The organism is Nitrospira sp. (genome assembly GCA_030653545.1).
In the GTDB taxonomy this organism is placed as follows: domain Bacteria; phylum Nitrospirota; class Nitrospiria; order Nitrospirales; family Nitrospiraceae; genus Nitrospira_D.
The window spans coordinates 1-56,423 of sequence record JAURZE010000006.1 but is presented as its reverse complement, the minus strand read 5'-3'; the positions used below and the strand labels follow the sequence as shown (position 1 = coordinate 56,423).

The 56,423-nt window shown below is 60.0% G+C and carries 58 protein-coding genes (1 of these 58 running past the window's edge); 28 read left to right on the top strand and 30 right to left on the bottom strand.

What is annotated here, in order from left to right; translation table 11 throughout:
* Positions 1-311, top strand: partial view of a hypothetical protein gene (locus tag Q7U39_02110; GenBank protein MDO9116726.1) — the 3' portion only. Its footprint begins 1,411 nt before the window's first position; only the last 311 of its 1,722 coding nucleotides appear in the window; its start codon lies off the left edge, out of view; it ends in the stop codon at positions 309-311.
* A gap of 280 nt (positions 312-591) precedes the next feature.
* Positions 592-1,227: a response regulator gene (locus Q7U39_02105; protein ID MDO9116725.1), complete on the top strand. Its 636-nt coding sequence runs from the start codon at positions 592-594 to the stop codon at positions 1,225-1,227.
* A gap of 196 nt (positions 1,228-1,423) precedes the next feature.
* Here the strand turns inward: Q7U39_02105 and Q7U39_02100 are convergent, their stop codons facing one another.
* Entirely contained in the window at positions 1,424-2,794 is a 1,371-nt protein-coding gene (locus Q7U39_02100; protein MDO9116724.1) for a M20/M25/M40 family metallo-hydrolase, read from the bottom strand.
* 105 nt (positions 2,795-2,899) lie between these two features.
* On the opposite strand from Q7U39_02100, the gene Q7U39_02095 reads away from it, so the two are divergent.
* The 5 genes from Q7U39_02095 to Q7U39_02075 all read left to right on the top strand — a co-directional run bounded on the left by Q7U39_02095 (position 2,900) and on the right by Q7U39_02075 (position 7,566).
* Entirely contained in the window at positions 2,900-3,367 is a 468-nt protein-coding gene (locus Q7U39_02095; GenBank protein MDO9116723.1) for a hypothetical protein, read from the top strand.
* 132 nt (positions 3,368-3,499) lie between these two features.
* Positions 3,500-4,063, top strand: a complete 564-nt coding sequence (locus Q7U39_02090) for a LemA family protein (protein MDO9116722.1) — start codon at positions 3,500-3,502, stop codon at positions 4,061-4,063.
* Between the two features lie 32 nt (positions 4,064-4,095).
* Positions 4,096-5,865: a DUF2207 domain-containing protein gene (locus Q7U39_02085; protein ID MDO9116721.1), complete on the top strand. Its 1,770-nt coding sequence runs from the start codon at positions 4,096-4,098 to the stop codon at positions 5,863-5,865.
* A 19-nt stretch (positions 5,866-5,884) separates the two neighbouring features.
* Positions 5,885-6,814, top strand: coding sequence for an NAD(P)-dependent oxidoreductase (locus tag Q7U39_02080; GenBank protein MDO9116720.1), 930 nt, complete (start codon positions 5,885-5,887; stop codon positions 6,812-6,814).
* Complete coding sequence (locus Q7U39_02075) at positions 6,811-7,566, top strand: hypothetical protein (protein MDO9116719.1); 756 nt, start codon at positions 6,811-6,813, stop codon at positions 7,564-7,566. Before Q7U39_02080 ends, Q7U39_02075 begins: the two co-directional genes overlap by 4 nt.
* Here the strand turns inward: Q7U39_02075 and Q7U39_02070 are convergent.
* Both Q7U39_02070 and Q7U39_02065 read right to left on the bottom strand, forming a co-directional pair.
* Positions 7,558-8,727 (bottom strand): outer membrane beta-barrel protein, encoded by a 1,170-nt coding sequence (locus Q7U39_02070; GenBank protein MDO9116718.1) that lies wholly within the window; start codon positions 8,725-8,727, stop codon positions 7,558-7,560. The genes Q7U39_02075 and Q7U39_02070 overlap by 9 nt on opposite strands.
* 13 nt (positions 8,728-8,740) lie before the next feature.
* Complete coding sequence (locus Q7U39_02065; GenBank protein MDO9116717.1) at positions 8,741-9,226, bottom strand: DUF1566 domain-containing protein; 486 nt, start codon at positions 9,224-9,226, stop codon at positions 8,741-8,743.
* Between the two features lie 155 nt (positions 9,227-9,381).
* On the opposite strand from Q7U39_02065, the gene Q7U39_02060 reads away from it, so the two are divergent.
* Positions 9,382-9,981 carry an acetate uptake transporter gene (locus tag Q7U39_02060; protein ID MDO9116716.1) on the top strand — a complete coding sequence of 200 codons (600 nt, stop codon included), beginning with the start codon at positions 9,382-9,384 and terminating at the stop codon, positions 9,979-9,981.
* A gap of 49 nt (positions 9,982-10,030) precedes the next feature.
* Here the strand turns inward: Q7U39_02060 and Q7U39_02055 are convergent, their stop codons facing one another.
* From Q7U39_02055 to Q7U39_02025, 7 genes are all read right to left on the bottom strand, one after another.
* A complete protein-coding gene (locus Q7U39_02055) occupies positions 10,031-10,579 on the bottom strand; it encodes a hypothetical protein (GenBank protein ID MDO9116715.1) in 549 nt (182 codons plus the stop codon).
* Positions 10,580-10,867: 288 nt separating this feature from the next.
* Positions 10,868-11,794: a site-2 protease family protein gene (locus Q7U39_02050; GenBank protein MDO9116714.1), complete on the bottom strand. Its 927-nt coding sequence runs from the start codon at positions 11,792-11,794 to the stop codon at positions 10,868-10,870.
* A gap of 8 nt (positions 11,795-11,802) precedes the next feature.
* Positions 11,803-12,645: an MBL fold metallo-hydrolase gene (locus Q7U39_02045; GenBank protein MDO9116713.1), complete on the bottom strand. Its 843-nt coding sequence runs from the start codon at positions 12,643-12,645 to the stop codon at positions 11,803-11,805.
* Between the two features lie 174 nt (positions 12,646-12,819).
* Positions 12,820-14,289, bottom strand: a complete 1,470-nt coding sequence (locus Q7U39_02040; GenBank protein ID MDO9116712.1) for a pitrilysin family protein — start codon at positions 14,287-14,289, stop codon at positions 12,820-12,822.
* A complete protein-coding gene (locus tag Q7U39_02035) occupies positions 14,286-15,875 on the bottom strand; it encodes a pitrilysin family protein (GenBank protein MDO9116711.1) in 1,590 nt (529 codons plus the stop codon). Before Q7U39_02035 ends, Q7U39_02040 begins: the two co-directional genes overlap by 4 nt.
* Complete coding sequence (locus Q7U39_02030) at positions 15,872-16,519, bottom strand: HAD-IA family hydrolase (protein MDO9116710.1); 648 nt, start codon at positions 16,517-16,519, stop codon at positions 15,872-15,874. Before Q7U39_02030 ends, Q7U39_02035 begins: the two co-directional genes overlap by 4 nt.
* Positions 16,516-17,061 (bottom strand): hypothetical protein, encoded by a 546-nt coding sequence (locus Q7U39_02025; protein MDO9116709.1) that lies wholly within the window; start codon positions 17,059-17,061, stop codon positions 16,516-16,518. The genes Q7U39_02030 and Q7U39_02025 overlap by 4 nt, the downstream gene beginning before the upstream one ends.
* A 296-nt stretch (positions 17,062-17,357) precedes the next feature.
* On the opposite strand from Q7U39_02025, the gene Q7U39_02020 reads away from it, so the two are divergent.
* Genes Q7U39_02020 through Q7U39_02010 form a run of 3 tightly spaced genes read left to right on the top strand, consistent with a single transcriptional unit; the run spans position 17,358 to position 18,691 of the window.
* Positions 17,358-17,768, top strand: a complete 411-nt coding sequence (locus Q7U39_02020) for a ribonuclease domain-containing protein (protein ID MDO9116708.1) — start codon at positions 17,358-17,360, stop codon at positions 17,766-17,768.
* Positions 17,769-17,783: 15 nt separating this feature from the next.
* Entirely contained in the window at positions 17,784-18,338 is a 555-nt protein-coding gene (locus Q7U39_02015; protein MDO9116707.1) for a barstar family protein, read from the top strand.
* 5 nt (positions 18,339-18,343) lie between these two features.
* Positions 18,344-18,691, top strand: a complete 348-nt coding sequence (locus Q7U39_02010; GenBank protein MDO9116706.1) for a YidB family protein — start codon at positions 18,344-18,346, stop codon at positions 18,689-18,691.
* Positions 18,692-18,767: 76 nt separating this feature from the next.
* Here Q7U39_02010 and Q7U39_02005 read toward each other — a convergent pair whose 3' ends face one another.
* Complete coding sequence (locus tag Q7U39_02005; protein MDO9116705.1) at positions 18,768-19,031, bottom strand: hypothetical protein; 264 nt, start codon at positions 19,029-19,031, stop codon at positions 18,768-18,770.
* A 265-nt stretch (positions 19,032-19,296) separates the two neighbouring features.
* Here Q7U39_02005 and hemL point away from each other — a divergent pair, with 265 nt between their 5' ends.
* Positions 19,297-20,580, top strand: a complete 1,284-nt coding sequence (hemL, locus tag Q7U39_02000; protein ID MDO9116704.1) for a glutamate-1-semialdehyde 2,1-aminomutase — start codon at positions 19,297-19,299, stop codon at positions 20,578-20,580.
* A 195-nt stretch (positions 20,581-20,775) separates the two neighbouring features.
* Here the strand turns inward: hemL and Q7U39_01995 are convergent, their stop codons facing one another.
* Complete coding sequence (locus Q7U39_01995) at positions 20,776-21,006, bottom strand: hypothetical protein (GenBank protein ID MDO9116703.1); 231 nt, start codon at positions 21,004-21,006, stop codon at positions 20,776-20,778.
* Positions 21,007-21,337: 331 nt separating this feature from the next.
* On the opposite strand from Q7U39_01995, the gene Q7U39_01990 reads away from it, so the two are divergent.
* The 3 genes from Q7U39_01990 to Q7U39_01980 all read left to right on the top strand — a co-directional run bounded on the left by Q7U39_01990 (position 21,338) and on the right by Q7U39_01980 (position 22,662).
* Complete coding sequence (locus Q7U39_01990; GenBank protein MDO9116702.1) at positions 21,338-21,694, top strand: thermonuclease family protein; 357 nt, start codon at positions 21,338-21,340, stop codon at positions 21,692-21,694.
* Between the two features lie 159 nt (positions 21,695-21,853).
* Positions 21,854-22,225, top strand: a complete 372-nt coding sequence (locus tag Q7U39_01985) for an antibiotic biosynthesis monooxygenase family protein (GenBank protein MDO9116701.1) — start codon at positions 21,854-21,856, stop codon at positions 22,223-22,225.
* Positions 22,226-22,263: 38 nt separating this feature from the next.
* On the top strand, positions 22,264-22,662 hold the full coding sequence (locus tag Q7U39_01980; GenBank protein ID MDO9116700.1) for a hypothetical protein: 399 nt from the start codon (positions 22,264-22,266) through the stop codon (positions 22,660-22,662).
* Between the two features lie 205 nt (positions 22,663-22,867).
* Here Q7U39_01980 and Q7U39_01975 read toward each other — a convergent pair whose 3' ends face one another.
* Positions 22,868-23,278, bottom strand: coding sequence for a YbgC/FadM family acyl-CoA thioesterase (locus Q7U39_01975; protein ID MDO9116699.1), 411 nt, complete (start codon positions 23,276-23,278; stop codon positions 22,868-22,870).
* A 5-nt stretch (positions 23,279-23,283) separates the two neighbouring features.
* The gene (locus Q7U39_01970) at positions 23,284-24,540 is read right to left on the bottom strand and encodes a TIGR02710 family CRISPR-associated CARF protein (GenBank protein ID MDO9116698.1); all 1,257 of its coding nucleotides are present in this window, start codon (positions 24,538-24,540) and stop codon (positions 23,284-23,286) included.
* Positions 24,541-24,689: 149 nt separating this feature from the next.
* Between Q7U39_01970 and Q7U39_01965 the strand changes: the two genes are divergently transcribed.
* Genes Q7U39_01965 through Q7U39_01945 form a run of 5 tightly spaced genes read left to right on the top strand, consistent with a single transcriptional unit; the run spans position 24,690 to position 28,445 of the window.
* Entirely contained in the window at positions 24,690-25,124 is a 435-nt protein-coding gene (locus Q7U39_01965; GenBank protein MDO9116697.1) for an NfeD family protein, read from the top strand.
* A 40-nt stretch (positions 25,125-25,164) separates the two neighbouring features.
* Positions 25,165-26,103, top strand: a complete 939-nt coding sequence (locus Q7U39_01960; GenBank protein MDO9116696.1) for a stomatin-like protein — start codon at positions 25,165-25,167, stop codon at positions 26,101-26,103.
* A gap of 55 nt (positions 26,104-26,158) precedes the next feature.
* Complete coding sequence (locus Q7U39_01955) at positions 26,159-26,737, top strand: D-sedoheptulose 7-phosphate isomerase (protein ID MDO9116695.1); 579 nt, start codon at positions 26,159-26,161, stop codon at positions 26,735-26,737.
* Positions 26,721-27,713: a hypothetical protein gene (locus Q7U39_01950; protein MDO9116694.1), complete on the top strand. Its 993-nt coding sequence runs from the start codon at positions 26,721-26,723 to the stop codon at positions 27,711-27,713. Before Q7U39_01955 ends, Q7U39_01950 begins: the two co-directional genes overlap by 17 nt.
* A gap of 54 nt (positions 27,714-27,767) precedes the next feature.
* Complete coding sequence (locus Q7U39_01945; protein ID MDO9116693.1) at positions 27,768-28,445, top strand: SprT-like domain-containing protein; 678 nt, start codon at positions 27,768-27,770, stop codon at positions 28,443-28,445.
* On the opposite strand, the gene Q7U39_01940 is transcribed toward Q7U39_01945, so the two are convergent.
* A complete protein-coding gene (locus tag Q7U39_01940; protein MDO9116692.1) occupies positions 28,442-31,630 on the bottom strand; it encodes a PAS domain S-box protein in 3,189 nt (1,062 codons plus the stop codon). The two genes, Q7U39_01945 and Q7U39_01940, sit on opposite strands and share 4 nt — an antisense overlap.
* A 5-nt stretch (positions 31,631-31,635) precedes the next feature.
* Positions 31,636-36,000, bottom strand: coding sequence for a PAS domain S-box protein (locus tag Q7U39_01935; GenBank protein MDO9116691.1), 4,365 nt, complete (start codon positions 35,998-36,000; stop codon positions 31,636-31,638).
* A 225-nt stretch (positions 36,001-36,225) separates the two neighbouring features.
* Here Q7U39_01935 and rfaE2 point away from each other — a divergent pair, with 225 nt between their 5' ends.
* From rfaE2 to Q7U39_01915, 4 genes are all read left to right on the top strand, one after another.
* Positions 36,226-36,708 (top strand): D-glycero-beta-D-manno-heptose 1-phosphate adenylyltransferase, encoded by a 483-nt coding sequence (gene rfaE2, locus Q7U39_01930; GenBank protein ID MDO9116690.1) that lies wholly within the window; start codon positions 36,226-36,228, stop codon positions 36,706-36,708.
* A gap of 3 nt (positions 36,709-36,711) precedes the next feature.
* Entirely contained in the window at positions 36,712-40,185 is a 3,474-nt protein-coding gene (mfd, locus tag Q7U39_01925; protein ID MDO9116689.1) for a transcription-repair coupling factor, read from the top strand.
* 43 nt (positions 40,186-40,228) lie between these two features.
* Positions 40,229-41,098 (top strand): peptidylprolyl isomerase, encoded by an 870-nt coding sequence (locus tag Q7U39_01920; protein ID MDO9116688.1) that lies wholly within the window; start codon positions 40,229-40,231, stop codon positions 41,096-41,098.
* A gap of 80 nt (positions 41,099-41,178) precedes the next feature.
* Positions 41,179-42,144, top strand: coding sequence for a peptidyl-prolyl cis-trans isomerase (locus Q7U39_01915; GenBank protein ID MDO9116687.1), 966 nt, complete (start codon positions 41,179-41,181; stop codon positions 42,142-42,144).
* Here Q7U39_01915 and yihA read toward each other — a convergent pair.
* Complete coding sequence (gene yihA / locus Q7U39_01910; protein MDO9116686.1) at positions 42,134-42,736, bottom strand: ribosome biogenesis GTP-binding protein YihA/YsxC; 603 nt, start codon at positions 42,734-42,736, stop codon at positions 42,134-42,136. The two genes, Q7U39_01915 and yihA, sit on opposite strands and share 11 nt — an antisense overlap.
* A gap of 81 nt (positions 42,737-42,817) precedes the next feature.
* Between yihA and mtgA the strand changes: the two genes are divergently transcribed.
* Positions 42,818-43,552 (top strand): monofunctional biosynthetic peptidoglycan transglycosylase, encoded by a 735-nt coding sequence (mtgA, locus tag Q7U39_01905; GenBank protein MDO9116685.1) that lies wholly within the window; start codon positions 42,818-42,820, stop codon positions 43,550-43,552.
* Positions 43,553-43,586: 34 nt separating this feature from the next.
* On the opposite strand, the gene Q7U39_01900 is transcribed toward mtgA, so the two are convergent.
* From Q7U39_01900 to Q7U39_01860, 9 genes are all read right to left on the bottom strand, one after another.
* Positions 43,587-44,018, bottom strand: coding sequence for a VOC family protein (locus Q7U39_01900; GenBank protein MDO9116684.1), 432 nt, complete (start codon positions 44,016-44,018; stop codon positions 43,587-43,589).
* Complete coding sequence (locus Q7U39_01895; GenBank protein ID MDO9116683.1) at positions 44,015-44,950, bottom strand: isoaspartyl peptidase/L-asparaginase family protein; 936 nt, start codon at positions 44,948-44,950, stop codon at positions 44,015-44,017. Before Q7U39_01895 ends, Q7U39_01900 begins: the two co-directional genes overlap by 4 nt.
* Positions 44,947-45,513, bottom strand: a complete 567-nt coding sequence (locus tag Q7U39_01890) for a hypothetical protein (protein MDO9116682.1) — start codon at positions 45,511-45,513, stop codon at positions 44,947-44,949. The genes Q7U39_01895 and Q7U39_01890 overlap by 4 nt, the downstream gene beginning before the upstream one ends.
* A gap of 117 nt (positions 45,514-45,630) precedes the next feature.
* Positions 45,631-46,083: a D-aminoacyl-tRNA deacylase gene (dtd, locus tag Q7U39_01885; protein MDO9116681.1), complete on the bottom strand. Its 453-nt coding sequence runs from the start codon at positions 46,081-46,083 to the stop codon at positions 45,631-45,633.
* Positions 46,084-46,086: 3 nt separating this feature from the next.
* Positions 46,087-46,611: a methylated-DNA--[protein]-cysteine S-methyltransferase gene (locus tag Q7U39_01880; protein MDO9116680.1), complete on the bottom strand. Its 525-nt coding sequence runs from the start codon at positions 46,609-46,611 to the stop codon at positions 46,087-46,089.
* Positions 46,612-46,619: 8 nt separating this feature from the next.
* The gene (murJ, locus tag Q7U39_01875) at positions 46,620-48,236 is read right to left on the bottom strand and encodes a murein biosynthesis integral membrane protein MurJ (protein ID MDO9116679.1); all 1,617 of its coding nucleotides are present in this window, start codon (positions 48,234-48,236) and stop codon (positions 46,620-46,622) included.
* A 49-nt stretch (positions 48,237-48,285) separates the two neighbouring features.
* On the bottom strand, positions 48,286-48,948 hold the full coding sequence (locus tag Q7U39_01870; GenBank protein MDO9116678.1) for a TPM domain-containing protein: 663 nt from the start codon (positions 48,946-48,948) through the stop codon (positions 48,286-48,288).
* Positions 48,935-49,828, bottom strand: a complete 894-nt coding sequence (locus Q7U39_01865; protein MDO9116677.1) for a TPM domain-containing protein — start codon at positions 49,826-49,828, stop codon at positions 48,935-48,937. Before Q7U39_01865 ends, Q7U39_01870 begins: the two co-directional genes overlap by 14 nt.
* A 14-nt stretch (positions 49,829-49,842) precedes the next feature.
* On the bottom strand, positions 49,843-50,448 hold the full coding sequence (locus tag Q7U39_01860; GenBank protein ID MDO9116676.1) for a LemA family protein: 606 nt from the start codon (positions 50,446-50,448) through the stop codon (positions 49,843-49,845).
* Between the two features lie 99 nt (positions 50,449-50,547).
* Between Q7U39_01860 and Q7U39_01855 the strand changes: the two genes are divergently transcribed.
* The gene (locus tag Q7U39_01855) at positions 50,548-50,853 is read left to right on the top strand and encodes a hypothetical protein (protein ID MDO9116675.1); all 306 of its coding nucleotides are present in this window, start codon (positions 50,548-50,550) and stop codon (positions 50,851-50,853) included.
* A gap of 56 nt (positions 50,854-50,909) precedes the next feature.
* On the opposite strand, the gene Q7U39_01850 is transcribed toward Q7U39_01855, so the two are convergent.
* Positions 50,910-51,434, bottom strand: a complete 525-nt coding sequence (locus Q7U39_01850; GenBank protein MDO9116674.1) for a PilZ domain-containing protein — start codon at positions 51,432-51,434, stop codon at positions 50,910-50,912.
* Between the two features lie 311 nt (positions 51,435-51,745).
* On the opposite strand from Q7U39_01850, the gene Q7U39_01845 reads away from it, so the two are divergent.
* Positions 51,746-52,666 (top strand): hypothetical protein, encoded by a 921-nt coding sequence (locus Q7U39_01845; GenBank protein ID MDO9116673.1) that lies wholly within the window; start codon positions 51,746-51,748, stop codon positions 52,664-52,666.
* A 72-nt stretch (positions 52,667-52,738) separates the two neighbouring features.
* Here the strand turns inward: Q7U39_01845 and Q7U39_01840 are convergent, their stop codons facing one another.
* Positions 52,739-54,022 carry an NAD(P)/FAD-dependent oxidoreductase gene (locus Q7U39_01840; protein ID MDO9116672.1) on the bottom strand — a complete coding sequence of 428 codons (1,284 nt, stop codon included), beginning with the start codon at positions 54,020-54,022 and terminating at the stop codon, positions 52,739-52,741.
* Between the two features lie 283 nt (positions 54,023-54,305).
* Here Q7U39_01840 and Q7U39_01835 point away from each other — a divergent pair, with 283 nt between their 5' ends.
* Positions 54,306-54,725, top strand: a complete 420-nt coding sequence (locus tag Q7U39_01835) for a hypothetical protein (GenBank protein ID MDO9116671.1) — start codon at positions 54,306-54,308, stop codon at positions 54,723-54,725.
* A 319-nt stretch (positions 54,726-55,044) separates the two neighbouring features.
* Here the strand turns inward: Q7U39_01835 and Q7U39_01830 are convergent, their stop codons facing one another.
* Together Q7U39_01830 and Q7U39_01825 are read right to left on the bottom strand one after the other, a co-directional pair.
* A complete protein-coding gene (locus tag Q7U39_01830; protein MDO9116670.1) occupies positions 55,045-55,251 on the bottom strand; it encodes an FAD-dependent oxidoreductase in 207 nt (68 codons plus the stop codon).
* Positions 55,252-55,253: 2 nt separating this feature from the next.
* Positions 55,254-56,048 (bottom strand): FAD-dependent oxidoreductase, encoded by a 795-nt coding sequence (locus Q7U39_01825; GenBank protein MDO9116669.1) that lies wholly within the window; start codon positions 56,046-56,048, stop codon positions 55,254-55,256.
* Positions 56,049-56,423 lie beyond the last annotated feature (375 nt).

Genomic DNA, 56,423 nt, shown 5'->3' with positions numbered 1-56,423 from the left:
TCCTGCACGATCCTGAAATCAACCGTGCCTATGCCGATGCAGACGCCTCGCTGGCGGTGGCCGATCTGCCCCTCGACAAATTCCTGGCAGAATATACGATGGCCTACAGCATGATTTTCATGCCCAACTACGGGGACAAGGCCAAGCTGCTGCACCACGTCACGGAAGCCAAACGCTGGTTTGACGAAGTCCCGGGCAAAACTGACGAAGTCTGGCGCTATTTCCTCCATTCCGAATTACTCAAAGCCGTGCTGGACGCCGATCCAATGTTCCAACCGATTCTGGCCACGGCGGAAGAGAAAAAGCCATAACGTAGACCGCATGCCGTGGCGTCCGCCGGCTCAGCCTGTCGGACGCCACAGGTCGCAATCTGCCTGTCTGAGCGAGCTCTTGCACCACAGGGTTCCCCGACTGCGCGTCTCTCAAACTACGAAATATCTAGGGGCATTCCCCAGCGTCCGTTATGATCTGATCTCCTGGAAGATTTTAGCGACCAGGCAACGATGATCCAATTGGATAAGAATTGACCCACATCCTGAAAGACCCCGATGGCCCGCGGAACCGACCGGACATTGAGGCATTCGTAGGTGTATGAGCATCCTTCTTGTTGACGATTCTGAGGAAACGCGCCACCTTCTTCAGATGGTTCTGCACAAGGCCGGTTATGGCCCGGTCATGACGGCCGAGTCGGGGCGTCAGGCGTTGGAACTGCTCGGCATCATGGGGAGACGGGTCACGCCCTGCGATCCGGATGTGATCCTGATGGATCTGATGATGCCGGATATCGACGGACTGGAAGCCTGCCGGAAGATTCGCTCACTCGAACGGCTGGAACACACCCCAATCCTTGTGATTACCGCCAAGACCGAGACGGCTGATCTGCAAGCCGCCTATACCGCCGGTGCCACCGACTTTCTCCGGAAACCCTTCACCCCGGTCGAACTCGTCGCCCGAGTCTCCACCGCCCTCAGCCTGAAGCAAGAGCTCGATGCCCGCATCGCGCGCGAGCAGGAACTCGTCGCGAAGACTGAAGATCTCGAACGGGCACTCGAAGAGCTGAAAAGTCTGCGCGGCCTGATCGCAATATGCTCAAAATGTAAGCGAGTCCGCTCGGATGGAACCTATCGGAAACGGATCGAAGATTATCTGGAACAGTGCTTCGAGAGGAAACTGGAACGGGATATCTGTCCTGACTGCATGGAACAGTCCTATCCGAAAGCCGGCTGAGCGATGTCCGACTGCGGGCAATCCTCGATTGCGCACGTCGAACAAGCACATGAGACCACTCGCTCGGCTTCAAACCTCCACTCTACTCACATACCTAAGGGAGTGGCCGGATGGTCCTTCACTGCGCGCATTGAGGGACCACCGCTTCATCGTGGGGCCTCAGCGAGCAAGAAGGACTATATGGCCACTCCCTCCCCTACCTCTTCCCCATCTTCGCTAATTCTTCGAAGTAGTGCGCGAAGGCGGTCATGCCGCTGGAGGCCTGACCCCAATCGAAGTATTCGTTCGGCGCATGGTAACCGTGCTCGGGAAGACTGAGGCCCATGAAGAGGATCGGCACCTTCCAGGCCTTTTGCATGGTCACCACCGCACCGATCGAACCTCCCTCGCGAATAAAGGCCGGCTCTTTGCCGAATCCCGCCTTCGCCGCCCGCTTCACCGCATCGACATAAGGCCCTTCGAAGAGTCCCTGGAACGGCTGCAACATGCCCTCCGACTCGACCTTGACGTTGGGATTCAGCTTGGCGACAAATTTCTTCAGCAGCGCAAAGGCCTTCTCGGGCGTCTGATTGGGCACCAACCGCATGCTGACTTTCAGTTCTCCGTGACCCGGCACGACGGTCTTGACCCCGGGTCCCTGATAGCCGCCGGTCAGCCCATGTACTTCAAAGGTTGGCGCCGCCCAGATACGGCGCATGATCTCGGCAGGGTCCTGCGTACGCAGCGTCTGAAATCCGTAAGCCTGTTTGAACTTGGAGACTTGGAAGCCTGACTTGAGAAAGCTCTTGATCTCCGCCTTCGTGGGCTCGACCACGTCGTTGTAGAATCCGGGGATCTTCACCTTGCCGGTCTTGGCATCCACGCAGGCATGGACAATTTCCATGAGCTCAGCCAGTGGATTTCGAGCCGCTCCACCCGTCACACCCGAATGGGCATCCTTCGTTCCCGTCTTGAGGGTCAGGCGCGCGCCGATCAATCCGCGCAGCCCGTAGGGCATGGCCGGTTTGCCTTTGGCGATCCAAATCGTATCCGACACCACGACGGAGTCGGGCCGTGGAATCGCGATATGATTTTTGAGACCAGCGGAGAAATGCGGACTGCCGATCTCTTCTTCCAGCTCCCATAAAAAGCGAATGTTGATCGGAACGCCCTGTTCGATCGCATAACGGGCTCCGAGCAATGCCGACAGCGCCGGACCTTTGTCGTCTGTCGCGCCGCGGCCATGATAGATGCCGTTGTCTTTGCGGAACGCGAAGGGCGATTCTTTCCATTCCGGCTCCTGCGCCGGCTGCACGTCGAGATGGTTGTAGATGGTGACGGTCGGGTAGTCGGCTCCCGTTGTCCAGCCTCCGGAAATGATCGGATAGCCGCCCGTTTCGACGACTTGCGCGTCGGCGCCAAGACTCTTCAAATATTGCACGGCCAGCGTCGCGGCACGCGGCATCTCCCCCGCCCGGGCCGGATCCATGCTGATAGACGGCACTTCGACCAATTGCCCCAAAAGATCTTCAAATCGCGGGCGGCTGTCCGCAATATATTTCTTGAGCTGCGGCTTATTCACCGGCATACATCCCTCCACATGTTCTGGGCGCGGATTATAGCGGCCTACGGCGTGAAGCGAAAGCGGGGAGCGGGGCTCTTCATGAGTAAACAATGGTAGAATGCCCGCGCCATGCGATCGTACACGCCATTCCTCCTCCTGCTCAGCACCGCCACAGTTCTCGTCATCATGGGGCTTCCGACAATCCTCCTGGCGGAGGAGCCGATTCCCATCCAGCAGATCCTCGAAGAACCCCGGATCTATCATTTGCGGCAGGTCACCCTCCAGGGCACCGCGCGGGACGTGCAACCGCTCGATCCGTACAAATTACCGAACGAGATTGATGTCTGCTACGGCGCCTATCTCTTCAAGCTGGAGGACGACACCGGTGTGATGTCCATGGCCGTGCTCGGCATTTGCGGAAGGCCGCTCATCCGTGACCCGGAGATTGAAGACGGCCAACGAGTCGAAGTGAGCGCCACCATTCAAGCGCCCAGCCACGGCGGCTACTACTTGAGCTTCCAAGGACTCAAGGTCGTGACCGAGCAAGAAGGCTTCGTGCAAGCCGTGGCCACAAGAATTCTTCCCCTCCTCGAATAGCCTTCCCCCTCTGACCGCTAAACCGGTCAGCAGCGGTGGATTGCTTTACAGCTCACACCCTTACGGATATAGTTTTACGACTGTGTGCTGGGCAAGAGCTGCGCTGCCGTGCGTAAACGAGGAGGATGACTCATGGCTTGGATACTATTGCTGGTGCTGGCCGGATTGGTGCTGCTGGTCATCGGCATCTACAATTCCCTAGTCCGGTTGAAAGTCCAATCGGAGAATGCCTGGGCCGACATCGATGTGCAGTTGAAGCGCCGATACGATCTTCTTCCTAACCTGATCGAAACGGTCAAGGGCTATGCGGGGCACGAGAAGCAGACGCTCGAAGCCGTGATCACCGCTCGCAACCGTGCCATGGCCGCCGCCACACCATCCACCAAAGCGGAAGCCGAGGGTCTGCTCGCCCAATCGTTGAAATCACTCTTTGCGCTGGCCGAAGCCTATCCGCAACTCCGCGCCGTGGAAAGCTTTACTCAGCTCCAGGCCTCGCTCAACCAGATCGAAGAAGCCGTGCAGAATGCCCGCCGGTACTACAATGCCGTGGTGCGCGACCTGAACACGAAGATCCAGGAATTCCCCTCCAACCTCATCGCCGGCTTCTTCAGCTTCAAGCAAGGGGAGTTTTTTGAACTCGCCGATGCGGCGGAGCGGGCCGTGCCGAAAGTCAGCTTTGAGCAGGCTTCCCGCTGATTGCACCGATGGAGCGAACGGCTCTTTCCCCTATGCGCGCACGATACGTCATTCGCCTGGGCCTCCTGCTCGTCGCGTGGTTTCTGACTGACGGACGCGCCCTCGCCGACGCCCGCTCGCTCGTCATCGAGCAGTTCCAGGCCGACATTCAGGTACTCCCCAGCGGAGACCTCCTGGTGACGGAAACGATCCGCCCGCGTTTCGCCGGATCCTGGAACGGACTGAAACGCGATATCCCGGTCGAATATCGAACGCCGCAGGGATTCAATTACACCCTGCTGCTGGACCTGGTCAGCGCCACGGACGAGCTCCGGGTTCCGCTCAAGGTCGACAGCATCCGGGATCGGCACTACCGGAGCTTCAAGGTCTGGCTTCCCGGCGCACAAGACATCACCAAGACGCTGATCCTGACCTATCGAGTGGCCAACGGGCTCAAATATTTCGAAGACCATGACGAGCTCTATTGGAACGTGACCGGCGACGAATGGGATGTGCCGATCGAATCGGCGGCCGCCAGAGTGTTGCTGCCCGGAAAGGCGACCGGCGTCAAAGCCCTCGCGTTCAGCGGCGCCTACGGCGCGCGCGAGCAGCAGGCCGACGTCCGAGTCGAGGGTTCAGAAATCCACTATCAGATGACGCGGCCGCTGGGATTCCGCGAAGGCCTGACCGCCGTCGTGGGATGGGATAAAGGGCTGGTCGACGAACCGGGATCGCTGCAGCGGACACAGCTATTCCTCCGATACAACTGGCCATTGGCTTTGCCGGCCGGCGTGTTCGGCATCATGTGGTATCTCTGGTACACCCGCGGCCGTGACCCGCGCCTGCGCCCCATCATCGTCAGCTATGCCCCCCCCGACCATCTGACCCCCGCCGAGCTCGGCACCCTGGTGGACGACTCGCCCGACCTTCGCGATATCACCGCCACCTTGGTCGATCTGGCCGTTCGGGGCTATGTACGGATTGAAGAACGGCAAGAGCCCAAGCTCCTCGGATTGTGGTCGAGCACCGGATACCACTTGCATCGCCTCCAACCCTCCTCCGCCTGGGACGGATTAAAAGCCCACGAGGCCTCGATTCTGAGAGGGATCTTTCCGACCGGACTGCTCTCCGACGACCACGCAGACACGGTGGCGTTGTCCGACCTGGCCAATCGATTTTACACGCGCCTGGACGGCATCCGGTCCTCACTGTTCGACCAGCTGGTCACCCGCGGTTATTACGCACGCCGGCCCGACCGGGTCAAGCAGGCGTACACGATCGGCGGGATCGCCGTAACCATCGCCGCCGTATTCGGAAGCGCCTGGTTGAGCGAACGGATCGGCCTGGCCTTTCAAACCGGAGCCGCTGCAAGTGTCCTGTCGGGACTTATCATCGTCGGATTCGGCCGGATCATGCCGGCCCGAACGCTACGCGGCACCAGAGCATTGGAGAAAGTGCTGGGGTTCGAAGAATTCCTGACCCGCGTCGAGTCCGATCGGTTTGAGCGTCTCGTCAAAACGCCCGAGATGTTCGAGAAGTTCCTCCCGTTCGCGATGGCCTTGGGCGTGGAACGCAACTGGACTAACGCCTTCGACGGCATTTACACGCAGCCGCCTACCTGGTATCAAGGAGCCAACTTTGCCGAATTCAGGCCGCGGAACCTGACAGGCAACTTATCGCAACTGTCCATGGCAGCCGGCACCGCCATGACCTCCGCACCGCGCAGTTCGGGCGGTTCCGGGTTCAGCAGCAGTGGAAGCAGCGGCTCGTCCGGCGGATCCTCCGGCGGCGGCTTCGGCGGCGGCGGCGGCAGCGGCTTCTAACGGTTCAATCCTCCTCTGTATGCAGCAGATTGCTCCGGATCACAGTCGTATCGGATGGGTCGGCACCGGCGTGATGGGTGTTTCGATGTGCGGCCATTTGCAACGGGCCGGCTATCCCCTCACCGTCTTTTCCCGCACGAGGGCCAAGGCTCAACCGCTTCTTGACCGCGGGGCGCTCTGGGCGGATCATCCGCGCGGCGTCGCCGAACAATCGACGGTCATCATCACGATGGTCGGATTTCCTCGCGATGTACGGGAAGTCTACTTTGGTGCTGAGGGAGTTCTGGCGGGAGCCAGACCTGGCTCAATCCTGATCGATATGACCACGACCGAGCCGACCTTGAGTCGGGAGATCGCGGCCGCCGCGTCAGCCAAAGGACTCCGGGCGATCGACGCGCCGGTCTCAGGCGGGGATGTCGGTGCCAGAAACGCGACCCTCTCCATCATGACAGGCGGGAATCGTGAAACGGTGGAATGCCTGCGTCCGCTCTTCGAATGCTTGGGCAAGAAGATGGTCTATCAGGGCGGGCCGGGAGCCGGACAACATGCGAAGCTCTGCAATCAAATCGTGATCGCCGGGACGATGGTGGGAGTGTGTGAAAGTTTGCTGTACGGATTCAAGGCGGGACTTGATCTGACGCAGATGCTCGAGTCGATCCGCGGAGGCGCCGCCGCCTGTTGGACGTTGGATAACCTGGCCCCCAGAATCCTACAGCGCGACTTCGACCCCGGATTCTTCGTCGAGCACTTCGTGAAAGACATGGGCATTGCGCTGGACGAGGCCACACGCATGAACCTCACGTTGCCCGGGCTGACATTGGTGCGTGGGCTCTATCACCGGGTGCAGGCGCTCGGCCATGGCCGGAGTGGAACCCATGCGCTCATGCTCGCGCTGGAGGAACTGTCCCACACCGTAATGCCATCGACTCGTCCGGGAAGGATTCCATGAGAGTTCACCGCATTCAATGGCTGGTTCCTATCCTTCTCATCACTCTCTCCGCTTGCTCAACTAGCCCGGAATTTGACCGGGCCGGGATGCAGGACACATTGCTCCAGCGGATGAGTTTCGTCGGCGCACGTGAGATCAAGGCCACCGAGACCAAGGACGCGATCGAGAATCGGCCCCGCCTCGCAGAACCGTTCCGTCTCGGCGTCTACTTTGTTCGAACGGAATTCCCCACCCGCGAGTCGATTCGCTCAGGGGAGTGGCTGAGTGCAGAGAAAGACCAGCTGGTGCAATGTCTCGCTCCATTGCGTAGCGACCAGATCCTTCGCGAGGTCGTGGTCCTTGCAGAACCGACCGTCCGGACCCTCACCCGCCAAGAATTTCGACAAGCCTCCGCACGATATGGAATCGACGTGCTCTTGCTCGTGGATGGAGTCGGCGCGGTGGATCGGCGTAACAATGCCTATGCCCTCCTCTACCCGACGGTGATCGGCGCCTGGCTGGCTCCCGGCACCGTGATCGATGCGCTCGTTATCCTCGACGGCATACTCTGGGATCTGCGGACCGACCAGCTGCTCGACCAACAGACGGCTGAGGGTCAGGCCCAGCGCACCGGAGCCGCGGTCCTGGTGGAAGATGCAGACGCACTGAAAGAGGCAAAAGGCCGGGCTATCGAGGCGCTCGGTGCAAGACTCGTCGAGCACCTGCGCTCACTCAGACGCGAACGGTCCGGCGCGCTCTCACCGCTACGGTGAATCGAATGACCAGAGCAGTCCCAACAAGAGCAAGTGTTGCGCGGGAGCCAATCCCAAGGTTCCCGGACTGGTCTCTCCCTTGCGAAAAAATCCTCCCCCGGATCCGGTCGACTCATCATAGCGATGCTCGAGCCGGACGATGGCATTGGTCCACCGGTAGAGAAATTTATATTCCACGGTCGAGGTGACCGCTTTCACGAACTGCTCTTGCCCGGTCCACCGTCCGTTGCGATCCCAATAGAACTCCGGCCGCACGGCCATGCTCCAGGGACCGGACACGTGCCACTTCGCCAACAGGTTGCCGCCCATAGCGAAGGTACGCGGACTACCAGGCTGGCCGGCGATACGTTCGGTCCCGATATCGTAAGAGACCGCCAGCGTCAAGTCGTCGCCCTTCCACTCGAGAATATGGTTTCCGTAGAGCCGCCAGAATTCGAATGATGTCTTGGTCTGGTCCGGCCCCCAATAGAGGGTTTGCGTCGCCGTCAACCGCGGCGTCATTTTGTACGCCCATTGTCCGCCGTAGGACGGCTGATCGTTGGGATGGGAGAGGTGGAAATAGCCGTTGATGACGAAGGCCGCGACCGTCAACTGCTCATTGACGGGATACTTGGCATTCACCCCGAACATCATGTAGGGCGAGTAGTCGGCAATCCATGACCGGGTATAGTTTGCATTGTCCTTTGCGTAGAGCGATTCGTAGCCGATCAAACTGTTGAAGAGGCCGGCGGTAACCATGAGGCCGTTCCCGACCGGGGCAAGATAGGCCACGTTGGCCCGCTGCAAATGCCGCCAAGTGTCGGCCCCATCGACCTTGCGCTCTCCTTGGAGATACCCGAAGTCTTTCGAGTCATATCCTCCCTGAATGCCAAGCTCCATGCCCCAGCGGGAAGCCTCATTGCTATCTTTGCGCACATAGACGTACCCCATGTTGGGCGCCAGTTCATTGTGGCGCGAGGCCGTAGATCGACTGCGCCAGAGATGATTCTCGGGAAAGTTGAAATTGACGATGTAGCTGAGATCGACGTAGGCGCCGTAATGCCAATCCGACGGGCTCTCGGCAGCGGGAGCAGGGCTCTCGCTGGGAGACAGCGGGTCAGCCAGAGCCTGACCTCCTAGGACGACCAGCACCGCCCATAGGACAAGTACGAGAGGGACCATGCGCCGGATGCCTTTACGGTTTCATCCTGTCCAACACACACCACATGCGCCTGGTGCCGGACTTTTGGTCGGTAACCGGTTCGCCGCTGAAAAAACTGACCTGCCAGGCCACGATGTCGTCTTTCGGATCAGGCGTCGCAGTCCAATAGATTTCAGACCGGATATTCGCGAAGGGATGGCCGGCCGGTAAGGCCGGGTCATGTTGGGAATGATCAATCAAGGTCTTGAGTTCATCGATCGTGGGCCCGCGCCAGCCCGATTGTCCGCCGACGGTTTTTGTGGTGCAGCGTTCATTCGAACGGCTCCACACATCGTGCTCCCGATCCGGCTCCTGCTCCCAGATTATTCCGGTCTGGCCGTCTTTGACGGCGGCCCCATTAAGGACCAGCGTAAATCGAGCCTCCCGCTGCTCAGCAAGACCTTGATTCGTCACAAGTGCCAGCGCCAGTCCGACTCCGATAAGCCATAATTTTGCAGAAACGGGTCCGTGCTTCGTCATGATCGGCCTCCGCAATGTCCGGCACTCCACTGGCATGGGCACAAGCAGTCTGCCGGAGCCTGCTTGTCTTTTCAATAGTCCCTGTTGCATGCTGGGGGCCGCTTTGAACGGTCGGAGCGATCGTCAGACGTTGAATCTATCGAAGGAGGCGGTCTATGAGCGATGTGGAGCATCACCGGCGAATCGACGTGTTGGCAATCGGCCTGTTCGGTCTCGCAGTCGGAGCCTTGACGCTGGGCGTAGCCCAACTCGGCGGCATCCCCGATTCCAATAAAGTCGGCACCCTGGTCATCGCGTTGATCTTCGGCGGGATCGTGCAGATCCTGGCGGGCATTACCGATATTCGCTATCACGAGCAGCTCGGCGGCACCGCGCTCACCATGTACGGGTTTTTCTGGCTCACCGTCTCCATTGCCAAACTGGTCAGCGAAGGCACGTCCTTCCATATGGACATGGTGCTCTTTGCCCCAATTAATTTTGTGTATGCGGCCTTCTCCCTGGTGATGACCTATCTCACCGCCTATCGCAACGCCACACTCTGTATTCTCCATGTCATCATCACCATCACGTTTTCCTCCACCGTGTTGGCCCGACTCGATCTCATCGGCGAAACCATTCCCGGCCTGCTCCATATCGTCGTCGGCTTGATGGCCTTCTATCACGCGGTCGCCAGCCTGACGCAGGCCTTCACCGGCCATCAGCTCGTACCGCTAGGCCCGCCATTTCTGCATCAATCCAGGCTGAAGGCTAAATAGCTGATCGGGCAAGACGGTGGAGGGGCGGAAGGAGAGACAACGTCTCTCCTCATTCCCGTTGTCGCTGATAGTGGCGCGCCAGGATGACCCCACCCCAGGCGAAAGACGCGAGCATCAGAAAAATTCCGATGTTGTAGGTAAGATGGGCCAAACGGTGGTCCCACTGCAGCAGACCTGTCATCGTCAGCAGATTATTCCAATCGTGGCCGTCGGTTTCTTTGCCGGTCACGCCGCCTAACAGCATCAGCTCCATGTCGCGCGCATCGTTGATATAGGGCGCTACGTCCATAAGGCTTTCGGCCGTCCACCAGAGCGCGACCGAGGCGCCGAAGGGGTCGCGCGTCTTGATGAGGAAAGTACCCAAGCAGATCATCGGCATCAGCACTTGGCCAAGGCTTCCGCCGAGAATCATCATGAAGCGACCGAACGGACTAAAGATCAGGTGCCCGGCTTCGTGAAACGGCAGGTTGATCAGATGGAGAAACGACTCGCCGGTGTAGTTGGTCTCCAGCGGCGTCATGATAAAGATCCGTCCCCACCAGAGAAGCCCCAGGTAGACGGCCAGCCGCCCGTAGAAGGTCGGAGAATCGGACGCCATGTCGGATTCGATCATCCAGTCTTTGGCAGTCAGCCACCATAAGGACCCGGTGGATGATCCGGCAGTTGCGGTCGACGGGCGGGGCGCCGGGGCCCGATACTTGGAGAAAATAATCCCGCACCGGGCGCACTCGGTTGCGTCCTCCGAGCGATCGGCCTGACACTTGGGACATGCGCCCGTTGATACCCCTGTCGCCTCCATGTCTGCATGCTAGGGCCAACCGGCCGATCCGACAAGAATTTGCCGTAAATCGCCATCGCGAGGCCGGGGCTCAATCCCGAGTCCCCCTCAGCGGACGACGATAGGAAACGGTGTGAAGATGAGGATGAAGAGCAGGACGGTCGCCCGTCCAAGCCAGGTTCGCGTCGAGCCCAGCGGCGAAGTCGGATCCGGGATCGGCGGATGGCCGACTCCAAGCAGGGTCGAAAGGAACACCCACAACCACCACCCTTGCCAGCCGAGATAGCCAAGCACCAAAAGGACGGGAATGCCCCAGAAAGCGATCGTCCGCTGTCTCCCGCCCCAGAGCGCGTAGGCGACATGGCCCCCGTCAAGTTGTCCGATGGGAATCAGATTCAAACAGGTGACGAAGAGCCCGAACCAGGCCGCTTCAGCGATCGGATGCAAATTGACACTCGCCCCTCTCGGTAGATCTCCCAAGACCAGGGAGATGCACCAATCAATGAGTATGGATCGCCCGACATAGAAGGGACTGGCCGAACTGATCCCCACCTCCACCTGCGACCAGTGCAATCCGATTACAAGCGCCACAAGCGCCACGGCAAATCCGGCCAATGGCCCAGAGATCCCGATATCGAAGAGGGCCTTCCGCTCCACAATTTGACCACGCACACGAATGATCGCCCCAAAGGTTCCCACTAACAGCGGCAACCCTGGAATGAACAACGGAAGCGACGCCGGAACACGATGCCGCTTCGAGTAGACATAGTGTGCCAGCTCATGGGTGACGAGAATCAGGAGCAGCGTGGCCGCAAAGGGAATCCCGTTGACCAGTTCACCCGGCCGCTCGGTAAGCAACTCCCAGGCTCCGCGAAACGGGTGAAACAGATTGGGATGGTCTTGATAGGCACCCGCCCACAGCGTGGTAAAGATCGTCAGGCAGAACAAGACGATCGGAAGGAGGTAGCGCGAAAATGTCGATTCTTCGAATTCGTCGGCATCGTCGGCGTCCACATCCTGCTGGTCGCCGTTCATGCGCGCTCCTAGGCGGATGCGTAGAAAGGGTTATGAGCCACTTCTTCTTCGACGGTCGTCGCGGGGCCATGGCCCGGCAACAACCGATACTCCGGCGGGAGGCCAAGCACGGTGGCCCGGACGGAAGCCAGATGGATCCGATAGAGCGTACTGGGATTCGAGCGGCCGATCGATCCCGCAAACAACGTATCGCCCACAAAACACACCGGCATCTGTGCATCATCCACCCGGTAGCAGATTCCGCCTGGCGTATGACCCGGCGTCATCAAGCACTGAACCGCCAGACGGCCGACAGCAATGGTCTGCCCGTGAACCGGCGTCCTCAACTGCGCCTGAGGCGGCCGCCAGCTGAGCAGCTCGACGTCCTCGGCTCCCAGATAGACCGGTGCCGGATGGGACTGGAGAATCTGTTCGGTGCCATCGGCATGATCCGTATGGCCGTGCGTCAAACAAATCCCGACCAGCCGAAGATGGTGCGTGGAGACATACTCGATCATCGCCGGCGCGTTGTAGGCCGTATCGATCAGCAGCGCCTCGCCTCCGTCGTGGAGAATGTAACCCTGTACCCCGTAGCCGTTGATCGATCCTTGAATCGTCTTGAGCCAGGCTGGCGATGACTGGGCAACCGGCACCCATTGCTCGATCGCTATCTGCGCGAGCGGTTCGTCCTGCAAGCCTAAGGCCAGGGCCAACGCCCGCACTTCCGTGCGATCACGCGGGCGATCCCCGCGCTCCAGCGCCGTGATATCGCCACCCGGCAAACCCGTCATCTTCGCCAGATCAACCACCGATATTCCCTGACCGATGCGGGACTTTTTCAGAATGTCACAGAGCTCATCTTCCAGCGGCATATCGAATTCTCACTCCGTCTACAGACTTTCTCACCCAATTCTTCTCAAGGCCGGTGGTGGGGTAGCGTTCTTACGGCCCGCATACACCGAGCACCGCCCGTTCCAGCCTAGCGTCACATCTTGCGTGCGCGGGGCGCGAGCAAGAGAACGCCCCCACCACCGGCCACTCCCGCTTCATCCCTCCGGAGAGAGCTTGATCTCTTTCACTTCTCCGAAGGTCGAGAGCACTTTCGGCAGCATGTCGCCGGAACCGACGGCGATAATCTTCAATCGGTCTGGGTGCAGATGCTTCTTCGCCGCTGCCAGCACGTCTTCCTTGGTCAGCTTGACCACTTTCTCCCGTACCTGCTGAAGAAAGTCCTTGGGCAGTCCGTCGTTCTCCAGCTCCACGAGCCGGCTGACGATCGCCGAGGGGCTGCTGAACGAAAACACGAACGAATTCACATAAGCTTCTTTCGCCTCGGCCAGCTCCTGGTCCGTGACCAGTTCCGTCCGCATCCGTTCAATATTGGCGATGAACCGGCTCACCACTTCCTGCGTGGAGACCTGCTTCGTCTCCGCCCGCATGAGCCAGACGCCTTGATCATGCACGCCCGCCATCAGACGGCTGCCCACCGAATAGGCCAGCCCGCGTTTCGTTCGCACATCGTTGAAGAGCCGGCTCCGGAAAGAACTCCCTCCCAGGATATCGTTGGCGATGGCCAGGGCCACGTAGTCCGGATCATTTTCACGGATCGTGAGATGCCCGACCCGCATATGCGTCTGCGAGGTCTCTTTATTGACGAAGCGGATGGCCGGCGTTGCGCTCTGACTGTCCGGCACATCGGCAATCTTCAGTTCCGGTACCGTTCCCTTGGCCCAATCTCCGAACACCTCGCGCAACGCCGCCAGCATGTCCGCTTTCTGGAAATCACCGGTCACCCCCAAAATGATGCCGTTGGGATGGATCGTGCTCCGGTGAAAGGCCACGAGATCGTCACGGGTAATGCCGGTGACCGACGCGATGGATGTTTCACGGGCGGACGGATGGTCGGGGCCGTACAACAACTTCATGAACTCTCGCCCCACCACGGAGCCGGGATTGTCCTGACGGCGGCGGATGCCCTCAAGCGCCTGCAACTTCGCAATCTCGACCCGCGCCGGTTCGAAGGCCGGCGTCCGGAGCAGACCGGAGAAAATCTGGAGCCCGCGCTTCAGATCCTTCTTCAGCACATCGAGCGACGCAGACCCGGACTCGTGCCCGATCGACACACTGACATCCCCTGCGAAGTGCTCTAATTCTTCATCCACTTGTTCCGGCGTGAGCCCGCCGCCGCCGCCCGTCCGCATGAGGGCGCCCGTGAGTGCCGCGAGGCCGATCTTATCTGCCGGATCAAGCCAGGTGCCGGTTTTCATCGTGGCCGTCACCGTAATGAGCGGCAGCTCATGATCTTCGAGGAGATACACGACCATGCCGTTGTCGAGCACCACGCGATTCGGCTCCGGCGGGATAAACTCCACCGGCTTGAACGTCATGGTGCGCGGGTCGCTGAGCGTCGGCCCTCCCGCGCAAGCCGTCACAGTGAGTGACAGCATGAATACGCTGAACAGGCCGACCACTGCGATCCCGCCCACCCTTACCCGCTTCCCCTTCACCTGCCTCATCGTGCCACCTCATTCCCTGCCGTCAGATTCTTCTCGCGCGCATGCTTGACGAGCGTGCCTACGGTTCGGTTGGACTTGGTGAAATACTGCCTGGCAACCCGCTGAATATCGGCCGGCGTGACCGCGGCGATCCGGTCGCGGGATTTCAAGACATGCCGCCAATCACCCGCCACCGTCTGAAACAGCGCCAGCTGCGATGCGAGCCCGCTGTTCGAGCGCAGGGCCCGCACGAGGTCCGCGTCGATATTGTTGACGATCTTCTGTAGTTCTTTCGCCGGCACCGGTTCGGTCTTGAGCCGTTCCAATTCCGCATAGATCGCCGTCTCCACCTCCCCCGTCGTATGAGGCGCCAGCGGCGTGGCGGTCAGGATGAAGAGATTCGGGGCGCGCACGCCGGGGTAGTTGGCATCGGACCCGACGGACCCGGCCAGCCGTTTCTCCCTGACGATGGTAGTCTGCAGACGGGACGTCAGCCCGTCGGTCAGAATTTCATCGATCACATCGAAGACATCGTCGTCCGGATGGCCCAGGCCCGGCTTGTGATACCCGATCGCCACGATCGGTTCGGCATCGAACTCGACCTCGACGCGGCGCTCGCCCCGCTGCTCCGGCTCCACCGTCACGATCTCGGGCGTGGCGCTCGCGGCCGGAATCTTCCCGAACGTCCCCTCGATCAAGGCAATGACCTCTTTCGGATTGATATCCCCCACGAGGGCGATCGTCGCGTTGTTCGGCCCATAGTAGGTTTTGAAGAAGGCCTCGGTCGCTGCCGGAGTCAGCGACAGAATGTCCGATCCCCATCCAATGGTCGGCACGCCATAGGGATGCGCCCGAAAGGCCGCCGAGGTAAAGGTTTCGAAGAGGAGTCCGTTCGGACTGTCGTCGTTGCGCAGGCGGCGTTCTTCCATCACCACGCCGCGCTCTTTGTAGAATTCGCGGAGGACCGGATTCGCCATCCGGTCGGCTTCGATGGCCGCCCAGACCGGCAACCGGTTGGCCGGGAGGCTGATCGTATAGCGGGTGAGATCTTTCCCGGTGGAGGCATTGAGCCCCACACCGCCGTGGCGCTGATAGAGCAAGGCCATTTCGTTGCCGACCACATACTGGCCCGCTTGCGCTTGCAGGTCCGTGACCTGTTTCTGCAAGGTATCAAGCGCGGCCTGCTCCCCCGGCGTCACCGCAGCGCCCTTCTTGGCCAACTCGCGCTGCCGTTGATCGAGGAGGGTCCCCACGCGAGACAGCTCGTCGAGCGTCAGCTTCTCTTTGTCATAGTCCTTCGTCCCGACGGTCCGCGTCCCCTTGAACGCCATATGCTCATACAGGTGAGCCAAGCCGGTCTGGCCGACCTGCTCATTCACCCCGCCCACCGCGAACGTGATGTTGACCGAGACCACCGGCGTTTGATGGCGCTCGACCATCAGCACGGTCAGGCCGTTCGCCAGTTTGTGTTCGATCACCCGATCGGCAAGACTCGGGCCCTCTGCCACCGCTGGAACGAGGTACAGCGTCAGGCTGACGACCAGCCCGAGGCACAACGCCGTGACGCGTGACGCGTCACGTGATCCGTGAAGCAATTCTGCAATCATGTAAAGATCTCCATCAGTTGTTCCGGTCGTTCGATGAACCAATCGGGCTCGCACGCCGCCATCTTCTCCCGATTCCCCATTCCATAGCCGACGGCGCAGACCCGAATGCCGGCGTTGTGCCCGCCGTTGATGTCGTTGGTACTGTCGCCCACCAAAACGGCTCGCTCCTTAGGGACCTTCACCTGCTCAAGCAGATGCAACAGCATACCAGGCTCCGGTTTCAGGCCAAACCCGTTGTCTCCCCCGACGACCCAGGGGAAATGCCCCGCGCCCAACCCGTTGAGAATGACGCGCGTGTATTCGATCGATTTATTCGTCGCCACGGCCTTGTGCTTGTCGGAGAAGTGCTGCAACATCGGCTCGATCCCCGGAAAGAAGACCGTGCGGTCCAGACAATGTTCGAGATAGTGCCCGCGAAAGACGGCGAGGGCCTCGTCGAAACTCACCCGGTTGCTCTCGCCGACGGCCAGCCGCAGGAGTTTCTTGACCCCGTCGCCGACGAATCCGAAAATTTCTTCAAGCGGCCGTTCCGGCAGCCCCAACTCGACCAGCGTGAGGTTGACCGAATGGGCGATGTCCCACTTCGACTCGATCAACGTGCCGTCCAAATCAAAAATCAACAAATCAACCGGGGTCTTCGTCATGGTTTGACCTTTCGCAATGTCTCTCCCAAAGCCGCCAGGATGCCGCGCTTCTCGGCATCGGTTTCTTTGACTTCTGCGTCACGCACCAGGTCGATCATCCGCTTTAGCCCGATATGCGGAGGAATCATCGGCTCCACGATCCGCCACTTGCTTCGAACGGCCTTCACGCGAAACCGGACTTCCTCGGCGATAGCCTCAGGCACAAACGCCGCCGTTTCCAAATACACCGAGCCAAGCACCGTAAAGGTGACCGGAATCACCACTTCGAGCTGGTTCACCACTTCCCATTTCCGATAATCCTCCGGCACCATGACGTCTTGAATCACCACGATGCGACCCCAGAGAGGCTCCTCCTTCCAGTCAATGTAGGGCACCAGCGTTTCGAACGACATGGCGTCCATGCGGGCGCCCTTCTTGTCAAGCGTCACATAGCGCTTCACGACGGCGGTCGGAGATTGATCAAGCGATCCACTTTGGGCAAGCGCCAGCACGGGACCGCCCAGCAGGACAAGCAGAGCGATGAGTACAAATGACCGTCGCATGGGCGGGCGTTCCTCTCGGATGGCCGGCGGGTTCAACACCATGTTGGCTCCTCGCATGGCACTCGTCATGCGTCCCTCACGGGCATCACGATGGAGTCGAATCTTTCTGATTTGATATCGCGATCGGATGACAACCCGCCCCGGATTCGTGCTGTGAACAATCCGCTCACATTCTAACCTACGTACTGAGTGACCGCAAAGCGATCATACCTCTCCCGCTGAAGGCGGTTTGACCTCCCCAAAATGCGCATGCTACGGTCGATCGGTCTTTGCGACGGACGAACAGGATTCTCGTTATGCCCTTCCCCCTGATCCGGCGTTTCTCACAATGCCTCGTGACCGCCTTCCTGCTCGGACTGGTGATCTGCGCTGGGCTGAACGCGGGAACCGGCCTGGCAGACCCTCTCACTCAATCACCGCCAGCGGTGACGCAGGATCACGATGCCGTCTCAATGGCGCCTCTCAAAGCGCAGGACCTGCTCAAGCGTTTGCAGGAACGGGACGGAGCCCCGCTGCCCGGATATATCGGCGGGCGGGAATTTCAGAATCGAGAGCGCCGGTTGCCGCGCGGCCGCTATCGCGAGTATGACGTGAACCCCAAGATCCGGGGTCGGTCGCGTGATGCGGAACGGCTGGTGATCGAACAGCGCACCGGCAAGGCCTACTATACAGGCGATCATTACCGAACCTTTACACCGCTCAACTAGGACACTGATCATTCCATGACACCACCACGCACCTTGATGAGTTATCTCCAGACTCCGATAGCCCCCTGGTCGTCCTTGCTCGTTATTCCGGCCGGCACGACGGCCACCGCTTTGGTCAAAGCGCCGACCGGATTCGCCCTGCGCGTAATCCACGGCAAAAAATGCTCGACCCCGGCCGGCCTGTTCACGGAATTCGCTCGCGCCTTAGGGTTCCCGGACTATTTCGGTCACAACTGGGACGCGATGGAAGAATGTCTCGCGGATTTGGAATGGCTGCCGGCCAAGGGCTATGTGCTGCTCCTCACCGATGCACAAGCCGTCTTGGCCGACGACGAGGACGAGTACGAAACGCTGCTCGAGATTCTGAGCGATGCCGGGGAAGCCTGGAGCAAAGGCCAGGCCGGCGGAGGGTCCAAGGCGGTTGCCTTTCATGCCCTCTTTGCAGTATCACACCAGGAAGCACCTAGGAGAAAACATTGGGGGATTGAGCCGGCGCCAATGCCGGACCTCTCCCCCCCGACGAAAGGACGATCGCCTCGTCCCGCAAAGAATGGGAGGACACCGCAATGAGTCTCATGGATCAATTAGGGCAAGCCGTCGGCGGCATGCTCGGCGGAAGCAGCAACCAGAATCCTTTGATGCAGGCTTTGACCGGCTTGCTCGGTCAGAATAGCTCGGTGGGAGGGCTCGCTGGACTGGTCCAAACCCTCCAAAAGAACGGCCTGGGCGAGATCGTGAACTCCTGGGTGGGTACCGGCAAGAATCTTCCTGTGACCCCCCAGCAGATTCAACAGGGCCTCGGCGGCGACCTGCTCAAACAACTGGCGACCAAAGCCGGGATCTCGACCGAGGCCGCCGGCACGCAACTCGCCGGCTTGTTGCCAGATCTCGTCGACAAGCTGACACCGACAGGAAAGATTTAAGCCGGCGGACTCGATCAATTGCTGAAGATGTTTCAGGGGAAATAGTACCCGTGCAGGAAACGTAAGGCTGGGGAACCTATAGCCCGGCTTTCCGCGAGAGATTCCGCAGTTCGCCCCAGAGGTGGGCTGCGGAACGCACGACATACCCGCCGACTTCTTGGGTCGTTGATCCCTGAGTGCCGTTAACCTGACCGAAGCGTGACTCCATCCACCCGGCACGAACCTGGATCCGATGTGACGGACAAATCCCATGGGTCTCCCGCCGATCCTCAAAAGGAGCTTTTTCTCCAAAGACTCCGGCTAATCCTTCATGCCGGCACCACGAACACACCACCGTCATGGTCACTCCTCACTTTTCTGATACACCGCTACGCAACACAAACAGCAAAAGTTGGGCCGGAATATCCCGCGCCGTTACCCACTCAATTCCCAGTGATTCGCCCCACTCTTGGTATGACCGAACTGGGCCAATCGTATCTAAATCGATAGGGCCGTATCTCATGAGACACTTTTTGCTCCTCGATGAGGCAATGAACGGCAGCTCCGCTTCTCTAATCCGGCTTTCTTGACCCGTGCAGAGGAGCATGTTAGGGTGCGCCCCCGTCATGAAAACGACTCGATCAGCCCAACTCTTTGCCGCAGCCCAATTGCTCATTCCCGGTGGGGTCAATAGCCCCGTCCGAGCGTTCCGCTCTGTCGGGGGTCAGCCCCGGTTCATCAAGCGCGCCAAAGGAGCCAAGCTCTACGACGTCGACGGCAACACCTATCTCGACTATGTCCTCTCCTGGGGCCCCATGATCCTGGGACATGCCGCTCCGGCGGTCATCCGGGCTATTAAGAAAGCCGCCGACAACGGCACCAGCTACGGCGCACCCACGGAATTGGAAGTCACCCTTGCCCGCATGATCCGCGACGCCTTCCCGTCCATGGAGAAAGTGCGTCTGGTCAGTTCCGGAACTGAAGCCGTCATGAGCGCCATTCGCGTGGCCCGGGGCTTCACCAAGCGGGACAGCATCCTGAAATTCGAGGGCTGCTACCACGGACACAGCGACTACTTACTCGCCAAAGCCGGTTCTGGTCTGGCCACCTTGGGCATCCCCGATTCACCCGGCGTCCCGGCCGACTTTGCCAAGCACACCCTGACGGCCCCTTATAACGACATCGACACTGTGCGACGAATGGTGGCCGAACATCGCAAAGACCTGGCCTGCATTATTCTGGAGCCGATCGCAGGCAATATGGGCGTCGTGCCCCCGGCCCCGGAATTTCTCTCCGCTCTTCGCCGGCTGACGGCAGAGAATGACATTCTTCTCGTCTTTGACGAAGTGATTTCAGGATTTCGCGTGAACTACGGAGGCGCGCAGGCGCTCTATGGCATTACGCCGGATCTCACCATCCTCGGGAAAATCATCGGCGGGGGGCTGCCGGTCGGCGCCTACGGCGGACGGAAAGACATCATGGATCTGATCGCGCCATCCGGGCCGGTCTATCAGGCAGGAACCTTGTCGGGAAATCCGTTGGCCGTCTCGGCGGGGATCGAAACGCTGAAACAGCTCAAGAAGAAGGGCGTCTACAAGAAGCTTGAGGCGCAATCCGCGGCCCTGGCGAAGGGCATCGGCGAAGCGGCGAAGAAAGCGGGCGTGCCGCTCATCCAAACCCGCGTGGGCTCCATGCTCACCGCATTCTTTACTTCCACGCCTGTCAGTGATTGGAATACCGTGAAACAGGCGGATACAGCGCGCTACGGCAAGTACTTTCACAAGATGCTGGACCAGGGCATCTATCTGGCTCCGTCGCAATTCGAAGCAGCGTTCCTCTCCACCGCTCACACCTCAGCCGACATCGACAAAACCATCCGCGCCGCGCATTCCGCCTTCAAGAGCTTATAGTGCGTCTCCCGTGAAGTGTCGTTCGTATCTCATGGGATACAGACGGAGTCCATTCGATACAGCTACGGCCTTGCGGGTCGATCAAACCGATCGTCCGGCAAGGCCGTAGCGAGTGAAAAACTCAGGCGTACTTCCTAGTATGTTGAAGTCTTGAGCAACGTGAGAACGCCGCCCGCGATTGTTTTTATCGACCGCCTATTCGTCGTCCTCGTCCTCCATATCCAAGACTTCCTGCCGCTTTTGCTCTTCCATCGCGTTATGCAGGAGCATCCGGATAAACATCGAATAGAGCGAGCCTTTTTCCAAGGTCCCTCCTGGAGGAATGGCGATTTTGTTTTCCTTAATCATGCGATCCAACCAGATTTTTTGATCAGGCGCGATCAAGATTGGAATCTCGATCAGCCCCACCCGTCCCATCATATCCATCGTAAAACCTCCGTGATTCGTGGTTCGTGAAACATCGGCATTCCAGCACGCCGTTTTGATCGTTGTCAACCGAGTGGCTCATGGCACGCACCCTGCTTAGCACTGAGACATGCGGCTCAAACGAACATCCAGCATGACGCTCTGTGTTCTCACCGTGGCAACCTGTTGGTTAAACTCGGTCCAAGCCTCCCGACTCACTACGTCCAGTGGAGAATCAACGGTTCAGAAAAACTGTGACCTCTGCTGGTCGCCCTCGATCAACGAGTCATCTCCTCCTTCGACGCTGCAGCCGCATCGCCCGCACCGTCCGTCAGGGAGCCGACCCCATCGATTGCCTAAGGGCCGGTACAAAATCGCGCCGTACCGGAAACAGGCGCAGTCTTCGGCGTTGGGCCGGATCTCCGGAAGGAGAATTCCCACCAGCCAACCCATCCACACCGTCGACGGCGATACTTTGCGCGTGGGCTCTGAACGCATCAGACTCCGCGGCATCGACACGCCGGAACTGAACGAGCCACGCGGACCAGAAGCCCGACAGCGGCTGGAGCAACTCCTCAAAGAAGGGCCGATCCGTATCGTGCCCCATGGCCAGGATGTCTACGGCCGCACCGTCGCCGACGTATTTGTGAATGGAAAGAACGTAGCAGAGATGCTGAAACAAGAAGGGTTCGCAAAGCCGCAGTCCTAATTGAGTTCACCCCCGCAAGAAATCACTTGGCCTCAGGTCCCAATCCTGCCAGGATGCCGTTGGGTCTTTCCCGGCACCCGACGCAAAGGCACCTGGCCCTGAACCGATCTATCGATCGATAGGTCGCACATCTGTCCACCCGTCCATAAGGAGATCGGCATGCTTCCACTGAAACCTCTCGATGAAACCGTTCCGATTTTTTCCCAACTCAATGCCGATGTGTCGCCGGTTGTACTCGTGAACGTATTTACCGTTGCAGAGTCCGATATCCCTGCATTGCTGAAAGCCTGGGCCGATGACGCCACCTGGATGAAACAACAACCGGGGTATATCTCCACTCAGCTACATCGCGGGATTGCGGGAAGCACCGCTTTCATGAATTACGCCGTATGGGAATCGGTGGCCCATTTTCGAGCGGCTTTCAGCCATCCCGACTTCAAACAAGCCTTAGAACGCTACCCTTCATCTGCCGTAGCCTCACCACACTTGTTCACACGCCTCACAGTCCCAAATCTGTGCGTCGGTCCCTAACAACACCGCGCAGTCGACCGGAACAGGAGCGGCCGCCAGTGACGATAGCATCTCAGGATGATCGGGGTACTGAAACCAAGGGAAACACCGTGAGTGATGCCCGGATTCTTGCGCTCGTCCGTGGCGTTCACTCGACGGTCTACATCTTGATGGTCACTGCGATCTTTCTCCTGCTCTATGCCGGGGCGACGGGGTACGTCGGCCCCTGGCTGTGGGGTGCGCTGGGGCTCCTCGCTATTGAAGCAGCCGTCTTCGCGGGCAACGGGCTAAAGTGTCCGTTGACCGCGCTGGCCGTCCGCTATGGCGCTACAACCGGCTATGCCTTCGATACGATCCTGACGGAACGCACAATACGACTCACGTTCAGGTTTTTCAGTGGCCTAATGGTGCTTGGGCTGGTGCTATTGGCGCTACGCTGGGCCGGCGTCCTCGGATAACAGCTGGCGATGATGTGGGGCAGTGGGGACGAGCACAGCTCAGCGGCCAATGCATCGAGTGCGCAGCGTGAGATTCACCCGGGGTAGGGAAGAGGAGAGTTACGGCTTCTTCTTGTTCTTCTCCGACGGGTTTTCTGAGAACAGCAGCCAGCCGAGGACGATAAATCCGATCGCGACGCCGGTGACGGCGAGCCAGGTTCCGAGCTTATCCATTCAATGACTCCTTATCGGCTCCGGACTGTAGTACGGCGACGACCGCCTTGTCGAGACGTTTCACCTTGCCGTTGCCATCTGTCGAGGCCAGTCGAGCAGACCCCTCCACGATCACCCGTCCGCTCGCCTTTTCTTTCACCACATGCGCGAAAGTCATGGAGGCGGCGCTCAGATCGGACACCACCGTATCGATGAGCAGCGTGTCGCCGTACCGTGCGGGAGACCGATAGTCCAGCTCCGCGCGCACGACCACAAACACCGTCCCCTGGTTCATTAGCCCGGAGACCGACAGCCCCCGCGCTTCAAGATAGTGCGTCCGCGCCCTCTCAAAATATTTGAGGTAGTTGGCGTAGTAGACCACTCCGCCGCAGTCTGTATCCTCATAGTAGATTTTGACTTCCATGTCGGTTAGAGCGCGAGCGTGGGAAACTTCGGCAACGATGACTCTGTCACTCCGGTCAGCTTCACCACGACATCGTACAGCTGCTGCACACGCTCCGATTTGACCGGCTCAAAACCGTGGCCGAGCACGCCATGATTCGCCGCATCGAGCAGTGGCTTCATGGTCGGCCATTCACGCAGGAAGGCCTGGCCGAGTGGATCGCCCAGCGCCGCCAGTACGCGGAACTGGCCTTGTAAGGGGGCTTTGTACTTGCCGTCGACGTCGTCTAACCAAGCCCTCCGGCAGGTTTCCTGAATGGCCTGCTGGAGCTGCTCCGGCTGCACATCCCAGGTCTTGATCTTATACTGCTTGAACAACTGCCGCTGGGCGAACGATTCGAGGGCGCGCATCAGGACGATCATCGCCGACTCCGGATCGTGGCCGGCACGCTGCCGTCGCCCGGCATGGGCGAGCAAATCAAGGGCGAGGGAGTCTTTGACGGCCGCGGGATCGAGCACCAGCTTTTCGAGAAACGTCGCGTTGGCCTTGATGGACGGAAGCACCGTCTTCAATCCCGGTGGCCCGCCCCACAACGAGGCCATCTCCAGCGCTTTCGCCGCAGTCTTCAGTTTGTCCCACGCCTGCCGGTAGTGCAATCGCTCCCAGAACTCATAGCCCTCGGCGAGATCGGCGAAAGCACGATACGTCGGCTTCTGCCCGCCGCTCACCCTGGTCTCGATCTCGCGAAACCGTCTGATCGCAGCCGAGTACATCCCGCGATTGAACAGCTCGGCGGCCTCCTGACGCGAGACCAGCGCCACATCATCCCAAAGATTGCCCTGTGCCCAGCGCATCAGCCGGCTCCCCACCATAATCGGCTCGCTCTCCTGCCCCTCAATCCATGGCAGCAGCGCAACGGTCCGGGAACTCGTCGGCAAGGTCACCAGCGTCAATGCGCCCGCCATCGCCGGGGTCGCCCCGGTGAGATCGAGCACCAGATCGCCGGAGTGCACATCCCAGGTTGTCAGCAGGTCCGGCAGCACACCAGCCAGCGCATGATGACAGGCTGCGACATCGACCGTATCGGCCAGCGTGACCCAATCCCATCGCCTGGGCATGTGCTCGATATGGGGTTGCACAGCCGACTCCACCAGGTCCTTCGCGGACTCCGGCAGCACGAAGCAGAGCGCCTCAGGCTGGAGGCGATTGATGACAAAGACCGCCGCCGCCGCATCGTCGGTAAACGCGACCACGAGTGCTTTGGTTGGTTGTTCGTGCGCCATTGCGCGCGGACTATAACATCGGCCAGAGAGGCGATCAATTCTCGGCCGGGCAATATGCGTTCTGCTTGACGGTCTCCGGAAACCGGCTTAGACTTTCCTCCATTGCGCAGGCCTCTTTCCTCGCTCACCGCCCACGCTGAGGTTCTACAATGATCTGGTGGTACTGGCTCTTGCTCGGGTTGCTCCTGTTGGGCGCCGAGATGATGACCCCCGGGGGATTCTACATTCTCTTTTTCGGCCTCGCCGCCCTGGTGGTCGGAGCGATCGCGTGGCTGGAACTCGTCCCGGGAGAATCCGCCCAATGGCTGCTTTTCTCCGGCATGGCCGTCGCATTCCTGTTGTTGTTTCGCGGCCCCTTGCTGGCCCGCATCAATGCCTCGGAAGTGAAACATCCCGACATTGATTCGATGACGGGCGAAATCGCCATTCCCGCAGACACACTGGCCGCCGGAGCCGTCGGAAAAGTCGAACTCCGAGGCACCACCTGGTCGGCCAGAAACACCGGCCCCAACCCATTGGCAAAGGGGCAGCGGAGCAAAGTCACCGGCATGGACGGCCTCACATTGCTGATCACAGGCGAATAGCGGGGACCTATCACGTGGAGACTACATTATGGATGGTGGTATGAGCGGCGGATTTCTCGTCACACTCCTATTGGCCCTGTTCGTCCTCTATGTCATCTCAAAGTTGGCCGTCGTCGTCCCGCAACAAAGCGCTTATGTCGTCGAGCGTCTCGGCAAATATTCGGCAACGCTGGACGCCGGTTTTCACATCCTGCTCCCCTTTGTCGATAACATCCGCTACAAGCACTCGCTCAAAGAAACAGCCATCGATATTCCCGAGCAGGTTTGCATCACCCGCGACAACGTGCAGGTGTCGGTCGACGGCATCCTGTACCTCAAAGTGCTGCATCCGCAGCGCGCGTCCTATGGCATCAGCGACTATGGATTCGCCTTGATCCAGCTGGCCCAAACGACCTTGCGAAGCGAGATCGGGAAGATCGAACTTGATCGGACCTTTGAAGAACGGACCAATATCAATATCCAGGTCGTGAATGAGCTCGACAAGGCCTCGGACCCCTGGGGCGTCAAAGTCCTGCGCTATGAGATCAAGAACATCACGCCGCCCAAGGACGTGCTCAATGCGATGGAAAAGCAGATGCGGGCGGAGCGGGAAAAGCGCGCCGTGATTCTCACGTCAGAAGGCGAGCGCGACGCCGCGATCAACCAGGCCGAGGGTGAGAAGCAGCAAGTGATCAAGGCCTCGGAAGCGAAGAAACAGCAACAGATCAATGAAGCCGAAGGCGCCGCCTCAGCCATCCTCGCGATCGCCCAAGCGACCGCCGAAGGACTCCGGAAGGTGGCCGAGACCATTCAAGTGCCCGGCGGACAGGAAGCGGTCCAGCTGCGCGTAGCAGAACAGTACATCACGAAATTCGGTGAGCTGGCCAGGACCAATAACACGCTCATTCTCCCGGCCACCGTCTCCGACGTCGGCTCCATGATCGCGCTGGCCATGAGCGCCATCAAGCAGGGTTCGCCGACCCCGCCACCGAAGGCCTAGCGTCCGAGCAGCCGCGTTTGACAGTCTCACCGCGCTTGCCTAGAATCGCGGACTAATGAAAGATTTTGTCCTCAAGGCCTTCTCCGACAGCGCGGCCGTCAAACAACAATTTGCGCGCGACCACGCCGACCGCATCGCCCACGTCGCCGCACTGCTGGTGACCGCGTTCCGCGAAGGACACAAAGTCCTGCTGTTCGGCAATGGTGGCAGCGCCACGGACGCCGCGCACATCGCAGCGGAGTTTGTCGGCCGCTATAAGCGCGAGCGCAAGCCGTTGCCGGCCATCGCCCTCGCGACCGACATCGCCGCCATCACCTGCATCGCCAACGACTACGGGTTCGACGAACTCTTCGCCCGGCAGGTACGAGCTCACGGCCAGAAAGGCGATATCGCCATCGGCATCAGCACCAGCGGCAATTCGCCGAATGTACTCAAAGGGATCGAGGCCGCGCGCGAATGCGGCCTGATCACTATCGCGTGGACCGGCGGCACCGGCGGGAAACTCGCCGGCCTCGTCGATCATCCGTTCGTCGTACCCTCCACCGTCACGGCGCGCATCCAGGAAAGCCATATCACGCTCGGCCATGTCCTGTGCGAACTCGTAGAGGAAACACTCCTTGGCACAGCGTCCTAACCGGACTCCCCCGCAACGTCCCGCGCGTCTGTTGATTCCTCCGATCGATGTGTCGGATCTGACGACATATCCGTTGAAAAAACGTCATAGCAAAGTGCGGGTCGCCGACTTTGCCCGGCCGTGGACACGCGGAGGGTCGTTCGAGCAGTTTTTCGCATCGCTGCCCGATCTGCTTGCCGTCAAGACATTGCGCGCCGTGGCGACCGCCATCGCGACAGCCCATCGCCAGAAGCGGCCCGTCATCGTCGGTATCGGCGCCCACGTGATCAAGGTGGGCCTCGCGCCGCTGCTCGTCGATCTGATGGAACGCGGCATCGTCACCGCTGTGGCCATGAACGGAGCCGGCATCATCCACGACTTCGAGCTGGCGCTCATGGGGCACACCTCGGAAGAAGTGGACGCCGAGATCGACGAAGGCCGCTTCGGCATGGCCGAAGACACCGGCCGCATCTTGAACGAGGCCATCACGCTCGGCGCACAACACGGTCAGGGGCTCGGAGAGGCCGTCGGACACTACATCAATCGCTATAAAGGCCAGTTTCCCAACCGCGCGACGAGCATTCTCGCCACCGGCGCAAAGCTCGGCATTCCCGTCACCGTGCACGTCGCGATCGGAACGGATATCATCCATATGCACCCTGCCGCCGATGGCGCCGCCATCGGAGCCACGTCTCTGCTGGATTTTCGACGGCTGGCCGCCGTGGTCGCCGGCATGGAAGGCGGGGTCTATCTGAATGTGGGATCGGCCGTCATTCTGCCCGAAGTGTTTTTGAAAACGGTGTCGCTCGGACGTAATCTCGGCCATCCTCTCGCCAAGATCACCACGGTGAATATGGATTTCCTCTCGCACTATCGGCCGCTGACGAATGTGGTGAGACGCCCGACCCAAAAAGGCGGGAAGGGCTATACCCTGACCGGGCATCATGAGATTATGTTGCCGCTCCTGGCCGCAGCGGTACTCGAGCAGATCCGCTAACGTCGATTGCCGCCTCTGAGTCGCTATGCTCCCGGCAAGACGGAGCCTGTAACTATGAATCCCTCCATCGAACGGTTACAAGCAGAGTGGCGCACCCTGAACGAGCGCTACTTCGACGGGCTCCTGCGGGAAATTTCCATTGCCTGGAGCCGCCGCCTGACGTCGTCCGTCGGCATGTTCGTCAGTCGCGGAGGCCCGCGTCCACGGCAATTCGACGAATCGACTCCGCAGCGATCCAAACGGGAAATACGCTTGTCCGAGCCTCTGATGGCACGCCTGGCTGAACGAACCCCCTATGCCGAGCAGGAACTGCTGAATACGCTCGCCCATGAGATGATTCATCAATGGCAGTTCGACATCCTGAAACGGAAGCCGAACCATGGCCCTGATTTTGTGCGGAAGATGACCGAGATGAACCGGAGCGGGCTGGTCTCGATTACGATCTATCACTCGCTTCACAAAGAAGTGCTGGCGCTGGCGCAATTTGCGTGGCGCTGCAAGGATTGCGGAAGGGTGTATCGCCGTCAACGCAAGACGATTCAACCTCGCCGGCATCTCTGCGGAACCTGCCGGGGAGCGTTGCAGGAATTGCCGATGGTGCATCGTGGGGCGGTGCCCATGCCGCTGACGCCCTTCATCACTCCGCCGCCATCTGCCCCCCTGCCGTCCGAGGCCGGGCAACTCTCGCTCGGCTGGGGAGCGTCGATTCGCGCGCTCTTCTCCGGCCGCTAAGCGACCCTGCGCTCCTCTTCCGGCCACGCATCGGCATCGGCATCGACCCCGTTCAGTGAGACCGATACTACGACCTGATTGCCGGACCCCTGAAAATCTAGCTGGTCAAAACTCACAGCTTTGGCCATCGCAATACCGCGGCCGTGAGATTCGTCTGCCCGCCTATGATCCAGATCGAGATACTGTCTCCAGTCAAACCCGCTGCCGTCATCGAGAATCGTCATCTCGAGATTCCTGTCGGTCCGCTCCACCGTGATATGGACACGCTTGTCCCTATGTTCCGGTAACGCCGATCGCCGGATCAGCTCAGCCTCGAACCGGCCTTGGTCCAAGAGTGTGGATTTCTCATCATAGGAAATACCCAGGTTCCCATGCTCAACTCCATTGACGAGCAATTCCGTCAAGCCCAGCTGCGTACGGGATGGATCGGGGAAAGCGTAGGCAAGTAATTCAGCCAGATTTCTGGCCTCCGCCATCGTGCGCAATTCAAATTGTCCTTGCCGGAGCAACTGCATCGTGTGCGCGATCGTCCGCTTTCGCGCCGTGATATCCTCCATCGTTCCAAGATATCGATGTCCGCGCTCATTGGCGATTGGCCACATCAGCACTTGAACCCATCGCGGCTCCTCTTCATCCCCGGCCAATCGACATTCCTGTTGAATTGGGCTCGCCAAAGTGATTGCCGCACCCCAGGCTTCCCGTAGAACTTTGTGATCATCTTGGTGGAACCACTCCACCCAATGGCATTCCGGCAGAACATGCCCCCGTCCCTCTGGTGCCTCCGGAAGTCTCAGAATGGTACCGCCTGTCTTGTTCACATAGAGGCAACTTCCATCGACCCTCACTTCAAACACCCCGACCGGCAACTGTTCCGACAACAACCGGAAGTACGTCTCGCGTTCATTCAACCGCTCCACCATTTGCTTCCGAACCGTTATATCCCGTACAAACGCGCTGAACATCCTCCCGCTGTCCAATGCCAGCGGTGTGATCGTCAGTTCGACCGGAAACTCGGATCCATCTCTTCTGGCGCCGATGATCTCGACCATCTGATTCAACACGGGCCCTACTCCGGTGGCCAGGTACTTGGCCAGCCCCATCCTATGCGCCTCGCGTAACGACGGCGGGACGATAGTTTCGGCCAGATCTCGACCCACCGCCTCCTGCTCCGTCCAGCCGAAAATTTCTTCGGCCTTCTGATTCCACCCCGATATGCGACCGGAACTGTCCATAACAATGATCGCATCCATCGCGCCATGAACAATCGCCCGCATACGGGAGTCACTCTCCTGCCGAGCCTGTTCCGCCTGCTGGCGTTCCATCGCCGATCCAATTTGCTGCCCGATCCACGCCAAGATCGCCAACAGGCTCTCGTCAGGTTCTTTCGCCTGATTCGAGAAAAATTCCAGTACCCCTCCGACACCGCCTCTAAATGGGATTGGAATTGCCAACGCTCCATGTATCTCGCCGGCAGCGGCGGACGGGGCCCGAGGAAACGTTTCGGTTTTGCCGGCAGCGGAAATCCACGCCGGTTCCCCGCTCTCCCAGACACGACCGGGGAGTCCGATGCCCGGTCCAAAATCCAGACCATGGGTGATTTTAAGGAACTCATCATTCTTTGCAGGATCGGCCGCCCATATCGCACGACAGTGGAGACGATTGGTGGAATCAGGACTCCACCACACGCCCGCAGCCCACTGGAGACTCCCGCCGATAGCAGCCAGCATTTTCTGTCGGCCCTCCCCATTCAGAGTCTCCGCACTTAGCAGCATATTCAATGCGATCTGCACCCGCTTGCGTTGTTCAGTGCGGACCCGCTCTGTAATGTCACGCAGGAAAGCACTAAAGCGAACTTCGGATTCAGCCCTGACCGGCGTAATAGTCAACTCTACCGGAAACTCCGTTCCATCGCGGCGAAGTGCCGTTATTTCGATTCGCTTCTTCAGCACCGATTCCTCTCCCGTCGTAAGGTATCGCGCCATCCCTTGCTGATGCGCCTCGCGAAATGCAGGAGGGATAATGAACGGGGCCAGATTCTTCCCCAGGATCTCCGTCGCCCGCCATCCGAACGTATGCTCGGCTTGCTTGCTCCAGAACTGAACAACACCTCGTTGATCGATCACGACGACGGCATCAAGGGCCTCGTCCAAAACCGCACGGAATTGCACCTCACTTTCCGCCAAAGCTTGTTCAGCTTTGACGGAGTGATCCTGTTCCCGTAGCTGGCATCGCTTGGCCCACACCACCAAGCTCAGCATGAGAAGAAACCCTCCGGCACCAGCCGCAGTGACGTTTATCAACACACTGCGAAGGTCGGCCAACACGTGCTGGCGATCGGCACGGACCAGAATTCCCCATCGCAATCCTTCTGACCCCTGAACAGCAGCCAGGCTGGCATAGCCCGTGATGACGGGAACTCGGCGGGTCAGATGCTCTTCCTGTACAAACCCCGATCGCCCCCCGACTACATGCACGGCAGAAAGCAACCCCAGTTGCCTGAGATTGCCGACTTGCTCTTCTTGAGGTTCGGCACCCAGGCGCACTCGCCCATCTTCGGCCAGAATACGATACCGCACCGGTCCGTAGTCTCGTGTTTGCGCCTGAAATTCCTCGATAGTCTCAACAACGAACGTCTCCCACGTTGCGCGCTCTACTTTCGCCAAAACGACGCCCCCAACTGCCCCGTCCGCCTTCCTGAAGGCCGCCGCGAACAGCACCGCCGAAAGTACACCATCCCCGCGGCTCTGCTGTTCTTCCTCAATGACATGAATTCCGGTTGCCCGCAGGACCGACCCGAACCAAGGCTTCGTAGACACTTCCTGCCCGATAGAGGCGGTATCGGTGGACGCCACGAGATGACCGGAGAGATCCGCCACCGCCAATTGGTCATAGACTCCATAGGTCTGAAGAATCGTCTCGAGATAGGCCTTCATCGCCGGGCCATCTCCGCTCTGAAGTTGCGGTGCCACGGCGAGCAGACGAAGCACCCCGATTCGCTCAACCAAGAGGCTATCCAGTTTATGGGCTACCTGAATCGCACCAAACTTGAGCCGTTCACCGGCTCGGGCAATGAGTTCCTGTTCAACTATCCAAAGTCCAAGGAGCCCGAGAGACGCAGCACCGATCACCCCGGCACAGAGCATCACCGGCGCTTTGGAAACAGCCCTTCGCAATCTGTGAACCACCCCCACTATGCCGCCTCCCTGAGATCCTGCTCCAACTCTCCGCGGGCTCGCTGAAATTCAAGTTCCAATTCAGCCAAAAGGGCGGGGACCGTCTCCAGTTCCTCACGGGCGGCCAACACGACCTGGTCGCACATTCTGGCCAGGCCCAACGCGCCAAGATTCGCTGCGCTCCCCTTTAAACTGTGTGCGATTCGTTGCACATCTTCCGCTCGTCCCTTGCGGCAAGCCGCCCCCAGCGCAGTCAGCCGGGTCGGAGTATCGGCAAGAAAATGGCCGATGATCCGGGATAAAAATCCGGGATCATCCTCGTCGCTCAACACGCGAAGCCCGTCAAACACCAGCGGATCAATCGTGGGGCCATCGCTCTTCGCCGCTGCAGACACCGGCTCAACCTCACGCGGACGCCACCGATCAAACACCACGGCTAAGGCGTCGCTCGTCACCGGCTTGGAGACATAGTCATCCATGCCCGCTTGCAGGCAGGCTTCACGGTCCCCCTGCATCGCATTAGCCGTCATCGCGATGATGGGAGTCCGGTGGTGAGCATTCGGCGAGGGATGCAGCCCCGAGCCGCTGCCCGACCGCTCACGCGATCGAATCTTGCGGGTCGCTTCAAATCCGTCCATCTCCGGCATCTGGCAATCCATGAACACCAGGTCATACGGGATGCGCGACAGGGCCTCGACGGCCTCAAGCCCGTTTGCGACGACATCGACCCGATGGCCCAGCCGCTCAAACATCCGGACGGCGACCTTCTGATTGATAATGTTGTCTTCGGCGAGCAAAATCTTCATCCCCGCCGATGTGGCCGCTTCGGCAAGCGTATAGCGGGTGACTAACTCCGCTCCCGGCTGCATCCGGCCTCCGGCGGAGGCAGCCGTCGACGGGTCCAACACCATCGCCAGACAACGCACAAGCTGACTTTCCCTGAGCGGCTTAGTGAGATAGGCCGACACGCCCAACGCCTTGGCCGCTTTCGCGTCTCCCCGTTTTCCGACAGACGTCAGCAGGATCACGCGCGGAGCGGACGCCCCGATTGCCAACACCGTTTGCGCAAGCTGGAGTCCGTCGACGTCGGCCAGATCGGCATCAATGACCACGACGTCATACGGGATCCCCTTGCGAATTTGCGCCTGAAGGTGAGGAACGACGGCCGCATAGTCGCTGACCACCGTGGACACGACTCCCCATTTCTTCATCAGCAGATCGAGGATCCGGCAGTTGATCGGCTTATCGTCGACGATCAACGCACGTTTCCCCCGTACCGAGAGCACTTCCGGCACGACGGCTTCAACCGCTTCCCCTTGCAGTTCAAATCGAGCGGTGAACCAGAAGGTACTGCCGGTTCCCGGTTGACTGGCGACCCCGATCTCCCCGCCCATTATTTCCACGAGACGTTTGCAAATGGCCAACCCCAATCCGGTGCCGCCATATTTTCTCGTCGTGGACCCATCGGCCTGGCTGAACGCCTGGAATAAGCGGGCCTGTTGCGCCTCGGTCAAGCCGATGCCGGTATCCGTGACATCGAACCGGACGACGACCGCGCCGGCCTGCTGCGAGCCGAGCCGCACCTGGACGACGACATCCCCCTGCTCGGTAAACTTAATGGCATTCCCCACGAGGTTAGTCAGCACCTGGCGCACGCGTCCGGGATCACCGCGCAGAGCGCTCGGCACCTCGGCGTGAAACAGGCAGGCGAGATTCAGATGCTTGCTCGAAGCCCGCTCTCCAAAGAGATCCAACGCATCTTCGACCGCATGACGCAGATCGAAGTCGATGATCTCCAAGTTCATCTTGCCGGCCTCGATCTTCGAAAAGTCCAGAATGTCATTAATAATTGTCAGCAGATGATCGCCGCAATTCCGCACCGCTTCGCCATACTCCCGTTGCTCCGCCGTCAGCTCCGTGTCGAGCAGCAGCCCGGTCATCCCGATCACCCCGTTCATCGGCGTCCGGATTTCGTGACTCATCGTAGCGAGAAACGCTGATTTCGCCTCAGTGGCGGCACGCGCCTGGCCCAGGGCTGCGTCGAGATCGTGATTACTGCGCTCCAACTGCTGCGCATAGGACGAGAGGGCCTGCTCCGACTCCTTGCGCTGCGAGATATCCCGGATGAACGCACTGAACACGACCGTATCATTCAGGCGCAGATGCGCAATGGAGACCTCCGCCGGGAACACCCGTCCATCACGATGACAGGCCTGCACCTCCACCAGTTTCCCGAGAATGCTCACCTGGCCCGTCTTGAGATACCGAGCCAGCCCGGCGCGATGCGCCGCCCGTTGGTCGGCCGGGATGATCGTATCGGCCAGATCTCTGCCGATCGCTTCGTGCGCCTGCCATCCAAAGAGCAACTCCGCTTGCGCATTCCACTCGGTGATCATCCCGTCCCGATCCATCGTGACGATGGCGTCCAGCGCCGTATCAATGATGAGACGCGTCCGGCTCTCGTTCTCTCGCAAGGAGGCTTCGACCTCCGCCCGCTCCAGAAAGAGCCCGATCTGACTTCCGATCGTGGCGAGCGTCCGCAAGAGATCCGCATCGCGGGGATGCACGTCCCGGCTGAAAAACTCCATGATGCCGAACACGCTCGCCCGCAGCCACACGGGAAATACACAACCGGCATGCAAGCCGTTCCTCGAGGCCGCAGCCGTTCGCACGAAGTCATGGTCCCGCAGGACATCCGGCTCCCAGAGCGACTCGCCCCGCGCCCAACAGCGACCGGGAAATCCCACACCGGATGAAAAGGTCTCCCGGCGACTGGCCTCCAAAAACTCCTCCACCGGATGCGGATGGGCGCCCCACGTGTGCAGGCAGCGAAGCGTTCTGGCCCTCTCCTGCACCCGCCAAAAAATGCCGACCTGCCATTCCAGGCTCGTTCCGATCACGCGCAGCAACTCAGGGATCGCCTGCTCGACCGTCGAGGCTTCGGCCAGGACTTTCGCCACCGCATGCTGCAGCGCCTGACGGCGCTGCGCATGTTTCTGATCCGTAATGTCCCGCGTCACGCTCAAGACCGACGGCGGGATACCCTGCTCTCCCGGCAACAACACCGACGTCATCTCAAACCAGCGCGAGTGTCCCGAGAGGCCCTGCAGCCGGCCGCTCATCAAGACGCTCCGGCCTTGGAGCGCGGCGGCATGCGCATCCTCGTACGCCCGACGATCGTCCTCGTGCACCCAGCGGCCGATATCCCGGCCAAGAATCTCTTCCGGAAACCCGGCATCGAAGAGCGCGCACCCGGCCGGATTGATCTGCAGAACACGGCGACCGTCATCCGTCACCAGCACTCCCTCCGGCTCCACCTCCAGGATCGTCTGCAGCCGGCGCTCATTCGCTCGCGCATGCATCCGCTCCTCCTGCGTCTCCTTCCACTCCCGCTGGACGCGACGGGTTACATTGAGCAAGAGCCCGATGAGCGGCCCGACGATTAGAAGGCCGGCTGCGCCCACCGTCCAGAGAAAGCGATGGACCGGGTCCACGACTTCCGCCCGGTCCACCCGCAGCAGGACCGTCCATTTCGGACTCTCGACCCCCTCTGCCCCCTGGGTGCGGGCATACCCCGTCAACACCGGCACCCGGCGGACGAAATGCTGCTCTTCGACAAAGCCCGACTCCCCTGAGCCGGCACGTTGAACCGACGGCAGGTTTCCTTGCGCGAGATTCAAATGCCCCTGGCGCGCACCGTCCGAATCGATGAACACCCCGCCGTCTGCCCGGAGCACTTTATATTCGACTGTATGAAAGAAAGATGTCTTCTGTTGGAACAACCGAATCGCTTCAGTCACCGAGCGCTCCAGCTGCTTGGCACTCACCCGGGTCGTCACCGCGCCGCGAAAGGACCGGCGGGCGGCATCCACCCGATGATCCACAATCGGGGCAGTGAAAGAGACGGCCTCTGCGCCGGGACTCGCCTCATCGACGGCGATGTCGCCCACGTACAGACCGATTCGTTCTTCGCGCACCGCCTGGAACCAGTCGGCGGCCCGGACATCGAGCCGGCGGGCCTGAGGCATCGTGGCTTCGAGGATCCGGCCGGCCGGATCGACGATGCCGATCCAGAGATAGAGGGGATAGGCTTGATGAAACGTGGACAGAATATGGCTCCGCGCCGCCGATGTTCCCCCGCTCATCGCCAGCGATTCTGCCAGGAACTGCACGTCACCGACCCGCTCATTCAGCAGCAGATCGAGCTTGGCGGACACTTCCGCCGCCATGATGGAGACCGCCTCCCCTGACGTCGCCACTGTCCGCCGTTCCAGCCAGGTACCCCCCCCAAGCACCGCCATCAGTGTGGCCGCCGTAATGAGTCCGATCAGCATAAACTGATGCCGGTGCGTAAACGCACGGGAGCCGCGACCTGATGCCATGCGCTGATCCGAAACTCCCAGTCCCACGCCTGTTGATCCCCTCTTCACCGGTTCTTGTCCGCGCGCAAACCGTGGATGCGGCCTGTCTTGCGCAGACCTTTCCCTGCTCCCGGTTAGCGTCTGTATCGGGTCGTTGTTTCACGAACTTAAGGAATCCTGGGCAAAATAGTCGGGCCGCAGCGCGTGGCTTCCCATCAGCCGGCGCGACAGGTATGATGGGGCGCCATGCCGAACAAGATTGTGACCAAAGAACAACTGGTTGAGCAGCTCAAACCCCTCCGTGCCCGAGGGTCCCGGTTCGTCTTCACGAACGGCTGTTTCGACCTGATGCATGTCGGCCACACCCGCTATCTGCAAGCCGCCAGAGCCTTAGGTGATCTCCTGATCGTCGGGGTCAATTCAGACGATTCCGTCCGCAGCCTGGAGAAAGCCCCGGACCGGCCGATTGTCCACGAGGCACAGCGGGCGGAAGTGGTGGCCGCGCTAGGATGTGTCGATTTCGTTGTGATATTCTCCGAACCCGATCCCAAGGCGCTTATCACCGCCGTTCAGCCGGACGTTCTGGTCAAAGGCGGTGACTGGCCTCTGGATCGCATTATCGGTCGGGACGTTGTCGAAGCGCGCGGAGGCAGGGTACAGACCATCCCCCTGGTTCCAGGGTTCTCCACAACGGCATTGATTCACCGTATTCGCTCAGCCTCAGCTTAATCCGTGTCACACACACCCTCTCCCGCAGAAGCATGGTTTGCCCCGCTCGTGTCTGCGCTCAAGCAGGCTTCGGCGCGCCCCTGCATCACGGGGTTACATGGATCGACCGCCGCATTTGTGCTCACCAGTCTGACCAACGCCCCATCGCTGGCCGCATACCGGAACCGCCCCTGGATCGTCGTGACGGCCAACAATGAGACGGCCGAACGGCTCTTTGACGACCTCCAGTTCTGCCATCAGCTCATGGGCGCCCCGAGTGACCGGCTGACGCTCTTTCCGCAATGGGAAACGCTGCCCTATGAGGCCACGGCGCCCCATGTCAGTCTGGTTGCGCACCGCATGCAGACGCTCCATCGATTGCAATCCAGCCCGGATACGACCCTCGTCACGTCGGTTGCGGCCCTGATGCACCGTCTCCTGCCGAAAGACACCTGGACCCATGCCACCCTCCAGTTGGAGCGCAACGGCACCGTCGAACGCGACACGCTGTTGGCCAAACTCCTGCGCCTTGGCTACCGGCGCGTGTCGGTCGTGGAGATTCCCGGAGAATTCAGTATTCGCGGCGGCCTGGTAGACATTTTTTCGACCGCCTACTCCGATCCGCTCCGCATCGAGTTTCTCGGAGATTCGATCGAAGCCCTCCGGCTGTTTGACGCCGCCACACAGACCTCGATCCGGCAGGTCGATGAAGCCACGATCTTGCCGGCGCGGGAATATCTCCGGCCAGAGGACAGCGCGGAGGCCTATACCCCGATCGCACCGGATGCGGAATGGCGTGCGCCGGATCTGTATCCCCAGATGGGCACGTTGTTCGACTATCTTCCCAAAGAGCCGATTCTCATTTTCGACCAGCCCGCCACGCTCCAAGCAACTTGCGCGACACTCTGGTCCAAGATCGAAGACGGTTACCTCCGCCATGGCGAACGGGACGCAGCCAATCCTTATCCCAGCCCCGAACGGCTCTTCCAAACCTGGGATGAAATTGAAATCGGCGCAGCCGGCTGGTCGACGCTCGCCTTAGAGCCGCTGACCCCATCCGACGACACCTGGAGTCCCGTGGTGCCGTTCCCGGCACAGATTCCGGCCAGCGCCGGCCTGGGGATTCGCGGAACTCCGTTCAGCCAGACCCTGTCCATCCTCGATCAGTTGCGGGGCGAACACCGTGTGGTGCTGATCGCGCGCAGCCGCGGACAAGTCGATCGGCTGCTGGCCCTGCTCCGAGAACACGATCTGCCGGCCGCGGAATGGTCCCCCGCGGCCTGGGCCAAACGGGAAAGCGGCAAACCGCCCATCGCCGTCATGCATGGCGACCTGTCGGCCGGATGGTTATCGGAAACGTTTCACCTCGCGCTCCTGACGGAAGAAGAACTCTTTGCCAAAGGCACGCGCCATAAGACACAGCCGAAGAGCAAAACCGCGACGTTCCTCTCCTCACTCGAGGATCTGAATGTCGGCGACTATGTCGTCCACGTACAGCATGGCATCGGCCGCTATCTCGGCCTCAAACGGCTGACCGTGCAGGAGTTCGAGAGCGACTTCCTCATCCTGGAATTCGCCGGGGCCGACACGCTCTACGTTCCGCTCGACCGCCTGAGCCAGGTCCAGCGATACAGCGGCGCCGACGGACATGTACCCAGGCTTGATCGCCTGGGCGGCACCAGCTGGGCCAAAACCACGGCCCGGGTCAAAAAAGATATCGAGGAGATGGCGCAGGATCTCATCGACCTCTACGCGAATCGTGAACTGGTCAAGCGAGACGGGTACGGCAGACCTAGCACGCTGTACCACGAATTCGAGGCGGCGTTCGAATACGAAGAAACGCCGGATCAGCTGACGGCGATCCAGGACATCGCACGGGATCTGGAGTCGGGAAAGCCGATGGACCGGCTGGTCTGCGGCGATGTCGGCTACGGCAAGACGGAAGTGGCGATGCGGGCGGCGTTCAAGGCAATCGAGAGCGGACGGCAGGTCGCCGTCTTGGTCCCAACAACCCTACTCGCCCATCAACATTATGAAAATTTCGCCGAACGCTTTGCGCCGTTCCCGACGAAAGTGGCGGTCCTTTCCCGCATGCAGTCTCCCAAGGACACCAAAGCTACGCTGAAGGATCTCGCCGCGGGCGTCATCGACGTGGTCATCGGCACCCACCGGCTGCTGCAGAAGAGTGTGGTGTTCCACAATCTGGGCCTCGTCATCATCGACGAGGAGCAGTGGTTCGGAGTCAAGCATAAGGAACGGCTGAAGCAACTGCGGACGCAGGTCGATGTGCTCACCCTCACCGCCACGCCGATTCCGCGCACACTACAGATGGCGATGGCGAGCGTGCGAGACCTGTCGATCATCGACACGCCCCCGGCCAGCCGGCTGGCGATTCGCACCTCCGTCATCAAGTCCAACGATAAGGCCATACGCGACGCGATCCTGCGCGAACTGGGCCGCGGTGGACAGATTTACTTCATTCACAATCGTGTGGAGACGATGTCCGCCACCGGTGCCTGGCTCCAACAGTTGGTCCCGGAAGCGCGGATGGTGATGGCCCACGGACAGATGGACCCCAAGTTGCTTGAAGCGGTGATGCTGAAATTCGTCAAGCACGAGGTGGATGTGCTCATTGCCTCGGCCATCATTCAGTCGGGCATCGACGTGCCGAATGCCAACACGATCATCGTGAATCGGGCCGACACGTTCGGGCTGGCTCAGCTCTATCAACTCCGGGGGCGCGTAGGACGCGGCGGGGAACAGGCGTACGCGTACTTGCTCATTCCGGACGAAGGCCGCCTCACCGAGGATGCCCAAAAGCGACTGATGGCGATTCAGCAATTTACGGAGCTGGGATCCGGTTTTCGCATCGCCGCGGCTGATCTTGAAATCCGCGGAGCCGGCAACCTGCTGGGCAAAGCGCAGTCCGGCCACATCGCCGCCATCGGCCTGGACCTATACCTCAAGATGGTCGAGGACGCCGTACAGCGGCTCAAAGGTCATACGGTCGAAGAAGAACCGGACCCCACGCTGCGCGTCCCGGTCTCGGCCTTCATTCCGGAAGCGTATGTGGAGGATCCGCACCATCGACTCTCGTGGTACAAGCGCCTGACGGCCTGCAAGCAAGTCGGTGAACTGGCCCTGCTCCATGGCGAAATCCAGGACCGGTACGGACTGCCGCCGGAACCGGTAGAGCGGCTCCTGGAAGTGATGCAGCTGCGCGTGCTGGCCAAACTGCTCCATATCAACGCGATCGAAGTGACCCACCAGTCGGCCATCGTCACGCTGGGACCCAAGGCCGCGATCCCTGAACCGGCCGTCCATGCCATGATGGATCGCCTGAAAAAGCGGCTTCGCTTCCTCTCTCCACAGGCTTTTGAGATCCAGATGCCGCATGACGACTGGGGTTCGACCTTTGCCGAACTCAACACAACCTTGCAAAGCCTGGGACACTGTGATACCAACAAATCAACGACACAGCCGAAATCGGGCGCCTGAACCACACCGCGCTCTCGTACTGACTGGAAATAGAACATCGCCCATGCGCACTTTTCGCTCGTCACTCGCCCTCGCCGCCCTGCTTTCCGGCTCCCTCTGGATCCTGCCCGGCTGCACGCCGCCGCAGGAAGAGCCGGTCCTGGCACTCGTCAATGGTCGTGCCATCACGCAATATGAGTTCGATGTTCGGTGGAACGAACTCTCCGAGGCCACTCGGGTCAAGTATGACAAGGAAGGCGGCAAGCGACGGTTTCTTGATGAATTGATCACCCGCGAACTGCTGATGCAGGAAGCCCGTCGCCAGGGACTGGATCAGAATGATGCGATTCGTGACCGGGCACAACGCTACAAAGAACAGCTCGTGCTGGACGAACTCCTGAAAGATCGTCTCAGGGCTAAAGTCGAGCTCTCCCAGGCCGAGCTGGATGCCTACTACGAAAAGCACGCCCACCAGCTGCTGGCGCCGCTTAAAGTCCAAGTCTCGCAGATGTTGCTGAATAATTATCCGGCGGCCAAAGATTTGAAGAAGCAGATCGAAGCCGGCGGCGATTTCGCCAAGTTCGCCCAGCGCTATTCCATCGAGGACAAGACCAAAGCCAAAGGCGGGGACCTCGGCCCCTATCGGAAAGGCCTCCTCAACCCCGACGTCGATGCCGTCGTCCAGACCCTCAGGCACGGCGTGATCAGTGAACCCATCAAAACCGACGCGGGCTACTACCTGGTCAAGGTCAGTCCGCTGGAAAAAGAGACCATTCAGGCGGACCTCGCCACCCGGGAGCGGCTGCGTCAGGAATTGCTGGCGGACAAACGCCGGAAACAGTTCGAAGAAGTGATCGCGGATATCCGGACCAAGGCGACCGTTCGCCTAGCCGACGCGTCTCGCTACATCACCGAAGACATCGGAAAACCGTAGGGCTCACGCTTCCGTCTCCTCAAGACCCCTTCATTTCGTGTACAATCCGCTGATCTCCCCCGCACTCACCGAGGAGCATCGTGCCCGTGCATCTGAATCCGGTTACCCGCACAATCGTCCCTATCGCATTCAGACTGCTGATCTCTCTGCTCAGCTTCAGCCCGGCCCCTTCGGCCTTTTCTGCCACTCAGCTGGAGGATCGGATCGTGGCGGTCGTAAACACGGACCTCATCATGCAATCCGACGTCAGACGTGAGCTGGCCCCCGAGCAGGAGCGCATTCGCCAGCAATATCATGGCGACGAATTGGGCCAGCGACTGAAGACCGCCGAATACATGGCTCTGACGAAAATGATCGAGCGACGGCTGCAGCTGCAGGAAGCCAAAGCCAAGAGCGTGGATGTCTCGGATCAGGAAGTGAAGCAAGCCATCCAGCAGATGAAGCAGCAGGGCGAGAAGGTCAACGAGAAAGATCCGCTGAGCGTGCGAAACGTGCGCGATCAGCTCGCGCTCCTCAAAGTCGTCGACCGGGAAGTCCGGAGCGGCGTGATGGTCGGGGACGCGGAGATGAAACGCTATTACAAGGAGCACCAGACGCGCTTCGCGCTTCCGGAAGAATACACGCTGAGTCAGATCTTGATTCAACCCCGCTCGGCCGACGGAACCGCGGAGGCGTTGGAGAAAGCACGGCTCGTGATGGCGGAATTGAAGCGCGGGGAAAAGTTTGAGGATGCCGCGTTGCGCTATTCAGATGGGCCGAACGCCTCGCGCGGGGGTCGGCTCGGATTGGTCAGGCAGGGGGAGCTTCTCCCGGCCATTGAGCGCGCGATCGCCCCACTGGTGCCAGGCGGGATCTCCGAGATCGTCGAAACCTCCGAGGGCTACCATATCGTCCGAGTCGATGAGCGGACACCGAAACAGTTTCGCCCGTTTGATGAAGTCAAATTCGAAATCCAGTCGCTGGTGTTCCAGCAAAAGAGCGAAGACGTCTTTCAATCCTGGCTGGTCGACTTGAAAAACAAGGCTTACATCGAAATTAAGTTTTGACGAGGTCCCGTAAGACGCCCCAGAGCGGATCCCGCCCCTCCCCGGTGACCACTGAATAGGGAATGAGCTGCTGCCCTTCCGGCAAGCCGAGATCGCGGTGGGTTTGACGAAGCGTCCGGACCCGTTCGCTGGGCTTGAGCTTATCGACCTTGGTCGCCACAATGACCGGGGCACGTCCGATCGATTGCAACCACGCCACCGTCTGGCGATCCTGCTCCGTGACGACCCGGCATTCCACTAACAGGACGACCGCGATCAATGAGGGCTGCTCCGCCACATAGGACTCGATCAGAGGTCCCCATTCCGCACGAATGGATTTCGAGACCTTCGCGTATCCATAGCCCGGAAGATCCACCAGATAAAACTTCGCCAGCGCCGGGTCTGAGGTGGCAATCTGAAACAAGTTCACCGCCCTCGTCTTACCGGGCGTCCGACTCACTTTGGCAAGCCCTCTCCTGTTGAGCAGAGAATTGATCAGCGAGGACTTTCCGACATTCGATCGTCCCGCGACGGCAATCTCAAGCAACTCCCCTTGAGGAAATTGTTCTGCCGACGCGCAACTTTTGATAAACTCAGATGAAAGAATTTTCATAGTAATGACGCAACCCCGTGACTCAACCGCCGTGAACCTCTACACAGTAGCAGAATGACGGGCGAGTAACACCCCCTTCTTATGCCCAAAGCCAAGAAACAACGGACCGTCGCTAGGGTACTGCTCTGGACGACTTTACTCCTCGGCATCCCACTGGGCCTCCTCGCCTTGACCTGGCTGCTGACCTTGCCGGATGTGGCGCTTCTCGCCAAGACCAATCCAGGCCCGACCGCGTTGATGGAACACCGGCAGACCCTTGCACGCAATCAACGACACCCGGTCCCGCGACAATGGACCTGGGTGCCGCTCTCACGCATGTCCCGCCATCTGCAACATGCCGCCATCGCGGCGGAAGATGCGTCATTCTTCATTCACGAAGGATTCGACTGGGAAGGGATCAAAGATGCCGCAATCCATAACCTCGAAGCCGGAGAGCTGAAACGGGGCGGCAGTACGATCACACAACAACTGGCAAAGAACCTGTATCTGTCGACCGAGCGTTCACTGATACGGAAGGCCCGCGAAGCTCTGATCACACGGTCATTGGAACACCATCTGACCAAGGAGCGGATTCTCGAACTGTATCTCAATGTCGCAGAATGGGGAAACGGCGTGTACGGCGCGGAAGCGGCGGCGCGCCACCACTTCGGGAAATCCGCCCAAGACCTCACTGCAGAGGAGGCGGCATGGCTCGCCGCTATCCTGCCTTCTCCGCGCCGGTACGACCCGCTCCGAAAGACGGCGTTTCTCAGCAAGCGCCATCAGCGCATCCTGAAAAGCATGAACAGGATTCCCACCTCACCCCCGGCGCATTAATGCAAGGCTGAGACCGATCCAGCGAAGACAGGCTTTACTCGGAATCGCCGACGGCGCTGACATCTCGCTCACCGAAGATCGCCGACTCGTGGGTGTAGTGTTTGAATTCGAGCAAATTCCGCGACGGGTCTTCGAGAAAAAAGGTCCGATGCTCGATTCGCATACCGGAAAAGCGGACGCGCGGCTGTTGATAGAACGACAGGCCCTGCTGACGGGCTCGTTCGGCCAAGGCCTCCCAGTCTGATTGTTCGAGGAAGACCAGTCCGAAGTGACGCGGATAGACCCCTCGCTGCACGGGACCCTCGTCCGGCTCCAGATGCCCGATCAGCTGGTTCCCGGCCAAGCCCAAGGTGATGGCGGTCGCTGATTCTCGCCCGAGCGTGCAGCCCAGGCCTTCGACATAGAACTGTTTGGCGGCGGCAAGATCGCGAACAGGAAAGGCGAGGTGGAAGAGGCTGCGACTCATCGGAAACAATCCCCTACGGTAGGCTGCCCCTTCCCGTCCCACCAACCGGCAGCCATGCGCGGGGTGACATGGGTGATGGCGAATCGCCCGTTTGGAGCCAGCACGAGGGAGCCGGCAGCACCGTTGATCCGTCGAACCAGTTTCTGCAAGACATGCGTCGCCGCCGAGGCCGGGCGCTCGCCCCGCTCCAGGCGGTCACAGATTTCTTTCGCCACGGCGATGCGGATAATCCCCTCGCCCAACCCGGTCATGGATACGGCGCCGCTCTCGTTGTCGGCATAGACCCCGCAGCCGATGATCGGCGTGTCGCCGACACGGCCCGGCAACATCAGGTCGATGCCGCCGGTCGAGGCCCCGGCCGCGACCGTCCCGGTATGATCGAGCGCCACCGCACCGACGGTTTCCTTCCCAGCTCGCTTCCGCAATGCCGGCCCGCTCGACATCATCGCCCGGTAGAGTTCCAACGTTTTCGGAGACCAGGCCCGCGTCATCGTCGCTTTGCGAACGGCGTGACCCGAAGGCCGAATCGGCTGCCGCTCCAACTGGCAATGCCGGGCAAAGGCTGACGCCGGCTTCCCGACCAGCAAGACATGCGTCGTCTGCTCCATCACCAACCGCGCCACTGAAATGGGATGGACAATGCCTTCGACCGATGCGACGGCCCCGGCCTGCAAATCCTGCCCTTCCATGATCGACGCATCCATACGGCGTACCCCGTCAAGTTGCACATGCGCGCCGCGGCCCGCATTGAACAATCCGCTCTGCTCCAACACACAAATGACCTGCTCCACAGCGGTCAGTGCCGGCGCGCCGCGATCCAGAAGATGATAGCCGATTTCCAATGCCGCCTTGAGACAACCAGCCTGAGCTGACGTCATGCGACGAAGACCGGCACCGCCATGGACGAGGAGAACGGGATGGACAGATTTCAATTGAGCAACAGGCCCTTCACACGCTGGTAGGCAGGATCGCTCATGCGATCGAGATCGGAGCGGACAAATCCCAGCCCGGTTACACAGAGCTCGAAGTTATCGGAGAGCTTCCTGAACAGCGGAGGATCGGCCTCGGCGCCATGCTCGCCGAATTCGGCCACGATGCCATACGAGCGCTTGCCGGTTTTCATGTAATCCACGAGAAAATCCTTATGATAGATCAATCCGGCTGTTTTCAATCGCCGCAAGTATTCCGGAAAGAGCCCGGCCATAAACAACGTGAAGTCCCCGATATGCCGGTGCACGTCCCGCTGACGTTCGAAGGATTGCGCATCCAGCATCACCTCGGACTCGAACAACAAATCCACGACCGTGTCGACGGGCTGATCCTGTCTGGTGCGAATCTTATACAACTGGTCGGTGTGGGTAAAGTCGACGAGAAGATTGGACACATAGCCCGCCACATTGAGATCGGGCCACCCGAGATGCTCGGTGAAACTCCGTTCGGTCAGAGCGCCGAACAGCTGCCGGAGGGGATGTTGTGGAGGAACTGCCGTCCCCATCTCCACCTCATCGAGTAAACGACATACGTCTATGTTGAGTATAGCAGACTCGCCGTGACCTGGATCGCCATACGTCTCTTCTATCGGTTCCGCGATTCCGGACTTGAGCGTTCGTCGTCAAGAAGGTCTGTCACGACTATCCAGCGCGAAAGTCACCGGCCCATCATTCACCAAGGCCACCCGCATGTGTGCGGCGAAAATCCCGGTTTGAACCGAAGTCCCCGCCGTCCGCAGATCCTCAGCAACCTGCTCATACAACCGCTTTGCGTCGTCCGGAGGCGCCGCATCGTCAAAACTGGGACGGCGGCCGTTCGTCGTGCAGCCCAGCAAGGTAAATTGGGAGACGAGTAGGACCGCCCCCCCGATGTCTACCAACGACCGGTTCATCTTTCCCTGTTCATCAGAAAAGATCCGGAAGGTACGGAGCTTCTCAACGAGATAGCGGCAATCCGGTTCCCCATCGCCTTTGGCCACTCCCACGAACACCAGCAATCCCGCTCCGATCCGCCCGACAACGGTCCCGGCCACCTCCACCGACGCACTGGTCACCCGCTGCAGAATCGCCTTCATCGATCACGTCCGCCCGCGCTGCAGCTGGACCAGCGTGCCTTCAAGGGTCAGAAGCTTGCGCTTGGTCGGCAGCCCACCGGAGAACCCGCCCAGCGACGCGTCGTGGGCCACAATGCGATGGCACGGAACGATAATAGGCAACGGGTTGGCTCCCACCGCGTTGCCGACCGCACGGGCATACTGCCGGCCTCCGACGCGCGCGGCGACCCATTGGTACGACCGAAGTTTGCCATACGGCACTTTCAACAATGTTCGCCACACCTGCCGCTGAAACGCGGTGCCCCGCGAAAGATCCAATGGCACATCAAAGGTCATCCGCTTGCCCGCAAGGTAGTCGAGCAGCTGTCCCTGCGCCAGCTCCAGTTGTGGAGACGGTTCCATGACAAGAGGGGCGGGAGCCTGCTCGCGGAGGACGGCGATCGCCCGCTGCTTCGATGGCTGGGGCAACGCGACGCCGTCGACGCCTTTGCCGGCTTCGGTAATCCCCATCCAACCCCAGGATGACTTGAACAAGACAGCTCGTCGCATACGCGTCCTTACCGGCCGGCTACTCGACCGAGTTTTCTTCGGACCATGCCCCACACCACATCCAATTCGTCGGATTTCAACAGGACGTGAACTCCCAGATAGCCGGCCACACTGAACCCGATCGCGACGGCCAGCAACACCGCTTTCTCGATCCACTCACCGGGATGGGTCCAGAGCGAGGCGCTTGCGGCCCAGAAACACGTCACGATCAACGGAAGGCAGGCGAGCACAACCCTGAGGAACGACCGTCCGACCGATCCCCACTCCACGCCGCCCAGCCGGCGATTCAAGACGATGATGAGAAGGCTCCCGTTTATCATGGCCGCGAGTGCCGTCGCCAGAGCCAAGCCTGCGGCGCCAAGCATCGGCATCAGCGCCAGCGAGAGCAGGATGTTCGCCGCCACGGCGACCGCAGCGGAAATCGCCGGAAGCTTGGTATCCTGCATGGAATAAAATGCCGCCACAATGATTCGCACGCCGCCGAATGCCCAGAGGCCGACGGCATAACACAACACGGCCAGCGCCGTCTCCGCCGTGTCATGCGCCGTGAAGGTCCCATGCTCGAAAAACAATTGCACAATCGGCGTGCGTAAAAGAATCAGGCCGGCCATCGCCGGGATGATAATAAAGAGAATCATCCGGAGCCCAAATCCGAACGTCGTCCGTAATTCGTTCATCGCACCCCGCGCAGCCTGGGCAGAGAGGGTCGGAAGAATCGCCGTCGCCAGCGCCACGCCGAAGATACCGAGTGGAAACTGAATCAGCCGCATCCCATAAAACAGATAGGTGGGCCCTCCCACAAAGAACGACGCGAGAATCGTGCTCACGGTCAGATTGATCTGCGTCACTGACAGGCCCAGCAACGAGGGCACCATCAGGCGGCCGATCCGTCTGACCCCTGGATGGCCCGGTTCGAAGCGCCAGCCGAACAGAAATCCACGGCGAGCCAATCCCGGCAGCTGCATCGCAAACTGCGCCGCGCCCCCGGCGACGACGCCGATGGCGACGCCGACAATCGGCTCCGGCAGCTGCGGCGACAGAAACAGCGCACATCCGATCATAAACACATTCAGAAACAGCGGCGAGAAGGCGGGAGCCGCAAAGGCCCGCAGCGAATTCAAGATCCCCATGGCCAGCGCGGCAAGGCTGATGAACAGGAGATAGGGAAACATCACGCGTGAGAGGACAACGGCCAAGGTGAGCTTGGCTGGATCGTCATGAAATCCCGGCGCGAGATACCAGACGATGACGGGAGTCACGGCAATGCCGAGAAGCACCGTCCCCGTCACGATTGTCAGAAGCGTCGTGAAGACGGCACTGGCCAGTTCCCACGCCTCACGCTTGGTCTTCTGCTGGTGATATTCGGTGAAAACGGGAATGAAGGCCGCCGACATGGAGCCTTCGGCGAAGAGCTCGCGCAGCAGACTGGGAACCCGGAACGCGACGTAAAAGGCATCGGCCGCTGCCGTCGCACCGAAGAGACTGGCCATGACCATGTCACGGATAAATCCGAGAATCCGGCTGGCGAAAGTACCGATGCCGATGATGCCGGCGGCTTTCACCACCGAACGTTGATCGCTCGTCGCGGATTGTGCGGAGGTCGCCGAGGCGCTCGATTCGGACATGGATGCGGATTCTAGCGGAACAACGGCGAGGCGTCTATCACCGGAACAATTACCGTTCGTCGATGACCTGATCGGACAATTCATTGGGGTTGTCGCCGGGGCGTGCCGGACAGGCATCTGCAAGAACGCCCCCGCACGCATGAATCGCGTGTGAGAGCCCCCCGGGAATATCGCCGTCTCGCAGGCGCTCGACCGCCGCTTGCACGACCTGCTTCCATCGTTCTGCCGACACCAGGCCCGCTAACGAACGATCCGGCAAGACATAGATCTGCTTCTCTAAAATTGACAGCATGATCAGCACGCCTGTGCGCTCGCAGGTCTGCGAGATGGCATGTTGCGCAAAGGCCCGTTCGGCTCGTAACGCAACCTTGTGTCGCAAACGAATCGGCGAGGTCAGCAGGCGGATAACCGGCGGCCAGATCCCGATCCAGGTCCCACACAGATAGGCGAGCGTGACAGCAAGAACCAGCCACGCACCATTCGAGGCATGCCATCCCCAGGGAACCCAGGAGGCCTCGATGGTCAGCAACGCGGCCAGCATCGCGAGCGCGGCGATCAGCCCCGCCCAATGTTGGGCATCCCGATAGAGCCCGGACCGCGCGACGATCATCGGCACAATTTCCGCCCTGGTCTGCTGTTCAGCTGCATGGACGGCCTGCCGGATGCGTTCTCGATCAGCTTCCGACAACGCCGCCTCTTTACCAGTCGCCACTCGCGCCTCCTCCTCCGAAATCTCCACCCCCACCGCTGAATCCGCCGCCGCCGCTATCACCGAACGAGCCACCGCCCCAGCCCCCACCTCGGCTGCTGTACGAGGTCCAGTCGTCAAAGCCAGAGCCCCGTCGGCCCGACATGGCGCGTCCTAACACCAGAACCAGCAGCAAGGTGACTGCGGCCGTTGCGATGGCCGGAATCAGCCAGGGGGACAGCCACAATGAAAGGGCCGTGCCGGCTAAAGCGCCGACCAGACGATTCACATTCGACAAAGCCAGACCAAAGACCACACCGACCATCAGGGCTATCAGGGTCTGTCCGACTATGTCCCCGCCGCCTGCGGACACCGCTGGCCTCTCCGGCGCCTGATAGGTGCCTTCGATGGTCTTCAGAATCGCGGCCACCCCGGCGACAATCCCGCCCGGCAGATCCCCGGAACGAAACCGCGGCACAATTTCGTTTCGAATGATCTGGGCCGACTTGGCGTCCGTCAAGGTCCCTTCAAGTCCATAGCCCACTTCGATCCGGACTTTGCGTTCCTTCAACGCCACCAGCAACAACGCCCCGTTGTCGGTTCCCTTCTGACCGAGCTTCCACGTGGTGGCGATTCGGTGGGCAAAGGGTTCGAGCGGTTCGCCTTCGAGCGACGGCAGCGTAAGCACCACAACTTGATTGCCACTGCTCGTCTCGTGTGCCTGGAGATCAGCCGTCAGTTGATCTACATCCCTTGCCGATAAGATATGCGCCAGGTCCATCACGCGCCCGGTCAGCGGTGGCACCTCGAGCGACCAGGCCAAGCCCGGGCTCAGGAGCATCGCAAGAAAGACAAAGAGCCGCGCCGGCTTGCGCCAGACACGGCTCATGTTGATGAGATGCATCGCTTTGATCGGGCTCAGTTAAACTTCACCTCGGGCGGCTTCGCCACAGCTTTCTCGTCCGCCACAGTGAAATTCGGCTTCTCTTCCATGTGGAGAAGAAACTTTGCCGTTAAGTTGGTCGGGAAAAAGCGGACCATTTTGTTGTACTCCGCCACCCGATCGATATAGCGCTTGCGTGAGACGGCAATGCGGTTCTCCGTCCCTTCCAACTGACTCTGCAAGTCTCGGAAGCTTTGATCGGCTTTCAAGTTCGGATAGTTCTCGGCGATGGCAATGAGCCGTCCCAGCGCTGTGGTGAGTCCGGCCTGAGCCTTCTGGAACTGTTCGAATGCGGCCGGATCTTTCAAGGTCTCGGGCGTAACCTGGATACCGGTTGCCTGGGCCCGCGCCTTCACCACGCCTTCAAGCGTCTCCTTTTCATGCTCGGCATAGCCCTTCACCGTCGCAACCAGGTTGGGAATCAGATCGGCCCGGCGTTGATACTGATTGATGACCTCGCTCCAAGCCGCCTTGGTATCTTCGTCCAATCCCTGGAGATCGTTATAGCCGCAGCCCGACATCAATCCTGCGAACAGGATCACGAGGCCGACTGCCAGATTCATCACAGACGCACGTCTCATAGACTCCTCCTTTTCCCGGCTGAGTCCGGACTGTAGTCCGGTCCGGGGATCATGCTACCATGGCAATAGTCATTAAGATATGTGAGTCAAGAGGTCTCGATGTCGCTGGAGTCGTCGTCTCATCTACCGGGCGGGTTTCAAGTGCGGCACCGCTCGCTGGGCATCTACCAGGGCAGTGCGATCGAGTTGGCCTTCTGGCACCCTTCATCAGGAATGCCGGAGTATGGCCTGTGTCGTTTCTCCACGGAGACGAAGGCCCAGGCTCTCGTCGATTTTCTCTGCTCCCCGATGTGCGGGGAACCGATGGATCGAGGCGACCTGACCGTCGAACCCTACGATCTCACCGAACACAACCGCTTGATCGACGAACATCCGCTTCCCTCAGCCTGGGAAACGCCGACCTAGAGCAGGCACTCCCGGCCTCACGCTTCGGTTGAATACTGGCGCACAGGAAAGATTCGTTAGCGGGCGACCGAGGAGGCCACCGCCTTGGACAGAACCGTCGAGGTCGCCCCGGCGTTGGATTGAATGAAGGCGAGCAGCTGTTTGTTGTCTTGAGCCTTCCGCAGAAACTTGAAGGCAATGCCGCGGGAACTGATTGATCGGACCATCGCCGCCACTTCGATCGGAGATTCCTGATCCGAGATCGCAATTTCAAGATAGAAGATATCGTCGACATGGACCCGGGCGTCGCTCTTGATGATACAGCCGCCCATCGACAGATCCATCACAATCCCTTCGCCCCGAACCTTGCCCCCCGAAAAAGAGAGAAACAGCCGTACCGGAATCCGGAGATGCTCACGGCGATCGATGGCGTGCTTTGGCTCCACAAGCCCGATGCGGCAGGCCAGAAACCGATAGCTGCACTCCTGGCAGTGAAACGGCGAGATCCAAATCCATGACGCGACATGCTCCCGCGGCGACTGTGGGCATGACCGCAAGACCGTATCCTTCTGGCATTGCGGACAGGTGAGCTGGCGAGCCATCCTAAGCGATCCCTTCCCCACCGTGCGAGGCCCCATGGACGAGAACGATGCCTGCGAGTCTTGCTGCGTTCGACCCATCACGCCTGCTCCGAAAATCTTCGTCAACAGGGACAGGCTCTCGCAACTCACTATAAATGTGTTTGACGCTCAGTCAAGCTGATTGGCAAGTTCCGCAGCCGGTCCACACTCACACCTCCACCTTTCCATATCGCGTCGGGGATCCTCCCTTGGTGAGGGACATCAATAATCGTAAATATGCTTGGACGATTTCATACCCCGTGCAAATATCGTGGAAGTGCTAAGGAGGGCTTGTGTACCGTCGCGATATTTCATCCACACTACGGATCCTGGCCGTGCTGTTAGGCGCGTTTGTCTTCTACCACGTGTGGACACAGCCCCCGACAACGCCGATACCCACTCCCGCATCGTTGCCCGCGACGAATATCGATGCCACGCCCAATTTCCCTCCGGCACTGCTTGAACCGACTCCGCCACAAGACATCCCTCGGACCCGGCTCATCGAATTCGGCGAGGCTCCGCGCCCTGTCCATCAGGCCATCAGGGACGCTCTTGATCGAAACGAATACGCTGAAACAGAGTCGGTACTGCGAACGCTCGGCAAGGCGCAGATCACCACGCCTCGCGACAAAGCCTACGTGGCGGCTCTGTGGAACAACCTTGGTGTCCAACAGGAAAAGAGTGGCGGGATCGAAGTCTCCGTCAAGGCCTTCAAGCGAGCGGTCGCTTTAGCGCCACGTAATCCGACCGCCCTCTTAAATCTTACGCAAGCCTATTGGGGGCTCCGACATCCATCCCTCACGCCTCCATTCCTAGAAGGAGTGATTCAGGTCGTACCGGATGACCCGTTCCCTCATCTCGCACTGGCCGAACTGCTGATAGACAAGGGGCGTCACCTGGATGCCGTGCAGCATCTGAAACGGGCAAGAGCAAGAATCCACCGTGATTCCAATCTCACAGCGCTTCTCGAAAAGTTGGAAGGGAAAACCGCGAAGGTTGCTCTCAGGGCACAACCGGCTAAGGCGCTCATTTCAACGACGAAACCGGCCAAAGAGACGCCGGTGCAAGAGCTCCCTCCGCCCCCGGCGGACACCGCAACACCAGCTTCAAAGGAACAATCAGAGCCGACCCCGGCGGCTGAGCTGTTGCCCCCAGCCAATCCTACAAGCGACGTGGTGCAACCGGTTCCTACTCCGGCTGAGCCCACACTTTAACCGTGCCGTCCTGCTGAAAACCCACGCAGACCTCGTCGCGCATCGGTGGTTTGGATCGATCCGATCGGACTGCTAGGCGTCTGTCCTCCAAACCGCCTGCCCAGCAAGATGCCCCGTAGCCCAAGCCCATTGGAAGTTAAATCCGCCGATCCGCCCATCGCAATCGAGGATTTCTCCGGCCAGATAGAAACCCGGCACCAGCTTCGATTCCATTGTGCGGAAATTTACTTCTTCTAACGGCACCCCGCCGGCTGTCACCTCTGCATAGTTCCACCCGCGATCCCGCACGATGGGAAACGGGAATTTCGTCATCAGCAGAAGGAGGGAGTCCCGATCTTTTTTCGGCAATTGCGCAATGGCCGTCTGCCCATCGCAACCGGCATGCTGAATGAGAGAATCGGTGAATCGCTGAGGTAGCCGCTGGGCAAGGGTCTTCCCAAGAGAGCGACGGGGATGGTCTCTCGTCTGTTCCATAAACCACTGCCGTACCTGCTCCTGATTCTCCCCAGGGAAAAAGTTACCGTGGACCTCGGCTGGTTCTCCCTGCTCCTGCGCCAAACACCAGAATCGACTGGCATCCATCACGACCGGCCCGCTGATCCCGAAGTGAGTCCAGAGCAAGCTGCCGTTCCGAACATCGAGCGTTTTCCCCTTCACAACCGTGGTGAGTTCGACCTCTTGCGAGAGACCTGAGAGATTCTTGTGAAACATGCGGTCATCCAGCACGAGTGGCGCAAGCGCCGGGACCGTCGGCGTGACATGGTGCCCCAGCCGCCGGGCCAGCTCATAGCCCAATCCGTCGCTCCCCGACTTGGGAATCGATCGGCCTCCGGTGGCCAATATCACTCGATTCGCCGCGAGAGCTCCGTGACTATGGTGAACGACAAATCCCGCCGGCGAATCAGGAACGCGGGCGATCTTGGTCACGCGATGATCTGAACGAATAGCGATGCCGAGTTCGCGACAGCGCTCAACGAGCGCGTTCAGGACGGTTCGCGATCTATCAGTGACAGGAAACAACTTGCCGGTCTCTTCCCGCTTGAGTTCAACACCCATCGAGGCGAACCACGCGATGGTGGCGTCAATAGAAAATGCGGCCAGCACATTCTTGATAATGCGGCGATTGCCGAAGAAGTCGGTCGGCACCACCACCTCATGCGTGACGTTGCAGCGGCCTCCACCGGACACGAGAAGTTTTGCTCCGATGGTCTTGGCCCCATCAAGGAGAACGATCGATCGTGACCCGGATGGCTCGGCCGTTTCTCCGGCAAAAATCGCAGCGGCGAGGCCGGCCGCACCTGCGCCGACGATGGCGACATCGGCCGTGGCCATCGGATCAATTACTGGACCGGACATGAAAATACCTTAGAGCCCTCATGCAGTTGGATTTCACAGGGGAATCGTCGCGCGTGGCAACTCTAACAGGATTGACGGTACCGGTCGAGCGATCGGTGGGTGGCCACGTCGAATACGCGCGACAGACGGCAGGAGATCGAGATCGCTTCTGAGCCTATTGTGAACGCTCGGAGGCCGCAATCAGCTGCTCGACCCGCTCTTTGAGAAAGAAGAAAGCACGGTCGAATGCCGCTTGAGTGTCGGCCTCATTCCCGACCACTTTAGCAGGATCGGGCGTCCCCCAATGAAGCGTCGTCGGCTTGCCGGGAAAAATCGGACACGTCTCACCGGCGGCCTGATCACAGACCGTAATCACCAAGTCGAGGGGTTGAGCGGCAAACTCGTTCCAGGATTTGCTGTAGGGCTGGCCGGGATCTATGCCATGGCGCTTGAGGGTTCAATGGATCGCGGATGTACGTACCCGGTCGGGAAACTCCCGGCACTCCATGCGTGGAAGCGTCCCTGCCCCAATTCATTCAAGAGGGCCTCGGCCATGATCGAGCGGCACGATCTCGATCAAAGCCACCTGCCAGGGTTTGGCCAAGAGGTTGTCCGCTTGAGATGCAAAGATGAACACGAGCGTCAGCAGCAGGGCCGCTATCGTGACCGGAGCAAAGCGCGGCAGAAGTTTCGGTTCGAACCAAGTTTTGCCAGGGTCGGGTAATCAGCCACGCCCGAACCAGGGTACCAGTGGCCAGAGGAATCACATTAGAAGCGACTACGGGATACAGCAGGACCCCGAACGGAACCGTAAGCGGAGACGTCCTGCTCACCAGGAACCCGACGATCGGAGCAAACAGCCACAGCATAATGAGATCATTGACGGTCACCTGAACCAAGGTGTAGGCCGCATCACCATCGGTCAAATAGCTCCAGACGAAGACCATCCCGGAGCAGGAAGCCGCGGCAAGCCCAACTACGGAATTTTCCAGCACCGCGTCATCGTGAGGCCGTTCCGGTTCGCTTCGGCAATCGGCGCGCTTTCATCGATCGAACCGAAAAATATCGGCGTCAGGACTCGGTCGGCCGAGATGAAGGTCGGTGATGATCTTCGCCGCAATGACGCTAAACGTAATGCCGTTGCCGCCGTACCCGAGCGCAAAATAGGCATGCGGAAACTCCCGAGTCCGGCCGATGTACGCCAGGCCGTCTTTGGTCTCGCCGAACGTACCCGCCCAGGTGTATGCCACCTCTATATCGAGTCGCGGAAACATGGCGCTGAAAACGTGCTTTTGAGTGAGCCGACCTTCTGTTTCAGATATCGCTGGGATTCGTAGCCGGTCGCGAACACGACCCGTCGTCCGCGGATTCGAAAACCCGGCTTCGTGTGCAGGACGACACCTCCGCCGGAAGACTCCACCTTGGACACCTTGCAGCGGTCGTAGACCCGGAGTCCTTGTAGCCTCGCGGCTTGAATCAGCCGATGCGTCAAACGAAACGGGTCGACTTGAGCATCCCCGTGGGACAGAATCGCCCCGGGGGCGGAAAATGACGAGCGGGCTCCTATCTCCTTCGCGTCCCAATACTCCACATGAAAGCCAAAGGCCTTGCGCGCCTCGTATTCCTTCCGGAGTTTCGATACGTCCGATTTCAGGCTGGCAAGATAGAGGCTGGATTTCCGTTCGAACCCGCACTCGTCCCCCAGTTCGCCGCAGAGACGCTCCACCCTATCGATGGCTTCCAGGCCAAGCCGGTAGCTGCGTACCGCGTGCGCCTCCCCCACCGAGCCAATGAGTTCATGAAGCTCCGTGTCGATTTCATATTGCAGCAGAGCGGTGCTGGCAGCCGTGCTCCCGGCCCCGATATCTCTGGTATCGACCAGGACGGTCTCCACGCCTTCCTGCACCAAGCCGTGCGCCACCAACGCCCCCGTGATCCCGCCGCCGATGACGGCGACTTCGCAGCACTCATCGTGCTTGAGCGATGGATAATCGGACAGGAGACCATTTTTCAGGAGCCAGAACGGATGTCCCGATCGCAAATCCATACGGGCCGTTTCCTACCAGGACCAGCTCAACGACGATCAGATGCATTTAGGGAGGCTTCAGAGGCGCTGGGAGCCAACGGGCCGGCCATGTGAGAGGCTTCGGTGATCCATCGCTCTTGTCTGACGACGTTCCATCACACCGCTATAAGAAAGCCAGCGCCCCTTCCCCGTTCACGAAACGGAAGTAAAGGAGCGCCGGCCACTTGACGCGGACGTTACTTGTTGGCTGCCGGCGATCGTTCCGCCCCGCCCCCGCCCTTGGAGGTTTCGCCCTGCGGGCCGGTGGCGCCGCGGTCACCGAAATTCTGTCCCTCGCGCACTCCCTTCCGCGCCTCGCTGTCTCGCAACGTTTGTAATTGCTCCTGCAATGATGAA

What these genes read in the sequence shown, in the direction of transcription:
- Q7U39_01955 (MDO9116695.1), top strand. Translation starts at nt 26,159, where the DNA reads ATGAAAGATTTTGTCCTCAAGGCCTTCTCCGACAGCGCGGCCGTCAAA.
- Q7U39_02090 (MDO9116722.1), top strand. Translation starts at nt 3,500, where the DNA reads ATGGCTTGGATACTATTGCTGGTGCTGGCCGGATTGGTGCTGCTGGTC.
- Q7U39_02080 (MDO9116720.1), top strand. Translation starts at nt 5,885, where the DNA reads ATGCAGCAGATTGCTCCGGATCACAGTCGTATCGGATGGGTCGGCACC.
- Q7U39_02100 (MDO9116724.1), bottom strand. Translation starts at nt 2,794, where the DNA reads ATGCCGGTGAATAAGCCGCAGCTCAAGAAATATATTGCGGACAGCCGC.
- Q7U39_01960 (MDO9116696.1), top strand. Translation starts at nt 25,165, where the DNA reads ATGAGCGGCGGATTTCTCGTCACACTCCTATTGGCCCTGTTCGTCCTC.
- Q7U39_02070 (MDO9116718.1), bottom strand. Translation starts at nt 8,727, where the DNA reads ATGGTCCCTCTCGTACTTGTCCTATGGGCGGTGCTGGTCGTCCTAGGA.
- Q7U39_01860 (MDO9116676.1), bottom strand. Translation starts at nt 50,448, where the DNA reads ATGAGACGTGCGTCTGTGATGAATCTGGCAGTCGGCCTCGTGATCCTG.
- Q7U39_01920 (MDO9116688.1), top strand. Translation starts at nt 40,229, where the DNA reads ATGCGCACTTTTCGCTCGTCACTCGCCCTCGCCGCCCTGCTTTCCGGC.
- Q7U39_02060 (MDO9116716.1), top strand. Translation starts at nt 9,382, where the DNA reads ATGAGCGATGTGGAGCATCACCGGCGAATCGACGTGTTGGCAATCGGC.
- Q7U39_01975 (MDO9116699.1), bottom strand. Translation starts at nt 23,278, where the DNA reads ATGGAAGTCAAAATCTACTATGAGGATACAGACTGCGGCGGAGTGGTC.
- Q7U39_02055 (MDO9116715.1), bottom strand. Translation starts at nt 10,579, where the DNA reads ATGGCGTCCGATTCTCCGACCTTCTACGGGCGGCTGGCCGTCTACCTG.
- Q7U39_01965 (MDO9116697.1), top strand. Translation starts at nt 24,690, where the DNA reads ATGATCTGGTGGTACTGGCTCTTGCTCGGGTTGCTCCTGTTGGGCGCC.
- Q7U39_02020 (MDO9116708.1), top strand. Translation starts at nt 17,358, where the DNA reads ATGCCCTTCCCCCTGATCCGGCGTTTCTCACAATGCCTCGTGACCGCC.
- Q7U39_01855 (MDO9116675.1), top strand. Translation starts at nt 50,548, where the DNA reads ATGTCGCTGGAGTCGTCGTCTCATCTACCGGGCGGGTTTCAAGTGCGG.
- Q7U39_01835 (MDO9116671.1), top strand. Translation starts at nt 54,306, where the DNA reads ATGAAGCGTCGTCGGCTTGCCGGGAAAAATCGGACACGTCTCACCGGC.
- Q7U39_01850 (MDO9116674.1), bottom strand. Translation starts at nt 51,434, where the DNA reads ATGGCTCGCCAGCTCACCTGTCCGCAATGCCAGAAGGATACGGTCTTG.
- murJ (MDO9116679.1), bottom strand. Translation starts at nt 48,236, where the DNA reads ATGTCCGAATCGAGCGCCTCGGCGACCTCCGCACAATCCGCGACGAGC.
- Q7U39_01995 (MDO9116703.1), bottom strand. Translation starts at nt 21,006, where the DNA reads ATGGATATGATGGGACGGGTGGGGCTGATCGAGATTCCAATCTTGATC.
- Q7U39_02030 (MDO9116710.1), bottom strand. Translation starts at nt 16,519, where the DNA reads ATGACGAAGACCCCGGTTGATTTGTTGATTTTTGATTTGGACGGCACG.
- mtgA (MDO9116685.1), top strand. Translation starts at nt 42,818, where the DNA reads ATGCCCAAAGCCAAGAAACAACGGACCGTCGCTAGGGTACTGCTCTGG.
- dtd (MDO9116681.1), bottom strand. Translation starts at nt 46,083, where the DNA reads ATGAAGGCGATTCTGCAGCGGGTGACCAGTGCGTCGGTGGAGGTGGCC.
- Q7U39_01890 (MDO9116682.1), bottom strand. Translation starts at nt 45,513, where the DNA reads ATGGGGACGGCAGTTCCTCCACAACATCCCCTCCGGCAGCTGTTCGGC.
- Q7U39_01840 (MDO9116672.1), bottom strand. Translation starts at nt 54,022, where the DNA reads ATGTCCGGTCCAGTAATTGATCCGATGGCCACGGCCGATGTCGCCATC.
- Q7U39_02095 (MDO9116723.1), top strand. Translation starts at nt 2,900, where the DNA reads ATGCGATCGTACACGCCATTCCTCCTCCTGCTCAGCACCGCCACAGTT.
- Q7U39_01985 (MDO9116701.1), top strand. Translation starts at nt 21,854, where the DNA reads ATGCTTCCACTGAAACCTCTCGATGAAACCGTTCCGATTTTTTCCCAA.
- Q7U39_02040 (MDO9116712.1), bottom strand. Translation starts at nt 14,289, where the DNA reads ATGAGGCAGGTGAAGGGGAAGCGGGTAAGGGTGGGCGGGATCGCAGTG.
- Q7U39_01935 (MDO9116691.1), bottom strand. Translation starts at nt 36,000, where the DNA reads ATGGCATCAGGTCGCGGCTCCCGTGCGTTTACGCACCGGCATCAGTTT.
- rfaE2 (MDO9116690.1), top strand. Translation starts at nt 36,226, where the DNA reads ATGCCGAACAAGATTGTGACCAAAGAACAACTGGTTGAGCAGCTCAAA.
- Q7U39_02050 (MDO9116714.1), bottom strand. Translation starts at nt 11,794, where the DNA reads ATGAACGGCGACCAGCAGGATGTGGACGCCGACGATGCCGACGAATTC.
- Q7U39_01825 (MDO9116669.1), bottom strand. Translation starts at nt 56,048, where the DNA reads ATGGATTTGCGATCGGGACATCCGTTCTGGCTCCTGAAAAATGGTCTC.
- Q7U39_01900 (MDO9116684.1), bottom strand. Translation starts at nt 44,018, where the DNA reads ATGAGTCGCAGCCTCTTCCACCTCGCCTTTCCTGTTCGCGATCTTGCC.
- Q7U39_02025 (MDO9116709.1), bottom strand. Translation starts at nt 17,061, where the DNA reads ATGCGACGGTCATTTGTACTCATCGCTCTGCTTGTCCTGCTGGGCGGT.
- Q7U39_02085 (MDO9116721.1), top strand. Translation starts at nt 4,096, where the DNA reads ATGCGCGCACGATACGTCATTCGCCTGGGCCTCCTGCTCGTCGCGTGG.
- Q7U39_02075 (MDO9116719.1), top strand. Translation starts at nt 6,811, where the DNA reads ATGAGAGTTCACCGCATTCAATGGCTGGTTCCTATCCTTCTCATCACT.
- Q7U39_02005 (MDO9116705.1), bottom strand. Translation starts at nt 19,031, where the DNA reads ATGACGGTGGTGTGTTCGTGGTGCCGGCATGAAGGATTAGCCGGAGTC.
- Q7U39_02010 (MDO9116706.1), top strand. Translation starts at nt 18,344, where the DNA reads ATGGATCAATTAGGGCAAGCCGTCGGCGGCATGCTCGGCGGAAGCAGC.
- Q7U39_01865 (MDO9116677.1), bottom strand. Translation starts at nt 49,828, where the DNA reads ATGCATCTCATCAACATGAGCCGTGTCTGGCGCAAGCCGGCGCGGCTC.
- Q7U39_02045 (MDO9116713.1), bottom strand. Translation starts at nt 12,645, where the DNA reads ATGCCGCTGGAAGATGAGCTCTGTGACATTCTGAAAAAGTCCCGCATC.
- Q7U39_02035 (MDO9116711.1), bottom strand. Translation starts at nt 15,875, where the DNA reads ATGATTGCAGAATTGCTTCACGGATCACGTGACGCGTCACGCGTCACG.
- Q7U39_02105 (MDO9116725.1), top strand. Translation starts at nt 592, where the DNA reads ATGAGCATCCTTCTTGTTGACGATTCTGAGGAAACGCGCCACCTTCTT.
- hemL (MDO9116704.1), top strand. Translation starts at nt 19,297, where the DNA reads ATGAAAACGACTCGATCAGCCCAACTCTTTGCCGCAGCCCAATTGCTC.
- yihA (MDO9116686.1), bottom strand. Translation starts at nt 42,736, where the DNA reads ATGAAAATTCTTTCATCTGAGTTTATCAAAAGTTGCGCGTCGGCAGAA.
- Q7U39_01970 (MDO9116698.1), bottom strand. Translation starts at nt 24,540, where the DNA reads ATGGCGCACGAACAACCAACCAAAGCACTCGTGGTCGCGTTTACCGAC.
- Q7U39_01945 (MDO9116693.1), top strand. Translation starts at nt 27,768, where the DNA reads ATGAATCCCTCCATCGAACGGTTACAAGCAGAGTGGCGCACCCTGAAC.
- Q7U39_02065 (MDO9116717.1), bottom strand. Translation starts at nt 9,226, where the DNA reads ATGACGAAGCACGGACCCGTTTCTGCAAAATTATGGCTTATCGGAGTC.
- Q7U39_01880 (MDO9116680.1), bottom strand. Translation starts at nt 46,611, where the DNA reads ATGCGACGAGCTGTCTTGTTCAAGTCATCCTGGGGTTGGATGGGGATT.
- Q7U39_02015 (MDO9116707.1), top strand. Translation starts at nt 17,784, where the DNA reads ATGACACCACCACGCACCTTGATGAGTTATCTCCAGACTCCGATAGCC.